The organism is Micromonospora sp. NPDC049662, from assembly GCF_040675055.1.
Lineage (GTDB): Bacteria > Actinomycetota > Actinomycetes > Mycobacteriales > Micromonosporaceae > Micromonospora.
On record NZ_JBFAOC010000006.1, the window covers coordinates 168,734 to 223,040 of the forward strand.

48 protein-coding genes, 3 pseudogenes and 1 riboswitch (1 of these 52 only partly in view) are annotated in these 54,307 nt (G+C 73.3%); of the genes and pseudogenes, 19 read left to right on the forward strand and 32 right to left on the reverse strand.

The features are described from left to right. Both AB0J36_RS07270 and AB0J36_RS07275 read left to right on the forward strand, forming a co-directional pair. Window positions 1-702, forward strand: partial view of a histidine kinase gene (locus tag AB0J36_RS07270; protein WP_357132402.1) — the 3' portion only. It extends 435 nt beyond the left edge of the window; 702 of the gene's 1,137 nt are visible here — the last part of the coding sequence; its start codon lies beyond the left edge, outside the window; it ends in the stop codon at window positions 700-702. Next, window positions 699-1,331 (forward strand): response regulator transcription factor, encoded by a 633-nt coding sequence (locus AB0J36_RS07275; protein WP_357132405.1) that lies wholly within the window; start codon window positions 699-701, stop codon window positions 1,329-1,331. Before AB0J36_RS07270 ends, AB0J36_RS07275 begins: the two co-directional genes overlap by 4 nt. Before the next feature lie 10 nt (window positions 1,332-1,341). Here the strand turns inward: AB0J36_RS07275 and AB0J36_RS07280 are convergent, their stop codons facing one another. Beyond that, complete coding sequence (locus AB0J36_RS07280) at window positions 1,342-2,253, reverse strand: L,D-transpeptidase (RefSeq protein ID WP_357132408.1); 912 nt, start codon at window positions 2,251-2,253, stop codon at window positions 1,342-1,344. Window positions 2,254-2,330: 77 nt separating this feature from the next. Then, window positions 2,331-3,776 carry an alpha-amylase family glycosyl hydrolase gene (locus AB0J36_RS07285; RefSeq protein ID WP_357132411.1) on the reverse strand — a complete coding sequence of 482 codons (1,446 nt, stop codon included), beginning with the start codon at window positions 3,774-3,776 and terminating at the stop codon, window positions 2,331-2,333. Between the two features lie 276 nt (window positions 3,777-4,052). Here AB0J36_RS07285 and AB0J36_RS07290 point away from each other — a divergent pair, with 276 nt between their 5' ends. The 5 genes from AB0J36_RS07290 (at window position 4,053) to AB0J36_RS07310 (ending at window position 11,950) form a co-directional block, all read left to right on the forward strand. Then, window positions 4,053-5,687 (forward strand): hypothetical protein, encoded by a 1,635-nt coding sequence (locus tag AB0J36_RS07290; protein WP_363660265.1) that lies wholly within the window; start codon window positions 4,053-4,055, stop codon window positions 5,685-5,687. Then, window positions 5,687-7,150, forward strand: a complete 1,464-nt coding sequence (locus AB0J36_RS07295; RefSeq protein ID WP_357132418.1) for an NADH-ubiquinone oxidoreductase-F iron-sulfur binding region domain-containing protein — start codon at window positions 5,687-5,689, stop codon at window positions 7,148-7,150. Before AB0J36_RS07290 ends, AB0J36_RS07295 begins: the two co-directional genes overlap by 1 nt. Window positions 7,151-7,218: 68 nt before the next feature. After that, window positions 7,219-7,797: a thioredoxin-like domain-containing protein gene (locus AB0J36_RS07300; protein WP_357132421.1), complete on the forward strand. Its 579-nt coding sequence runs from the start codon at window positions 7,219-7,221 to the stop codon at window positions 7,795-7,797. Beyond that, window positions 7,794-8,708, forward strand: coding sequence for a cytochrome c biogenesis protein CcdA (locus tag AB0J36_RS07305; protein WP_357132424.1), 915 nt, complete (start codon window positions 7,794-7,796; stop codon window positions 8,706-8,708). Before AB0J36_RS07300 ends, AB0J36_RS07305 begins: the two co-directional genes overlap by 4 nt. 98 nt (window positions 8,709-8,806) lie before the next feature. Then, the gene (locus AB0J36_RS07310) at window positions 8,807-11,950 is read left to right on the forward strand and encodes a discoidin domain-containing protein (protein WP_363660266.1); all 3,144 of its coding nucleotides are present in this window, start codon (window positions 8,807-8,809) and stop codon (window positions 11,948-11,950) included. 60 nt (window positions 11,951-12,010) lie between these two features. On the opposite strand, the gene serS is transcribed toward AB0J36_RS07310, so the two are convergent. From serS to AB0J36_RS07335, 5 genes are all read right to left on the reverse strand, one after another. Beyond that, complete coding sequence (gene serS, locus AB0J36_RS07315; RefSeq protein WP_357132430.1) at window positions 12,011-13,297, reverse strand: serine--tRNA ligase; 1,287 nt, start codon at window positions 13,295-13,297, stop codon at window positions 12,011-12,013. Window positions 13,298-13,393: 96 nt separating this feature from the next. Continuing rightward, complete coding sequence (locus tag AB0J36_RS07320; protein ID WP_357132433.1) at window positions 13,394-14,494, reverse strand: MerR family transcriptional regulator; 1,101 nt, start codon at window positions 14,492-14,494, stop codon at window positions 13,394-13,396. 25 nt (window positions 14,495-14,519) lie between these two features. Next, window positions 14,520-15,794 carry a saccharopine dehydrogenase NADP-binding domain-containing protein gene (locus AB0J36_RS07325; protein ID WP_363660267.1) on the reverse strand — a complete coding sequence of 425 codons (1,275 nt, stop codon included), beginning with the start codon at window positions 15,792-15,794 and terminating at the stop codon, window positions 14,520-14,522. 51 nt (window positions 15,795-15,845) lie between these two features. Continuing rightward, window positions 15,846-16,988, reverse strand: coding sequence for an alcohol dehydrogenase catalytic domain-containing protein (locus tag AB0J36_RS07330; protein ID WP_357132439.1), 1,143 nt, complete (start codon window positions 16,986-16,988; stop codon window positions 15,846-15,848). After that, window positions 16,985-17,431, reverse strand: a complete 447-nt coding sequence (locus AB0J36_RS07335) for a hypothetical protein (protein ID WP_357132442.1) — start codon at window positions 17,429-17,431, stop codon at window positions 16,985-16,987. The genes AB0J36_RS07330 and AB0J36_RS07335 overlap by 4 nt, the downstream gene beginning before the upstream one ends. Window positions 17,432-17,612: 181 nt before the next feature. Between AB0J36_RS07335 and AB0J36_RS07340 the strand changes: the two genes are divergently transcribed. Beyond that, window positions 17,613-20,327 carry a LuxR C-terminal-related transcriptional regulator gene (locus AB0J36_RS07340; protein WP_363660277.1) on the forward strand — a complete coding sequence of 905 codons (2,715 nt, stop codon included), beginning with the start codon at window positions 17,613-17,615 and terminating at the stop codon, window positions 20,325-20,327. Window positions 20,328-20,340: 13 nt separating this feature from the next. Here the strand turns inward: AB0J36_RS07340 and AB0J36_RS07345 are convergent, their stop codons facing one another. From AB0J36_RS07345 to AB0J36_RS07355, 3 genes are all read right to left on the reverse strand, one after another. After that, entirely contained in the window at window positions 20,341-20,889 is a 549-nt protein-coding gene (locus tag AB0J36_RS07345) for a thioredoxin domain-containing protein (RefSeq protein WP_355051378.1), read from the reverse strand. After that, the gene (locus tag AB0J36_RS07350) at window positions 20,886-21,383 is read right to left on the reverse strand and encodes a redoxin domain-containing protein (RefSeq protein WP_357132446.1); all 498 of its coding nucleotides are present in this window, start codon (window positions 21,381-21,383) and stop codon (window positions 20,886-20,888) included. Before AB0J36_RS07350 ends, AB0J36_RS07345 begins: the two co-directional genes overlap by 4 nt. A gap of 61 nt (window positions 21,384-21,444) precedes the next feature. Beyond that, entirely contained in the window at window positions 21,445-22,131 is a 687-nt protein-coding gene (locus AB0J36_RS07355; RefSeq protein WP_363660268.1) for a BON domain-containing protein, read from the reverse strand. A gap of 408 nt (window positions 22,132-22,539) precedes the next feature. Here AB0J36_RS07355 and AB0J36_RS07360 point away from each other — a divergent pair, with 408 nt between their 5' ends. Further along, the gene (locus tag AB0J36_RS07360; protein WP_363660269.1) at window positions 22,540-25,260 is read left to right on the forward strand and encodes a cellulose binding domain-containing protein; all 2,721 of its coding nucleotides are present in this window, start codon (window positions 22,540-22,542) and stop codon (window positions 25,258-25,260) included. 170 nt (window positions 25,261-25,430) lie between these two features. Here the strand turns inward: AB0J36_RS07360 and AB0J36_RS07365 are convergent, their stop codons facing one another. After that, entirely contained in the window at window positions 25,431-25,838 is a 408-nt protein-coding gene (locus AB0J36_RS07365) for a hypothetical protein (protein WP_357132455.1), read from the reverse strand. Between the two features lie 140 nt (window positions 25,839-25,978). Beyond that, window positions 25,979-26,122, reverse strand: a complete 144-nt coding sequence (locus tag AB0J36_RS07370; RefSeq protein WP_355241199.1) for a hypothetical protein — start codon at window positions 26,120-26,122, stop codon at window positions 25,979-25,981. Window positions 26,123-26,511: 389 nt separating this feature from the next. Here AB0J36_RS07370 and AB0J36_RS07375 point away from each other — a divergent pair, with 389 nt between their 5' ends. Next, a complete protein-coding gene (locus tag AB0J36_RS07375; RefSeq protein WP_007463546.1) occupies window positions 26,512-26,874 on the forward strand; it encodes an STAS domain-containing protein in 363 nt (120 codons plus the stop codon). 17 nt (window positions 26,875-26,891) lie between these two features. Here the strand turns inward: AB0J36_RS07375 and AB0J36_RS07380 are convergent, their stop codons facing one another. Continuing rightward, entirely contained in the window at window positions 26,892-27,047 is a 156-nt protein-coding gene (locus AB0J36_RS07380) for a hypothetical protein (protein ID WP_363660270.1), read from the reverse strand. A 96-nt stretch (window positions 27,048-27,143) separates the two neighbouring features. Between AB0J36_RS07380 and AB0J36_RS07385 the strand changes: the two genes are divergently transcribed. Further along, entirely contained in the window at window positions 27,144-27,596 is a 453-nt protein-coding gene (locus AB0J36_RS07385) for an SRPBCC family protein (RefSeq protein WP_357132463.1), read from the forward strand. Between the two features lie 19 nt (window positions 27,597-27,615). Here the strand turns inward: AB0J36_RS07385 and AB0J36_RS07390 are convergent, their stop codons facing one another. The 5 genes and pseudogenes from AB0J36_RS07390 to AB0J36_RS07410 all read right to left on the reverse strand — a co-directional run. Further along, complete coding sequence (locus tag AB0J36_RS07390; protein WP_363660271.1) at window positions 27,616-28,143, reverse strand: hypothetical protein; 528 nt, start codon at window positions 28,141-28,143, stop codon at window positions 27,616-27,618. Window positions 28,144-28,236: 93 nt separating this feature from the next. Further along, on the reverse strand, window positions 28,237-29,265 hold the full coding sequence (locus AB0J36_RS07395; RefSeq protein WP_363660278.1) for a hypothetical protein: 1,029 nt from the start codon (window positions 29,263-29,265) through the stop codon (window positions 28,237-28,239). A 53-nt stretch (window positions 29,266-29,318) separates the two neighbouring features. Then, a riboswitch (cyclic di-AMP (ydaO/yuaA leader) is annotated at window positions 29,319-29,450 on the reverse strand. 112 nt (window positions 29,451-29,562) lie between these two features. After that, a complete protein-coding gene (locus tag AB0J36_RS07400) occupies window positions 29,563-30,480 on the reverse strand; it encodes a cation diffusion facilitator family transporter (RefSeq protein ID WP_357132469.1) in 918 nt (305 codons plus the stop codon). A 107-nt stretch (window positions 30,481-30,587) separates the two neighbouring features. Next, window positions 30,588-32,705, reverse strand: coding sequence for an AAA family ATPase (locus AB0J36_RS07405; RefSeq protein ID WP_357393325.1), 2,118 nt, complete (start codon window positions 32,703-32,705; stop codon window positions 30,588-30,590). A 227-nt stretch (window positions 32,706-32,932) separates the two neighbouring features. Further along, a pseudogene (locus tag AB0J36_RS07410) lies at window positions 32,933-33,823 on the reverse strand (alpha/beta hydrolase); the annotation flags it as partial. A gap of 150 nt (window positions 33,824-33,973) precedes the next feature. Between AB0J36_RS07410 and AB0J36_RS07415 the strand changes: the two are divergent. Continuing rightward, entirely contained in the window at window positions 33,974-34,633 is a 660-nt protein-coding gene (locus tag AB0J36_RS07415; protein WP_357132478.1) for a carbonic anhydrase, read from the forward strand. A gap of 62 nt (window positions 34,634-34,695) precedes the next feature. Here AB0J36_RS07415 and AB0J36_RS07420 read toward each other — a convergent pair whose 3' ends face one another. Further along, complete coding sequence (locus AB0J36_RS07420; RefSeq protein ID WP_355051393.1) at window positions 34,696-35,025, reverse strand: hypothetical protein; 330 nt, start codon at window positions 35,023-35,025, stop codon at window positions 34,696-34,698. 307 nt (window positions 35,026-35,332) lie between these two features. Here AB0J36_RS07420 and AB0J36_RS07425 point away from each other — a divergent pair, with 307 nt between their 5' ends. Then, window positions 35,333-35,824 (forward strand): DUF3145 domain-containing protein, encoded by a 492-nt coding sequence (locus AB0J36_RS07425; protein WP_357132482.1) that lies wholly within the window; start codon window positions 35,333-35,335, stop codon window positions 35,822-35,824. Between the two features lie 96 nt (window positions 35,825-35,920). Next, entirely contained in the window at window positions 35,921-37,654 is a 1,734-nt protein-coding gene (locus tag AB0J36_RS07430) for a glycoside hydrolase family 3 N-terminal domain-containing protein (protein WP_363660272.1), read from the forward strand. A 32-nt stretch (window positions 37,655-37,686) separates the two neighbouring features. Here the strand turns inward: AB0J36_RS07430 and AB0J36_RS07435 are convergent, their stop codons facing one another. Genes AB0J36_RS07435 through AB0J36_RS07445 form a run of 3 tightly spaced genes read right to left on the reverse strand, consistent with a single transcriptional unit; the run spans window position 37,687 to window position 39,901 of the window. Continuing rightward, window positions 37,687-37,980, reverse strand: a complete 294-nt coding sequence (locus tag AB0J36_RS07435; protein WP_357132488.1) for a DUF1330 domain-containing protein — start codon at window positions 37,978-37,980, stop codon at window positions 37,687-37,689. 32 nt (window positions 37,981-38,012) lie between these two features. Then, window positions 38,013-39,401, reverse strand: a complete 1,389-nt coding sequence (locus AB0J36_RS07440) for an MFS transporter (RefSeq protein ID WP_357393329.1) — start codon at window positions 39,399-39,401, stop codon at window positions 38,013-38,015. A gap of 41 nt (window positions 39,402-39,442) precedes the next feature. Continuing rightward, a complete protein-coding gene (locus AB0J36_RS07445; RefSeq protein ID WP_357393331.1) occupies window positions 39,443-39,901 on the reverse strand; it encodes a MarR family transcriptional regulator in 459 nt (152 codons plus the stop codon). A 99-nt stretch (window positions 39,902-40,000) separates the two neighbouring features. Between AB0J36_RS07445 and AB0J36_RS07450 the strand changes: the two genes are divergently transcribed. Next, window positions 40,001-40,219 carry a hypothetical protein gene (locus AB0J36_RS07450; RefSeq protein WP_355051399.1) on the forward strand — a complete coding sequence of 73 codons (219 nt, stop codon included), beginning with the start codon at window positions 40,001-40,003 and terminating at the stop codon, window positions 40,217-40,219. Window positions 40,220-40,335: 116 nt separating this feature from the next. Here the strand turns inward: AB0J36_RS07450 and fabF are convergent, their stop codons facing one another. From fabF to AB0J36_RS07480, 6 genes and pseudogenes are all read right to left on the reverse strand, one after another. Beyond that, window positions 40,336-41,562: a beta-ketoacyl-ACP synthase II gene (gene fabF / locus AB0J36_RS07455; protein WP_357132496.1), complete on the reverse strand. Its 1,227-nt coding sequence runs from the start codon at window positions 41,560-41,562 to the stop codon at window positions 40,336-40,338. Between the two features lie 2 nt (window positions 41,563-41,564). Next, the gene (locus AB0J36_RS07460; protein WP_007463517.1) at window positions 41,565-41,804 is read right to left on the reverse strand and encodes an acyl carrier protein; all 240 of its coding nucleotides are present in this window, start codon (window positions 41,802-41,804) and stop codon (window positions 41,565-41,567) included. An 87-nt stretch (window positions 41,805-41,891) separates the two neighbouring features. Further along, complete coding sequence (locus tag AB0J36_RS07465; protein WP_357132499.1) at window positions 41,892-42,836, reverse strand: beta-ketoacyl-ACP synthase III; 945 nt, start codon at window positions 42,834-42,836, stop codon at window positions 41,892-41,894. Between the two features lie 38 nt (window positions 42,837-42,874). After that, a pseudogene (locus tag AB0J36_RS07470) lies at window positions 42,875-43,789 on the reverse strand (ACP S-malonyltransferase); the annotation flags it as partial. Between the two features lie 78 nt (window positions 43,790-43,867). Beyond that, window positions 43,868-45,160, reverse strand: a complete 1,293-nt coding sequence (locus tag AB0J36_RS07475) for a helix-turn-helix domain-containing protein (RefSeq protein ID WP_357132742.1) — start codon at window positions 45,158-45,160, stop codon at window positions 43,868-43,870. 20 nt (window positions 45,161-45,180) lie between these two features. Next, window positions 45,181-46,020: a septum formation family protein gene (locus tag AB0J36_RS07480; RefSeq protein WP_363660273.1), complete on the reverse strand. Its 840-nt coding sequence runs from the start codon at window positions 46,018-46,020 to the stop codon at window positions 45,181-45,183. A gap of 201 nt (window positions 46,021-46,221) precedes the next feature. Here AB0J36_RS07480 and AB0J36_RS07485 point away from each other — a divergent pair. Both AB0J36_RS07485 and AB0J36_RS07490 read left to right on the forward strand, forming a co-directional pair. Further along, window positions 46,222-46,757 (forward strand): annotated as a pseudogene (locus AB0J36_RS07485) (hypothetical protein). 104 nt (window positions 46,758-46,861) lie between these two features. Further along, window positions 46,862-47,185, forward strand: a complete 324-nt coding sequence (locus AB0J36_RS07490; protein ID WP_357173645.1) for a hypothetical protein — start codon at window positions 46,862-46,864, stop codon at window positions 47,183-47,185. Between the two features lie 109 nt (window positions 47,186-47,294). Here AB0J36_RS07490 and AB0J36_RS07495 read toward each other — a convergent pair whose 3' ends face one another. After that, window positions 47,295-47,945: a hypothetical protein gene (locus AB0J36_RS07495; RefSeq protein ID WP_363660274.1), complete on the reverse strand. Its 651-nt coding sequence runs from the start codon at window positions 47,943-47,945 to the stop codon at window positions 47,295-47,297. A 238-nt stretch (window positions 47,946-48,183) separates the two neighbouring features. On the opposite strand from AB0J36_RS07495, the gene AB0J36_RS07500 reads away from it, so the two are divergent. Further along, entirely contained in the window at window positions 48,184-48,813 is a 630-nt protein-coding gene (locus tag AB0J36_RS07500; RefSeq protein WP_357132511.1) for a copper resistance protein CopC, read from the forward strand. A 460-nt stretch (window positions 48,814-49,273) separates the two neighbouring features. Here the strand turns inward: AB0J36_RS07500 and gltX are convergent, their stop codons facing one another. The 3 genes from gltX to AB0J36_RS07515 all read right to left on the reverse strand — a co-directional run bounded on the left by gltX (window position 49,274) and on the right by AB0J36_RS07515 (window position 53,391). Beyond that, window positions 49,274-50,683 carry a glutamate--tRNA ligase gene (gene gltX / locus AB0J36_RS07505; protein WP_357132514.1) on the reverse strand — a complete coding sequence of 470 codons (1,410 nt, stop codon included), beginning with the start codon at window positions 50,681-50,683 and terminating at the stop codon, window positions 49,274-49,276. A gap of 87 nt (window positions 50,684-50,770) precedes the next feature. Beyond that, window positions 50,771-52,045 (reverse strand): MFS transporter, encoded by a 1,275-nt coding sequence (locus tag AB0J36_RS07510; RefSeq protein ID WP_357393335.1) that lies wholly within the window; start codon window positions 52,043-52,045, stop codon window positions 50,771-50,773. Further along, the gene (locus AB0J36_RS07515; protein WP_357393337.1) at window positions 52,042-53,391 is read right to left on the reverse strand and encodes a GH1 family beta-glucosidase; all 1,350 of its coding nucleotides are present in this window, start codon (window positions 53,389-53,391) and stop codon (window positions 52,042-52,044) included. The genes AB0J36_RS07510 and AB0J36_RS07515 overlap by 4 nt, the downstream gene beginning before the upstream one ends. 188 nt (window positions 53,392-53,579) lie before the next feature. Here AB0J36_RS07515 and AB0J36_RS07520 point away from each other — a divergent pair, with 188 nt between their 5' ends. Continuing rightward, window positions 53,580-54,023, forward strand: a complete 444-nt coding sequence (locus tag AB0J36_RS07520) for an SRPBCC family protein (protein WP_355051413.1) — start codon at window positions 53,580-53,582, stop codon at window positions 54,021-54,023. Window positions 54,024-54,307 lie beyond the last annotated feature (284 nt).

Sequence of the window (54,307 nt, forward strand, 5' to 3'; positions counted from 1 at the left end):
GAGGCGGAGAACGGCATCGTCTTCGCGGTGCTGCTCGCCTCGTTCGCAATGTTCGGCGTGTCCGGGCTGGCCCAGCGCAACAGCGAGTTGCAGGCCGCGCAGCAGGAGATCGGCCGGCTCGCGGTCGCCGAGGAGCGGGCCCGCGCCGCGCGCGACCTGCACGACATCCTCGGGCACTCGCTGACCGTGGTGGCGATCAAGGCCGAGCTGGCCGGGCGGCTGATCGAGGTCGACACCGTCCGGGCGGCCGCCGAGATCGCCGAGGTGGAGAAGCTGGCGCGGGCGGCGCTGGCCGACGTGCGGCAGACCGTCGGGGCGTACCGGGAGGTCACCTTCGCCGGGGAGTTGGCCGGCGCGCGATCCGCCCTCGCCGCGGCGGGCATCGCGGCGGAGTTGCCGGCCGAGATGCCGGAGCTGCCGCCCGAGTGGGACCGGCTGTTCGGGTGGACGGTACGCGAAGGGGTGACAAATGTGGTCCGGCACAGCGGGGCGCGGTGTTGCACGATCCGGGTCCGCCCGGACGGGGTCGAGGTGAGCGACGACGGTCGGGGACCGTCCACGCCGGACGTCGACGCCGCCGGGTACGGGCTGGTGGGCCTGCGGGAGCGGGCCCGCCGGTTGGATGCCGTGGTGACCGTGGGTCGGCGGCGGGACGGCACCGGTTTCCTGCTGCGGGTGCACGCCCCGGCGGAGGCCCGGTGAGCGGCCCGTCCACGCCGATCCGGCTGCTGCTCGCCGACGACCAGGCGCTCGTGCGTGGGGCGCTGGCCGCGCTGCTGTCGCTGGAGCCGGACCTGACCGTCGTGGCCGAGGTGGGCCGGGGCGACGAGGTGGTGTCCGAGGCCCTGCGGCACACGCCCGACGTGGCCCTGCTGGACGTGGAGATGCCCGGCCTGGACGGGATCGCCGCCACCGCCGCGTTGCGGGCCGCGCTGCCGGCCTGCCGGGTGCTGGTGGTGACCACGTTCGGTCGGCCCGGCTACCTGCGTCGCGCCATGGAGGCCGGCGCGAACGGCTTCGTGGTCAAGGACACCCCGGCCCGGCAGCTCGCCGACGCCGTCCGCCGGGTGCACGCCGGACTGCGGGTGGTGGATCCGACGCTGGCCGCGGAGACCCTGGCCACCGGGACGAGCCCGTTGACCGAGCGCGAGACCGAGGTGCTGCGCGCGGCGCGGGGCGGCGGCGCGGTCGCCGAACTGGCGAAGACGCTGCACCTGTCCGAGGGGACGGTGCGTAACCACCTGTCGGCGGCGATCGGCAAGACCGGTGCCCGCAACCGCGCCGCGGCCGTGCACATCGCCGAGCAGAACGGGTGGCTGCTCGGCGACTGAGCGGCCCGGCTCAGGCGGTCGACGGCGGGGTGGGGAGCTGGTCGACGACCACCAGGCTGCTGCCGGGCCGAACCTCGGCGAGCAGTTCCCGCTGACCGCTGCGGGTCACCCGGATGCAGCCGTTGGTGGTGTTCTCGCCCAGTTCGTCGTCGTTCTGCCAGGTGTGCAGGCCGATGTGCGCGCCCCTGAGCCCGGTCGGCACCGCCTCCGGGTCGTCCGGCACCGAGCCGAGGGCGTAGATGTCCACGCCGCCGTAGACCTCCTCGGGTGGCGGGGTGCGGCCCAGGATGAAGGTGCGCCCGAGCGGCGTCTCCTGCCCCGACTGGCCGAGGCTCGTCTTCCAGGAGCGCACCGCCTTGCCGGCCCGGTACCAGGTCAGCCGGTGTGCCCTGCGCTCCACCACGATCTGGTCGCGCAGCGCCACGGTGTCGAACCCGCCCGGCGGCAGCCAGGCGAGCTGCCGGTTCGCCGACGGCAGCAGGACGGCCGTCCAGCCGGCCCGCCGCTGGGCGATCGGCACGGTCAGCTCGGCCCCCGCGAGCGTCGGCTCGACGAAGGCCAGCGGCCGGCCACCGGGAGCGTCGTACGCGGCGATCCGCCGGGTCGGGTGCACGCCCTCGGCCAGTGGCGTGGTGTCCATCGTGGCCGGGTCGGCGGGGAAGCCCCTGGGCGCGGGGTCGTAGTCGAGCACCGGCAGCCCGTCCGGAGCGGGCGCGGCCGGCGGGACCGACTCCTGGAGGCTCTGCTCGACGCTGCTCGGCGTCGGGTCGGCGATCGCCGCGTTCTGGTCGTCGGGGGCCGTCGAGCGTGGGGTGAGAGCCTGGCCGGTCAGCAGCGCGGCGACCAGCAGCACGGGTACGGCGACCGCGCCGACGATCCAGCCGGCGCGACGACGGTACGGGGACATTCGGTCAAACGGCACTAAACCACTCTAGGACGGTGAACGGTCCGGGGCCCCCGGTTCGGCGATACCCGCCGCCTGGAGGCCCCGGGAGTCGGTCAGAGCCGCGCGCCGATGTGGATGGCCACCGCGTCGTGCGCCGGCACGTTCGCGGCGAACCAACCGTTGCCGTCCACGGTGATCACCGGGCCGCTGCACGATCCGTTCGCGTACGTGCCGTGGATGACGTCGCAGTACCGGCCGGCGGGTAGTCCGGTGTAGTACGAGCGGCCGTTCACCGCGGCATCCTCGTCGTTGACGGTGACGTAGCCCTTACCGCTGCGGCTGAACGCGATGTGGTTGTTGCCGTTGTCGTACCAGTTGGCCACGCCGGCGCCCTCGGTGGCGTTGCGGAAGCCGACCATGTTGGCGATCACCGGCCAACGGTGCTCGCACTCCCAGCCCGAGTAGCAGGTGGTGTTGAGAGTCTTGTTGCTGCCGTCCGAGGGCGGGCCGGCGTCCCGGTCGCTGAAGGTGTAGCTGGACATGACGGTCGGCGACCCGTACGGCCAGGCCAGCATGAAGGCGTTCGCGAGGGCGTAGATCCCCCGGTCGCGGTAGGTCAGCACGCCGCTGGAGTCGCGCTGGGTGTCGTGGTTGTCCACGAACACCGAGGCCGAGCCGGAGGGCAGGTGCCCCCAGCCCTCGCCGAAGTTCTTCAGGTAGGCGAGCCGCTCGGAGCGGAACACCCGGGCCAGGTCCTTGCCGTAGCGGAACTCGTGCACGTCGCCGTTGCCGGTGTACTCGGTCGGCTGGACCGGCTCGCCGGCACCGTAGATGACCTCCTGCACCACGTACACCGAGCGGGACAGCTTGCTCCTGATGGCGGCGATGTCGGCGGCCGGCATGTGCTTGCTGGCGTCCATCCGGAAGCCGTCCACACCGAGGGACAGCAGGTCGTTGAGGTACGACGCGATCTTCGTACGGACGTAGTCCGACTCGGTCTTCAGGTCGGACAGGTTGACCAGCTCGCAGTTCTGCACCTCGTACCGGTCGTTGTAGTTGGCGATGTCGTCGCCGCCGTTGCGTCCGCAGTGGTGGAAGTCCTGGGTCTGGTAGATGCCCGGGTAGTCGTAGTGCGCGTACGACGAGCCGGCCCAACCGGTGCCGCCGTTGTCCTGGCCGGACATGTGGTTGATGACGGCGTCGACGATCACCTTGACGCCGGCCGCGTGGCAGGTGTTCACCATCGACTGGAACTGCGCCCGGGTGCCCTTGCGGGACTCGATCCGGTAGCTGACCGGCTGGTACGCCATGTACCACTGGTTGCCCCGCACGTGCTCCTGCGGGGGCGAGACCTGCACGTAGCCGTAGCCCTTGGGGCCGAGGGTGCTCTGGCACTCGCTGGCGACCGACGGCCAGTTCCACTCGAAGAGCTGGACGATGACCTTCTTGGCGCCGGACGGGCTGGCGGCGGCCGGGGACGCCGTCGCGGTGAGGGGAACCAACAGGCTGGCGACCAGGCCGAGGGCGAGGATCGCCGAGCCGCGTCGACGTTGGCGCATCGGGACTCCTGACGGGAGCGGGGGTGGGGGTGGTGGTGCCGGGGGGAGCACAGGGCTGCTCGGATCTTGCAATACGTGCTGAAAATTTGCCGAAAGGTTACAAGCGTGTTGCAAGGACTGTCAATGCATGGACCTGCGTCACTGCCTGCCACGTGCGGGGAGCGTGCACAACGCACCGGGACGTCACTTGGTTCGATGGCGGCCCAGAATTTTTTCCCCCCGGGTGATCCGCGCGCGCCGCCGGTCCGTACTGGATGGGGGAGCAGGGGTCGGCCGGTGGTACGCCGCCGCGAGACGATCGAGGAGCAGATGGCCCGGGCAAAGCAGAACCAGAAGGCCGCCGAGGTCCGGACCAGCACCAGCAGTCGGGGGGTGCGGACGCGGTCCCGCTCGGCGACGACGATGCTGATCGCCTCGTTGCTCGCCGCCTTCTGGGCGGCGACCATGCTGACCGGCGCCGGTCAGATGGCGTACGCGTACGGCTTCTTCTTCACCGAGTTCTTCGCGGGCGTGATCGCCCTGGTGTCGCTGAGTCTCACCGTGATGCTGGGACTGCTCGCCACCGACCGGCTGGTGCTGAACATCTCGCACCGCGTGCTGATGCAGTCCGCGCACCGCGCCACCGGCGTCCTGGGTACGGCCGGACTGGTCTTCCACGTGCTCACCAAGATCGCCACCGGTCGGGCCGCGGCGACCGACTCACTCGTGCCGTTCATCGGTGGCCGAGGGCTCTACGTCGGCCTCGGCACCGTGGCCGCCCTGCTCATGGTCAGCGTGATCTGGACCGGCATCATCCGGGCCCGCTTCGCCGGCGTCGGTCCGAAGTGGCTGTGGCGCACGCTGCACTCCGCCGCCTACCTCGCCTGGCCGTTCGCGATCTTCCACGGCCTCAACGCCGGTCGGGCCGCGGCGTCCTGGGTGGTCCTCAGCTACTTCGCGTGCGTCCTGCTCGTCGTGTTGGCGCTGCTGGTGCGGCTCTCGGTCACCATCGGCCGGCGCAGTCGCGAGCAGCAGCAGGCCGCCGTGCGCAACGCGGCGATGGCCGGACGGGCCACCGACGAGGGCCGTGGACGCTCGCTGCTGGCCGGCCTGGGTCGCCGCCGCGAGAAGAGCGAGGACAAGCGTCCGGCCTGGGCGGAGGCCACCACCGCCACGTGGACGGCGCCGACCGGTCCGCGGCGGCGGGACCCCGAGCGGTTCACCGTTCCGGTGGTGCCCGAGCCCGGTTCGCTGGTCGAGCCGGTCCGGCCGAGTCGCCGTCGCCGCGACGAGGAGCCCGCCGCCCGGCAGGACCGCCGCGAAGAGATGGAGACGACGGCGACCCGCCGCTCCGCCCGCCGCAACGACGAGGAGGAGATGGAGCCCGTGACCCGGCGGCGCGCGTCGCGCAGCCGCGACCGGGACGAGGAAACCGCCCCCACCCGGCGGCGGCGCGCCGAGGAACCGGCGGCCGAGCGGAGCGGACGACGGTCCCGCACCGAGGACGAGGGCACCCGGTACTCGGCCCCGCCCCGCCGGGCCACGGACGAGCCGGAGGAGCCGTGGGACAGCCCGCGCCGCTGGCAGGCCGGCGAGCCGATCTCGGCCGGCCCGGTCTCGGTCGAGCCGATCTCGGCCGGCCCGATCTCGAGCAGCCCGATCTCGGCCGGTCCGATCTCGGCGGCGCCGCGCAGCGGCAGCGGCCGGCACAGCGCGGAGGACGACCTGCCGGAGGAGCCGGACTACTGGCGCCCGCCGGCCCGGTACGTCCCCGACGAGGTTCCGCCGCCCGTCGACGACACCCCGACCCTGGTCGACCTGGCATCTCGTCGCGCGCGGCGGGCCGAGGGCCGGTCCGCCAAGCGCCGCAAGGCCAGCGCGGACGCCGTGGACGGGGCGTACTGGGCGGGTCTGCGGGGTGAGGCCAAGTGATGCGGACGACCGTGCCTCCGGTGGCCTGTGTCGGTGAGCCTCGACTGACCGCCGGGTTCGCCGAGTTCGGACGCCTCGACCTGGCCGCGCACGAGGAGGTGCACGGACCGATCGGCCCGATGGAGCCGGCGCAACTGCTCCGGCTCGCCGAGGGCATGCAGCTCAAGGGCAAGGGCGGCGCGGGCTTCCCGTTCGCCCGCAAGATGCGCGCCGTGCTGGAGTCGTGCGAGCGGCAGGACCTCTCCGCGGTGGTGGTGGTAAACGCCACCGAGGGCGAGCCGGCGAGCTGGAAGGACAAGGTGCTGCTGACCCGCGCCCCGCACCTGGTCCTCGACGGCGCGGCGCTGGCCGCGTACGCGCTGGACGCCGACGAGATCGTCATCGGCGTGGCGGACGACGGGGTCGGCCGGGACTCGCTGATGGAGGCCCTCGACGAGCGCCGGATGCCGGTGCCGACCACCATCGTCACCGTGCCGCACCGGTTCATCTCCGGCGAGGGTGGCGCCCTGGTCAACGGGATCAACGGGCTGCCGCACATTCCGCCCGGCACCAAGAAGCGCTCCAGCGACTCCGGGGTCAGTGGCCTGCCCACCCTGTTGTCCAACGCCGAGACGTACGCCCAGCTCGCGGTCGGCGCGCGACTCGGCCCGTACGAGTACGCGGCCCTCGGCACCGACGACGAGCCGGGCACCGTGCTGCTCACGGTGACCGGCGCGGCGGCCCGGCCGGCCGTGGTGGAGTGCACCGCCGGCATGCCGCTGCGCGACGTCCTCGACCTGTGCGAGGTCCCGGACGTGCAGGGCATCCTGATGGGCGGCTACCACGGCAAGTGGATCACCGCCGAGGCGGCCGAGAAGGCCGAGGTCTCCCGCAAGGGCCTGGCCGCGGTCGGCGGCACCCTGGGCGCGGGCATCATCATTCCGATCGGCGTGGACACCTGCCCGCTCGGGGAGGCCGCGCAGGTGGTGCGCTACCTGGCCGGCGAGTCCGCCGGCCAGTGCGGCCCGTGCAAGATGGGCCTGCCGGACCTGGCCCGCGCGGTCGACCTGGCCGTGGCCGGCAGCCAACCGGCCGACGTCGTCCGCGCGGCCGCGGGCGAGGTCAAGGGCCGGGGAGCATGCAGCCACCCCGACGGTACGGCCCGGTTCGCGCTCTCGGCGATCGAGGTCTTCGCCGAGGACCTGCGGCTGCACAGCACCGGCGACGGCTGCGGTCGGCGGGTCAAGGGCGTCATGGGGCTGCCCGGCGCACCCGACCCGAACCCGCAGAAGCTCACCCTGGACTGGTCCCGCTGTGACGGGCACGGCCTCTGCGCGCACGTGGTGCCGGACTTCATCCGGCTCGACGCCAACGGCTACCCCGCCTTCCCCGCCACGCCCGTGCCGACGTGGCTGCGCGAGGGCGCCCTCAAGGCGGTCAAGGTCTGCCCGGAACTCGCCCTGCGCCTCGCCAAGGCCGAGTAAGGAACGGCACCTTTTTACCGCCTCGTGTATAGCAAGGGGCCCTTCCTTACGACTGTGGAGGAGCACGGATGCGCAAGCGGATCGGGCCGGCGGCGGCAGCAGTACTCGTCGCCGCCCTGCTCGCCACGACGGCCTGTACCGGCACGGTGCCGCCCGACGCTGCCGCCGCCGGGACCGCGCCGGCCCCGACCAGTTCCCCGACCCCCTCGGCCGGGGCGTCGTCGGCCCCGGCGGCCCCGGTCCCGGACACCCTGCGCTTCACCGGCACGACCCTCGCCGGCAGCGCCTTCGACGCGACGCGACTGGCCGGCCGACCGGTGGTGCTCTGGTTCTGGGCGCCGTGGTGCGCCACCTGCGCCAGCCAGGCCTGGACGGTGGCCGAGATCGCCCCGAAGTATCGGGACACCGTGCCGATCGTCGGCGTCGCCGGGCTGGGCGAGCAGCGCGACATGAAGAACTTCGTCACCGAGTTCGACCTCGGCGACATGCCCCAGATCGACGACCGCAAGGGCGTGCTCTGGAAGCGGTTCAAGGTCACCGAACAGAGCATCTTCGTGATCATCGACCGCGACGGCAAGGTCGTCCACCAGGGCTTCCTTGACGGTGAGTCACTCACCGCCCGGGTTAGCGCGTTGGCCGGGGCGTGACCGGCCCGCTGCTGCTCGCGCTGACCGCCGGCATGCTCGGCGCGGTCAACCCGTGCGGATTCGCGTTGCTGCCCGCGTACCTCTCACTGTTGGTCGCCGGAGCGTCGGACGCCCGCGGCGCGGTCGGCCGCGCGCTCACCGCGGCGGCCGGGCTCACCCTGGGGTACGTGGTGGTCTTCGGCGCCTTCGGTCTGGCGCTCGCGCCGCTGGCCGGCTGGCTGCGACCCCGGCTGCCGTGGCTGACGGTGGTGCTCGGGCTGCTGCTGGTGGCGGCCGGTTGCTGGCTGCTCGCCGGCCGGCGACTGCCCGCGCCGGGCTGGACCGCTCGGGCGCCCCGGCTGACCAGGTCGTGGCCGTCGATGGCGCTGTTCGGGGCGGCGTACGCGCTGGCCTCGCTGGGGTGCGCCATCGCGCCCTTTCTGGCCATCGTGGTGACGAGCCTCCAGGCCGGCTCGACCGGGCGTGGGCTGGCGCTGTTCGGCGCGTACGCCCTCGGGATGGGTCTGGTGGTCGCGGTCGCCGCGGTCGGGGTGGCGCTGCTGCGCGATTCGCTGGTGGCCCGGCTGCGCGTCGCGGGCGCGCTGGTGCCCCGGCTCAGCGGCCTGGTTCTGCTGCTGGCGGGCGGCTACGTCGCCTGGTACGGCTGGTACGAGCTACGGCTGGCCGCCGGCCGGCGAGAAGCCCTCGAAGACCCGGTCATCCAAGCAGCCGCGCAGGTGCAGCACGCCCTGTCGAACACCGTCGACACCCTGGGCCCGGCGGTGCTCCTGGCCACCCTGGCAGCGCTGCTCCTCCTGGCAGCCCGCACCGCGCGCTCCCGCCGTCATGCCCGCGATCTTGCACTTTCTGTCGCCCCAAAAGACGCGGATCGGGGCATCGAGACGACAGCAAGTGCAAGATCGGCGGGGTGAGCTGGTCTAGCGCGCGGGGGGGGGGGGGTATGGGTCTTGACATCCGGAAGCGATCGTCGGAGCCTGGCTGACAACGTTGTCACCACCGAAGGGCCACCATGCGTATCTCCGAATTCGAGCTGAGCAGGCGGCGGCTGCTCATCCTCGGCGGCGCCATCGGCGCTGGACTCGCCATCGCCCGACCCGCCGCCGCCCAGGCCGCGTCGGCCGCCCCCACGCCACCGGCCGCGGCCACCGGCCCGGTTGCCCACACCTACCACTCGCTGCTGCTCGCCCACACCCGGTGGGCCGAGGAGCAGTGGGATCCGGCGATCAACGCGTACCGCCTCGCGGACTTCAGGTTCGCGGTCGTCCTCGGTAACGCCGTTCTGCTCATCTCGCCCGGGTACGACCCGGCGGCGGCCGGCGTCGACCGGGACACGCTGCACGCCCGTACCATCGCCACCATCCGCCGGTTCGCGGCCACCAACCGGCTCGCCGGCGGCACCGAGTGGGGCCGACAGCTCTTCTGGGACAGCACCTTCGAGCTGTACTTCGTCCTGGCCGCCCGACTGCTCTGGTCCGACCTGGACGAGGTGACCCGCACCAACGTCGACCGCATCGCCCGGGGACAGGCCGCGTACGCCCACTCCCTCGGCACCGGTAACGACCCACTGAGTGGCAGTTGGACGCCGAACGGCCGCACCGGTGGCTGGATCGGTGACACCAAGCTCGAGGAGATGGGGGTCTACGCACAGGCGATCGCTCCCGGCCTGGCCTGGGCGCCGGACGACCCCGCAGCCGCGGCGTGGCGCGAGCGGTTCTCGATGTGGACGCTCAACGCGACCGGACTACCGGCAGCCGACCGCGCCAACCCCGCCGTCGTCGACGGGCGGGCGATCGCGGACTGGAACACCGCCCACAACATCCACGACACGTTCCTCGTCGAGAACCACGGCTCCTTCGGCCCGCACTACCAGGAAGAACTGTGGCGCACCGGGGGTCGTACCGCGGCGCACTTCCTGACCGCCGGCCAACCGCTTCCCGAGGCACTCACCCGGCAGCCCAGCGGCGACCAACTGTGGCGGACCATGCGGCTGCTGGCCAGCGACGCCGGCGAACCCTTCATGCCGATGGTCGCGGACCGCTACCACCTGTACGGCCGTGATGTCCTACCGCTGGCCTTCCTCGCGCAGGTCCAGGGCGACCGACACGCCGCCCGGGCCGAGGCGGACCTCGCCGACCGGCTCATGCCCTACCTGAACTACCCACCCGAGAATCGGCTCACCAAGTTCAGCGGCGAGCCGAAGTACGAGCCCGAGGCCCGGGCCGAGATCGCGATCAGTTACCTGTTCCACTCCCGGCGGGCAGCCAACGGCGGCGTGGTCCAGCCGGTCGCCAGCACCACGTTCTTCGCGGCGGCTGCGGGCACCCGGGACTTCGGGGAGCAGGCCGGGCTGACCGCCCAACAAACCCCGGCCGCGTTCGCCGCGGCGGTCAGCAAGACCGGATTCGTCTCGTTCCAGTGGGCGCCCGCCCACGACAACTGGTTGTTCGACACCCGGGCCGCCTCGCTGCTGCCGAGGCAGTCCGCGCCGGTCCTCGGCCGTACCTCCGCCGCGTACACCGTGGCCCGGGACGGTGTCGACGCCACGGCGACCGTTCTGCGCGTCGCCGACGGCACCGCCGGATACGTCACGCTACCCACCGGTACGGTCGTGTACGCCACCACCGGCATCAGTGCCGACGAGGGCACGCTCACCCTGTTCAACCTGGACATGCCCGGCGTACCCGGGCTCACCGGCACCCGTACCTTCACCGGCGAACAGGGATCCGTCACCCTGGCCGGACAATCGGGCGTCGGCGACGGTGGAACCGACCAGATCAGCTTCGCGTCTCGTTCCGCCCGGTACGTGCGGATGCTCGGCCGTTCCCCCGCCACCCAGTACGGCTACTCGCTGTTCACCTTCGCCGTGCTCGACGCCGGCGGGGTCGACCGCGCCGCCGGCCGGCCCACCACGGCCTCGTCCGCCGACCCCGCCTACCCCGCGGCGCGGGCGACCGACGGCAACCCCGGCACCCGCTGGGCAGTCGCCCGGGAGGAACGCGCCCGCGCGGACAGTTGGGTCGCCGTCGACCTCGGCGAGCCGATCGACATCAGCGGCGTACGCCTGGACTGGGAGTCCGCGTACGGCACCCGCTACGTCATCCAGACCTCTCTCGACGGCTCCGACTGGAGCGACGCGGCGGCGGTGCCGGACAGCCCCACCATCGCCGGCTCCTGGCTGGACATCGACGGACGAGCGGGTCTGGTGGTCCACAACGCGCAGAACCCGATCACCGTGACCGCCACCACCGTCACCCTGTCCAGCGGGCCGGCCACCGGCAGCACCCGGCTGATCATCGAGGGGTACGCGGGCGCGAGCCGGCCGGCCCTGGCCGCCGCGGCGTCGCGAACCCTGCCCGGCGGCGGTCCGGAGGCATTGCGGGTGAGTGACGCGGACGGATACCTGAGCCTGTTCAACCTGTCCGACAGCGCCATCACGGCGGCGGCCGTCACGCTTTCGCAGCCCGCCACGCTGCGGCTGTACCACGGAAGCCAGGTCACCGGATCGGGGACCACGACCTACCAGGTCGACCTTGCCGCCGCGACCGCACGCGTCGAGCCGCCCCGCTTCACCGTGACCGCGGCACAGCCGGAGAAGGCGATTCCCGCCGGTACCCGGTTCGACGTCACCGACTCGCACCAGGTCCGAGTCACCGCGCCCGCCGGGCACATCGTGAAGGTGCAGGTGGAGTCCGCGGCCGGCGGCGCCCGCCAGCGGCTGACGGTTCCCGCCGGACACAGCAAGGACGTCGCGTTCGCGGGCGCAACGGTGACGCCGACCAGCGACCTGGCCCGGTCTCGGACGACCTACCCGACGTCACCGCTGCCGGCCGGCATGACCGACCCGTCGGCCGCCGTCGACGGCGACCCGGGGACCGCCTGGCAACCGGGCCCGAACGGCCGAATGGTGATCGACCTCGGATCGTCGCGGGAACTGGCCTCGGTCCGCCTGACCTGGACGCCCGGTCGGCGGCGGCCGATCACCGTGGCCACCTCGGCCGACGGACTCGGCTACAAGACGGTCGCCTCGGTGCCGAAGCCGAAGCCCGAGACCACCGTCACGACCACGTCCTCCGCGCGGTACCTGGCGGTCGCGGTCGCCGACTGGCAGCCCGGTGACGCCCGGCTGACCTCCGTGGAGGTGTTCGCCGCCTGAAAGTTCGAACAAACGACGGCGGGGCTGGTGCGGATCGCACCAGCCCCGCCGCCGACTGACTCAGCGCAGGGGGGTCAGCCGGTCGGTGCCCAGACGGTCCTGGAGGACCTTGGGGACCAGGACGCTGCCGTCGGCCTGCTGGTACTGCTCCAGGATGGCCGGGAAGAGGCGGCTCGTGGCCAGGGCGGAGCCGTTGAGGGTGTGCACGAAGCGGGTCTGCTTGCCACCCGGCTCGCGGTAGCGGATGGCCGCCCGACGCGCCTGGTAGTCGCCGGCCCAGGAGACCGACGAGACCTCCTTGTACTTGCCCGTGCTCGGCATCCACACCTCGATGTCGAGGGTCTTCTTCATCGAGGCGCTGGCGTCGCCGGCCGAGAGCAGCGTGCGCTGGTAGTGCAGGCCCAGCCCTTCAACCAGGCTCTCGGCGTGGGCGAGCATCTCCTCCAGCGCCGAGTCCGCCTGCTCTGGCAGGGTGAACTGGAAGATCTCCACCTTGTTGAACTGGTGCCCGCGCACCGTGCCGCGCTCGTCCGAGTGCGACCCGGCCGACTCGCGGCGGTAGCACGGCGTGTACGCGAACGCCTTCAACGGCAGCTTCGTGGTCTCCAGGATCTCGTCCTGGTACGCGCCCAGGATCGCCGTCTCCGAGGTGGGCAGCAGGAACTGCCCACGCGGCGCGGAGGCGGCGTCCAGGTGATAGACGTCGTCGTAGAACTTGGGGAACTGGCCGGCGGCGAACCCGGCCGAGTCGAGCAGCAGGTGCGGCGGGAGCAGGAACTCGTACCCGGCTTTGATGTGCTGGTCGACGAAGTAGTTGAGCAGCGCCCACTCCAGCCGGGCACCGACACCCGTGTAGATCCAGAAGCCGGAGCCGCCGAGCTTGACGCCGCGCTCGTAGTCGACCAGACCGAGCGCCCGGGACAGCTCCACGTGGTCGCGGACCTTCTCGATCACCGGTGGCTCACCGAAGGTCTTGACGACCCGGTTGGCCTCCTTGCCGCCGGGGAGGATGTCGTCGGCGGGCAGGTTCGGCAGCTCGCTCATCGCGTCGCGCAGCCGGGCCTGCACCTCGTCCAACTGGGACTCCAGGTCGGCGAGCTGCTTGCGCTCCGCCTCGGGGGCGGAGACCTGCGGCTCGGTGCCGGCGCGCTTGGCCTGCGCGTACGCCCGGGCCTCGGCCTTGCGGCGTTGCCGCTCGGCGTCGATCTCCGTGATCAGGGCGCGGCGTTCCTGGTCGAGCCGCTGGATCTCGTCCAGGGATCGGGTGACCTCGGCGGGATCCAGTCGCTTCGCCAGCGCGGTCGCCACCGCCTCGCGATCCTTCCGGATCAACTCCATGTCGAGCATGCTGCTCCGTACGCCTCCGTCCGGGGTTCACTGGTGAACCATCAGATGTTACCGTCGCGCACGTTTCCACCCGGGGACGGGGAGCGCGAGGGGTTTCTACAACCGGATCGGCATCAGGACGGAGAAGGTGTCCTCGTCGTCCGGGCGGCGTACGGCCAGCGGGGCGATCGGCCCGTCCAGCTCCAGCACCAGTTGCGGGCCGCCGGCCGCGTCCAGCGCGTCGAGCAGGTACGCGCCGTTCACCCCGAACCGCAGCTCGCCGTTCGGATCGGCGGGCAGCCCGGTCAGCTCGGTGGGGTGCAGCAGCCGCAGGCCACCCGCCTCGTCGAGGCCCAGGACGGAGACCGCCAGCGGCGTGCCCGCGTACTCGCGGGCGAGCGTGGGTGCGGCCGGGTCGCGCAGCGCGGCGCGCAGGGCCACCACGTCCACCGGGATGCGGTACGCGGCCGGCCGCGCGCCGACCGCCTCGCGCAGCAGCCGCCGGTAGTCCGGGAAGTCGTACGGCAGGGCGACGCCCGTGAGCGTCCGGCCGGCCACCATGACCCGCAGCTCAGGCCCGGCCACCGTCAGTCGTACCGGCCCGTCGTCGGTGTCCAGCAGCCGGCGCAGCCGGTCGACGAGGTCCACCGGCAGCAGCACCCGCACGGGCGGCCCGTCGACGGCGGCCCCGGCTCGGGCCAGCGCGAGGCGGTGCCGGTCGGTGGCGACCAACCGCACCCCGTCCGGCTCGACGTCGAGCAGCACCCCGGACAGGGCCGGCAGCTCCGGGTCGACGCCGACGGCGAAGCGGACCGCGTCGAGCGCGGCGGTGAGCTCGGCGGGGGAGAGTAGCAGCGTGGTCACCACGGCCGGGGCCGGATCGACCAGGGTACGCAGCCGCGTGATCTCACGGCGTGCGTCGGCGAGCCCGTCGGTCAGCCGGCGCAGGTGCGCGTCGAGCAGCCGGTGCACCTCGGCCGGCTCGGCGCGGACGGCGGCGGCGATGTCGGGCACCGGCATACCGACCCGGCGCAGTCCCGCGACCAGTCGGGCCGGGGCGACCTGCGCGTCGGTGTACCAGCGGTAGCCGGTCACCGGGTCGACCAGGGCCGGCGTCAGCACGCCCGCCGAGTCGTAGAAGCGCAGCGCGCTGACGGTCAGGCCGCTGGCGCGGGCCAACTCGCCGATGCTGTGCAGGTCGCTCACCACGTCGGGCATCCTGCCCCCTCGACCTGGTCGAGGGTCAAGCGCCCGGCCCGGTCCCACGCGCCGCCGTGTCGCGTGTCGCTCCGGCCGCCGCATCGCGTGTCGCTCCCGCCGCCGACGAGCCGGCTGCGACCTCGTCCCGTTTCAGCACCCGGAAGGTGAGCCCGGCGCGGACCAGCCGGTCGAGCAGCGCGTCGCCCATCGCGGTGACCGGGGTGAGCTGGCCGGCGGTCGGCGGCAGGTCGTCGAGCGCCAGACAGAGCGCCGACTCGGCGAGCATCTTGGCTGTCTCGTCGTAGCCCGGGTCGCCGCCGGCGACCTCGGTGACCACGCGCTGCCCGCCCCCGGTGCCGACGAACCGGACCCGGAACCAGGACGACGCCCGCTGCTGCGCGCTGGGCCCCTGCCCGGAGGCGAGCCGCCCGAGCAGCCACCGCCGGGTGGGCGGCACCTTCACCAGGCCGAGCAGCGCGCCGAGCCCCACCGCGCCGACGAGCACCGTCGGCAGCCGCTTCAGCGCCGCGAAGTGCCGGTAGCGGAAGTCCGGCCCGTACTCCGGGCGGGCCGCGGCCGACCGGCGGACCACCTGCGGATCGATGGTGGGCAGCGGCACGGTCCAGCTGCCCAGCTCCGCCGAGCGGGCCAGCCGGCCGGGCACCGCGCGGACCCGGCGGTCGGTGGGACGCGGCTCGACCGCCCGGCGGGCGCGGGCGGCCCGGCTGGCCTGCCCGGTCCGGGCGAAGGCGGTGAGCGCGGAATGGTAGGTGCCACCGGAGAACCGGGCGCCGGCGCGCACGTAACCGTCCACGGTGATCGGTTCGCCGGCCGGCAGGTGCTTGACGGTGAACCAGACGCCCAGGTCGTGCGGGACGGAGTCGAACCCGCAGGCGTGCACCAGCCGGGCGCCCGTGCGGGTCGCCTCGGCGTGGTGGCGGACGTACATCAGGTCGACGAACTCCGGCTCGCCGGTGATGTCCAGGCAGTCGGTGCCGGCGCGGGCGCAGGCCGCGACCAGCGGCTCGCCGTGGTGGACGTACGGCCCGACGGTGCTGGCGACCACCCGGGCGCTCTCGGCCACCACCCGCAGCGACCCGGCGTCGCCCACGTCGGCGTGCAGCAGCGGCAGGTCGACCAGCGCGGGTTCGATCGCGGCGAGCCGGTCCCGCACGGCGGCCAGGCGAGCGGGGTCCCGCCCGGCCAGGGCCCAGCGCAACCCGGGCGGCGCGTGCCGGGCCAGGTACTCGGCCGTCAGCCCGCCCGTGAAGCCGGTCGCGCCGAACAGCACCACGTCGTACGCCCGCTCGCCAGTCATCCTCCGAGTCTGCCACCGGTCATCGTCGCGCGCCGATCCGGCGAGGGCGGGTCACGGCGTGAACACGACCCGGACGCAGCCGTCGGCGCGGTCGGCGAACAGCGCGTACCCCGAGGGGCCGTCCGCGAGCGGCAACCGGTGGGTGGCCAGGTGCTCGGTCCGCAGCTCGTCGCGGGCCATCCGGTGCAGCAGCATCGGTACGTCCCGCAGGTCCGGCCGGCGGGCCCCGCGCACTGTGAGCCGCTTGTCGGTGACCGTGCCCAGGGCGAACCCGTCGACGGACCCGTCGGTGCCGCCGAGCACCACCACCACGCCGTCCTTGCGGCAGGCGTGCACCGCCTCGCGCACCGGGTCCGGGCGGCCACCGCCGGCCAACCGGTCGACGACCGAGCGGGGCGGCGGCGGACCGACCGCGACCACGCACACGTCCGGGCCCCGCCCACCGCTGCGCTCGCGCAGCTCGGCCGTCACATCGGCCCGGCGGTAGTCCAGCGGCTCCGCCCCGGCGTGCCGTTCGGCCATCCGCAGGCGCTCCTCGTACCGGTCGACGACGAGCACCCGGGCCGCGCCCCGCAGCACGGCGGCGTGGGCGGTCAACTGGCCCACCGCGCCGGCCCCCCAGACCGCCACCACGTCGCCGGGTCGTACCTCACCCAGTTCGGCCGCGAGCCAACCGGTCGGCGCCGCGTCGGCGGCGAAGAGCGCCCGGTCGTCGTCGACCGCGTCCGGCACCCGGAACGCGCCGACGTCGGCGTACGGCACCCGCACGTACTCGGCGTGTCCACCGGCGAAGCCGCCCGCCGCCCGGGGCCGGCCGAAGCAGCCGGCGTCCGGACGTTCCCGGCCCGGATCGACGCTCGGCACGTCGACGGCGGAGTTGTCGCAGCACGAGTGCCGCCCCTGGCGGCAGTACCAGCAGCCGCCGCACGCCACGCCCGCGCCGACCACCACCCGGTCGCCGATCCGGTGCCGCCGGATCGCCGGCCCGGCCTCGACCACCTCGCCCACGAACTCGGCCCCCAGCACGTCACCGGCGCGCAGCAGCGGGTCCCGCCCCGCCAGCAGGGGCAGGTCACCCCCGCAGGTGGCGCTGCGGCGGACGCGGACGATGACGTCCCGCTCGTTGCGCAACTCCGGGTCGGGCACCTCGCGTACCGCCAGCTCGTCGGCGGCCACCCAGCACAGCGCCCTCACCCGGGGACCCTCAGGCGGTCCAGCGCCGAACGGTCCGCGCGCAGCACCTCGCCGGCCTCGGCGCGCTGCTTCACCTGGCGCAGGGTCCGCCGGACCAGCAGGCGCGGATCGTCGCCGACGAGGTGGGCGGCGAGGCCTGCCGTCGCGGCGGCACGGGCCAGTGGCCGGGCGGCCAGCTCGGTGCCCCGCTCACCCGGCGCCTGCCGCACCCGCACCTCCACCACGCCGTCCAGGCGGCGCAACGGCTCCGGCCACCGGCCGTCGGGAAGCACCTGCTCCGGGGGGCGGTCCACGGTCACCACCTCCCACCCGGCCGCGGTGAGGTCGCGGTCCGCGCCGGACCGGCCACGCCACCGGGGTACGCGCAGCAGCCGTGCCGCCCCGGCCAACGCGCCGCCGCCGAGGGCCGATCCCGCCCGTGCCAGCCGTCTCCTGCGTCCCATCGGTCCTCCCGGTCCACGTCCCCCGATCGTCGGTCGGGCCCGGGTGAAGCGGGCTCGCCCGGAAGGGGTGAACCGGCCCCCGCCGGGTAACCGCTCGCCGACCGGGGGGCGGAACGCGGGCGGTGGGGGTGGGGGCCGGGTGCCGGAACAGCAGGATTCCGCACGGGTCGGCACGGCGGCGGTGCGGCCGGGGGAGCAGCGTCCGCTGCTGTCGTCGCGGCTGACGCCGACCGTGCCGCCCGAGCCGGTGGTGGCCCGGCCGCGCCTGCTGCGCCGCCTCGACGAGGGCAGCGCCGGGCCGGTCACCCTGGTTGTCGCGCCCGCCGGGTGGGGCAAGACGACCCTGCTCGCCTCCTGGGTACGGCTGACCGAACCCGAGGACGCCCCAGCGCCGGCGTGGGTCTCGGTGGAGGTCGGCGACGACGGCGACCGGCTGTGGGCGTACCTGGCGGCGGCCCTGCGCACGGCCACCGGCGCGGCGGACGACGACCTGGTCGCCCCCCTGCCGACCGGCCCGCCGCGCCCCGACCAGCTGGAACTGCTGGCGGCCGGGCTGGCCGCCGCCGAACGACCCGTACTGCTGGTCCTGGACGATCTGCACCGGATCACCGACCCGGCCGCGCTGAGCGGGTTGGAGTTCCTGCTGCGGCACTCCGAGCAGCGGCTGCGCCTGGTGGTCGGCGCGCGGGCCGGGCTGCCACTGGCCCTGCACCGCCTACGCCTCGCCGGCGAGCTGACCGAGGTCGGCACGGACGAGCTGGCCTTCACCGACGACGAGGTGGCCGACCTGCTGACCGCGCACGGTGCGCCGCTGCCGGCCGCCGCCGTACACCGGCTTCGCGAGCGCGCCGGAGGCTGGCCGGCCGCGCTGCGGATCGCCGCGCTGGCGTTGCGCGGCCAGCCCGACCCGGAACGGTGGGTGGGGCAGTTCGGCGGCGACCAGCCGGAGATCGCCGGCTACCTGCACGAGGAGGTGCTGGCCGCGATCGACCCGGCCGATCGGGACCTGCTGCGTCGTACGGCCCTCGCCGAGAGCGTCTGCGCCGAGCTGGCCGAGGCGTTGACCGGCCGCGCGGACGCCGAGCAGGCGCTGGCAAACCTGGCCGGGGCCGGCGGCCTGTTACGCCGGGAGGACAGCCGACCACCCTGGTACCGCTGCGACCCGCTGCTCGCCGACCTGCTCCGCGCCGAGCTGGCCCGGCTGCCCGCCGACGAGGTGCGGGAGCTGCACGCGCGGGCGTCCGACTGGTACGCCGGCGCGGGCCGACCCGCCGACGGCCTCCGGCACGCCCTCGCCGCCGGCCGCTGGGACCTGGCCGCCGAGCTGTTCGTCGCGCACTGGCCGGAGCTGACCCGCTACGACCACGACCCGGTCGGAGGCCCGCCGCCGCCGTCCGCGCCCCCGGAGGCGGTCGAGGCCGATCCGGAGGTGGCCCTCGCCAGTGCCGCCGAGCGGGCGTACGCCGGCGACCTGAGCGCCGCCACCGCCCACCTGCGCACCGCCGCGTCGTACGCGGACGCGCTGCCGACGCCACGGCGGGACCGGTTCCTGCGGTTGGCGACCGCGCTGGAGCTGACCCTGGCCCGGCTCGCCGGTGACCTGCCGCAGACCCGTGCGGCCGCAGCCCGACTGCTGCGCACCCGCCCGACGGCCGCCCCGACCGCCGGCTCACCCGACGGCCCGCCCGCCGGGCCGCTGACCGACGCCCCGCGGCCCGGGGACGCCGACCTGCGGGCGTTCACCGGGACCGCGCTGGGCCTGGTCGGGATGTCCGCCGGCGGGCTGCCCGACGCCCGGTTCGTCCGGGCCCGGGCGGCGGCCCGGGAGGCCGGCCGGCCGCGTACCGAGCTGGTCGCCGCCAGCCGCACCGCGCTACTACTCGCCGTGCGCGGTGACCTGCGTGCGGCGGAGCAGGCGGCGCACGACGCGCTGGGCATGCCGCCCTGCCGGGGCTGGTCCTGCCGGCTCGACTGCGGCTACGCGTACCTGGCCCTGGCGGCGGTGGCCCTGCACCGCGACCAGCCCGAGGAGGCCGCCGCGAACCTCGCGCTGGCCGCACCGGCCACCGACGAGCCCGGCGACGAGCCGGTGGCGGCGGCGGTCCTCGCGCTGTGCCGCGCGGGTCTGGCCCGGGACGCCGGTGACCCGGCCGCCGCCCAGCGGCTGCTCGTGGGCGCGCGCGAGGCACTGCCCGACGAGCCGGCCGCCGCCGAACTGTCGAGCCTGCTCCGGGCCGCCGAGGCCGACGCCCGCGCCGAGCGGGGCGACCTGGACGCCGCCCGGGACCTGCTCGCGGACGTCACCGGCGACCCGGCCACCCCGGCGCTCGACGTGGTCCTGGCCCGGGTCGAGCTGCGGGCCGGCGACCTCGGCGCCGCCGGGCGGGCCCTACCGGACTGGCAGGGGCCGCCGGCCGCAGCCTGGCCCCTGTCGGTACGCCTGGACGCCGGGCTGCTGGAGGCGGTGCTCGCCGAACGGGCCGGGGACGGACGACGGGCCGGGCGGGTCCTCGAACAGGTGCTCGACCTGGCCGGCCCGCAGGGCTCCCGTCGGGCGTTCACCCGGGCACAACCGTCGGTCCGGGACCTGCTGGCCGCCCACCTCGACGCGGGTACCGCGCACTTCCCGCTGGTCGGCGACCTGGTCCGGGGCGTCGAGGAGGGCGCCGCCCGGCCGGCGGTCGAGCCGGGCGGCCTGCTCGACGAGCCGCTCACCGAGCGGGAGCTGACCATCCTGCGGTACCTGCAGAGCATCCTGTCCAACGTGGAGATCGCCGGCGAGCTGTCGCTGTCGGTCAACACGGTCAAGACGCACGTGCGCAACATCTACCGCAAACTCGGCGCGACCCGCCGGCGCGAGGCGGTCCGGCGGGCGCGCGAGCTGCGGCTGATCTGAGCGGCGGAGCGGGTCAGGCGTTCGCCGCCGCGTCCACGGCGGCCAGCAGGTCGGGCAGGTCGTACCCGCCGTCGTGCCGGACGTCGTTGACGAACAGGGTCGGCGTGCCGTTGACCCCGCTGCGGATCCCGCCCACGAAGTCCCGGCGTACGCGGTCGGCGTACGTCCGGCGGTCCACCTCGCCGTTCACCTCGTCCGTCGGCAGCCCGAGCTGCTCGACGCCGAGCGAGAGGTGCACCGGGTCCAACTGGTCCTGATGCTCGTACAGCCAGTCGTGCATCTCCCAGAACTTGCCGCGCGCCGCGGCGGCCTCCGCCGTCTCGGCGGCCCGCTCGGCGTACGGGTGGACATTGGCGATGGGGAAGTAGCGGTAGACCAGCCGTACCGTGTCGGCGCGCTGGCGCAGCAGCTCGTGCAGGTTCGGGTACGCGGCACCGCAGAACCGGCACTGGAAGTCGCCGTACTCGATGATGGTCACCGCGGCGTCGGACGGCCCGCGGACGTGGTCCTCGACGGTCAGCGGCTCGCGCAGCCGCGCGGTGACCTGCAGTGGCGTGGTCATCGGGCCATCACCTTCCGCTCGTTGGTCAGGTTGTCCAGCGCGTCGAAGATCCCGTCCGCGCCCGGGTTGACGTCGGGAGCCGACAGGTAGCTCCACGCCACCGTCCCGGCCTGGTCGAGCACCACCAGCGCGCGGGCCGACTCACCCCGCGAGGTGTACGCGCCGTACCGGCGGGACACCTCACCCTTGGGCTCGAAGTCGGACAGCAGCGGGAAGGTGATGCCCTGGTTCTCGGCGAACGCCCGGTGCGACCAGATGCTGTCCACCGAGATGCCCAGCACCATGGCCTGGTACTGCTCGAACACCGGCGCCGCCGCCTGGTAGAGCGACATCTGGTCACCGCAGACGGGGCTCCAGTCGGCGGGATAGAAGACCAGGACGACCGGCCGACCCCGGAACTGCTCGGGGCCGGTCTGACGCCCGTCCGGAGTGCTTGCCAGGGTGAAGCCGGGGGCGGGGTGCCCGGGTTGGATCAGCCCGTTCGGATCACTCATGCCACCAGCCTGCCGACGGGACGGGTGAGACGGACTCACCCGTCCCGGGTGGTACCCGCGCTCAGCGCAGCACCGGGGCGACCGCGATGTGGTTCTGGACCTCCCGGATGCCCGGCGCGGACCAGGCCACCTGCTCGACCTCGGCGCGTTCGGGCATGGAGTGCACCAACCCGGCGAGCACCGCCGTGTCGCCGTGCACCCGGACGGTGATCCGCTCGGCCTCGGTGGCGCCGGCCCGGGCCAGCGCGTCCACGATCTTCCCGGCCAGGTTCACGCCGTCCGGCGTCGCGTTCGGCTGGACGGTGATGCCGTTGCTGACCCCACGGACGCCGGTCAGCCGGCACACCGCTCGTTCGGCGGCCCGGCGCTGGTACTCCCACTCGACCTCACCGTGCAGCGTCACCCACCCGGCCGAGACGGTGACCTGGAGCTTCTCGATGGGTACGAACGCGTCCCACTCCAGGGAGTCGCCGGCCGCGGCGGCCAGGTCCGGGTCGGCGCGTTCGTCGCTGCCGGCCAGTTGCACGGTCAGGTCGTTGGCGACCGCCCGGACACCGGCGACGCGGTGCGCGGCCCGTTCGCCGGCCCACTTCTTCGCGTAGCTGTCCACCCGTCCGCTCAGCGTGACGACGCCCTCGGCCACGGTCACGCCGATCTCGTGCGGCTGCACCCGGGGTTCCCAGGTCAACTCGTCGAGGACGGCGGACTGGATGTCCTGGTCGGTGCGCGTGATCGTCGCGATGGCCATCTGCCCCTCCCATCCGCTCGCGTGCCTGGCGGACCGGGTGTTGGCCGTGACCGGCCCGCCGAGGTCCGATCCTGCCGGCCGGGCGGGTTACCCGTCCTCACCCGATGCGGGTGGGGCCACCCTGCGGACCTGCGTGCGTGGCAGGCTCGCCAGCAGTGTTGGGAGCGCTTCCATAGCGGCGTCGGATCGGTTAGGGTGAGTGCGTTCCTCGATCGCGGGAGCCTCGCGTCGGGTGGTTGGAGCCAGGGCAGCTCCGATCCGTCCCCCCCGCGTCGTCGTCCGTCCCCCGGGCCCCGACGCGCCACTTCTGGTCGACCCGTCCCCGCGCCGCCGTGCTCGTCCCCCGGGCCGCGACGCCACCCCGGTCGATCCCGACTCCCGGGCCCCCACCCCCGGAGAGGAACGCAGATGCCCAGATCACTGACCAGCGTGGTCGTGGCGGCGCTGACCGTCGCCACGGCCGTCGTGGCGGTCCCGATCACCGCCGCGGGATCGACGCCGGCACCGGCCGCCGCCGAGGCGTACACCTGGCGCAACGTCCCGGTCGGCGGCGGTGGCTTCGTGCCCGGCATCGTCTTCAACCCGACCGAGAAGAACCTGATCTACGCCCGGACCGACATCGGCGGGGCCTACCGCTGGGAGCAGTCCAGCCAGTCGTGGACGCCGCTGCTCGACTGGGTCGGCGCGGACCGCTGGGGCTACAACGGCGTGGTCAGCATCGCCACCGACCCGGTGCAGACCAACCGGGTGTACGCGGCGGTCGGCATGTACACCAACGGCTGGGACCCGAACAACGGCGCGATCCTGCGCTCGGCCGACAAGGGCGCCACCTGGCAGGTCACCGAGCTGCCGTTCAAGAACGGCGGCAACATGCCGGGCCGGGGCATGGGCGAGCGGCTGGCCGTGGACCCCAACCGGAACAGCACCCTCTACTACGCCGCCGAGGGCGGGAACGGGCTGTGGCGCAGCACCGACTTCGGGGCGACCTGGGCCAAGGTCACCGCCTTCCCGAACGTCGGCAACTACCGGGCCGACCCCAGCGACCCGAACGGCTACAACGGGCAGAACCAGGGCCTCACCTGGGTCAGCTTCGACAAGAGCACCGGCGCCGCCGGCACCACCACGCAGACGATCTACGTGGGTGTGGCGGACAAGGACAACCCGGTCTACCGCAGCACCGACGGTGGTGTCACCTGGGCGCGGATTCCCGGGCAACCCACCGGCTACCTGGCGCACAAGGGCGTCGTCGACCCGGTCGGCGGTCACCTCTACATCGCCACCAGCGACACCGGCGGCCCGTACGACGGCGGCAAGGGCGACGTCTGGAAGTTCACCCGGTCCACCGGGGCCTGGACGCGGATCAGCCCGATCCCCTCCACCAGCGGCGACGACTACTTCGGCTACAGCGGGCTGACCATCGACCGGCAGCACCCGAACACGCTGATGGTGGCCACCCAGGTCTCCTGGTGGCCGGACGCGATCTTCTTCCGCAGCACTGACGGCGGGGCGAGCTGGACCCGCATCTGGGACTTCACCAGCTACCCGCAGCGGTCCAAGCGCTACACCATGGACATCAGCTCGGTGCCCTGGCTGACCTTCGGCACCAACCCGGCGCCCCCCGAGGAGACCCCCAAGCTGGGCTGGATGAACGAGTCGGTGGAGATCGACCCGCACGACTCCAACCGCATGATGTACGGCACCGGGGCCACCATCTACGGCACCACCGACCTCACCAAGTGGGACACCGGCGGTCAGTTCACGATCCGGCCGATGGTCCGGGGCCTGGAGGAGACGGCCGTCCTCGACCTGGTCAGCCCACCCAGCGGCGCACCCCTGATCAGCGCGCTCGGCGACGTCGGCGGCTTCCGGCACACCGACCTGGACACCATTCCGTCGATGCTCTTCACCCAGCCGGTCTTCACCAGCACCACGAGCCTGGACTACGCCGAGAGCAAGCCCGCCGTGCTGGTGCGGGCCGGCAACTTCACCGACTCCGACCGGCCCAACGACAGCCACGTCGCCTTCTCCACCGACGGCGGGGCCACCTGGTTCCAGGGCACCGAGCCGTCCGGCGTCAACGCCGGCGGCACGGTCGCCGCGGCGGCCGACGGCAGCCGGTTCGTCTGGTCGCCCGGCGACGCGGGCCAACGCGTCGTCTACGCGGTCGGCTTCGGCAACTCGTGGGCGCCGTCCACGGGCATCCCGGCGAACGCGACGATCGAATCCGACCGGGTCGACCCCAACCGGTTCTACGGCTTCAGCGGCGGCCGGCTCTACCTGAGCACCAACGGCGGCGCGAGCTTCACCGCGACGGCGGCGACCGGCCTGCCCACCTCCGACGTGCGCTTCAAGGCGTTGCCCGGCAAGTCGGGCGAGCTGTGGCTGGCCGGTCCGGGCGGGCTCTGGCGGTCCACCGACTCCGGGGCCAGCTTCACCAAGCTGGGCGGCGTCAGCGCCTCCGGCAACGTCGGGTTCGGCAAGGCCGCGCCGGGGCGGACCAACCCCGCCGTCTTCCTCTACGGCACGGTGGACGGCCAGCCCGGTGTACACCGCTCCGACGACGGCGGCACGACGTGGGTACGCATCAACGACGACCGTCACCAGTACGGCAACCCGACCGAGGCGCTGACCGGCGATCCCCGGGTCTACGGGCGGGTCTACCTGGGCACCAACGGTCGCGGCATCCTGGTGGCCGACCGCACCGGCGGCACGCCGACGACGCCGCCTCCCACCACGCCGCCTCCGACCACGCCCCCTCCGACCACGCCCCCTCCGACGACGCCGCCTCCGACGACGCCGCCTCCGACGACGCCGCCTCCGGTTGGTGGGTGCGCGGCGACCTACCGGGTGACCGGCTCGTGGACGGGCGGTTTCCAGGCCGAGGTCGTGGTCAGCAACCCCGGCACCAGGCCCATCGCGGGCTGGACGCTCGGCTGGACGTTCCCCAACGGCCAGCGCGTCAGCCAGCTCTGGGGCGGCACCCACACCCAGACCGGGGCGGTCGTCTCGGTTGTGGACAGCGGCTGGAACGGCGCGCTCGCCCCCGGGGCCAGCACCACGATCGGCTTCCTCGGTTCCTGGACCGGCACCAACTCGCCGCCGGCCTCGGTGAGCTGCACGAGTCGCTGACCCGGTGGCCCGGCGTCGTCCGGGCCACCCGAGAACACCGGTCCGCCGGGGTTGCCTGAGGGGTCCGGCACCCCGGCGGACCGGGCGCACATTCCGCCCAGCACCGCCACCGGTACGCGAGCGGGCCCCGCCGACGCGATGTCGACGGGGCCCGCTCGGTGTGCCGGTGGCTAGTCGTCCAGGCCGACGGGGGAGTTGGGGCGGTCGACGTCGACGAACTCGACGTCGTCCACCGCGCGGTCGTCTCGACTGCCGGCGGCGCGAGCGGCGGAGCCGACGGCCCAGCCGACCGCCGCGCCGACCAGCGCGGCGCCGATCAGCAGCGTCCACGGCAGCGCCGGCTGGCGTCCGGCGAGCGCGTCGAAGGCGCGCGCCGCGCGACGCCGTGCCTCCTCCGCCGCCGAGCCCACCAGGTCACCGGCGCCGTCGGCGAGGTCGCCGCTGCTGCGACGGGCCGACCGCGCGGTGTCCCGGACGCTGTCGCCCGCGGAGCTGACGGCGGAGAGCAGCTGCTCCCACGCCTGGTCCGCGATCCGCTCCGGCTTACTTCGCCGGTCCAGTAGGTTGGTTCCGAACATCGTGGTTACCTCCTCAGGTGCCGAAGCCGCCGGCCACTTCGGACCTCGGCGTCCGTCCAGCGCGACACGGTTCGCTGACTGCGCAGTGCCCCGGGCCGGTGGCGCGCAAACCCGGCCCCGCGTGGCGCCCCCGTCGGGGGTCAGCGCACCGCCACCGCGGCCACGCCGCGTGCGAAATCGTCGTCATCGTCGTCATCGTCGTCGTCTCCGCCGCCGAAACCGCAGGCCAGTACGAGGGCGAGCAGCAGACCGACGCCGGCCAACCCGGCCAGTCGCTTGATCATCGAAGGTCCTCTCCGTCACGGTGGGTGTTCCGGGCCGATGCTAGGAAGCGTCGGCAACCACGCTGGCGGGTCGGGCCGGGACCGCTGGCGCGACACGCCGGTCCCACGCGGGGCGGGCGTACGGGACGGCACGGATGTCGGGCCTGCCGGACCGCGACCGCTACCCTGGTCCGGCGACGCGTCGGTTCCGACCGATCGTCGACTGATCAGATAACGAAAAGTATTGAATGATCAGATGCCGAAAAGTGGGGATATGGGCGACTTTGTCCGCTCGGATCCGTGAATTGCTCATCCCGAGGGGTGGCGACCGAGGCCGTTGGAGGAATACTCTCGGTCGCGGCCCGCGTACTGATGAGGCGCCCGGGGGACGGGCGGGTGGAGGTGCTCGCGTGAGCCTGTCGATCGTGAAGTCGGTCCTGTCCGGTGGTGTCGTCGAGATCGCCCCGCGGGGTGAGATCGACGTCGACACAGCGTACGAGGTGCGAGAGGCGATTGCGGAGGTGCTGGCCAAGAGCCGTCCGCTGCGCATCGAGCTGAACATGAGGCTGGTCACCTTCATCGACTCCGTGGGCATCAGCGCCATGGTCGCCGGCTTCCAGACCGCCGAGGTCAGTGGCGTCAAGCTGGTCGTCACCGAGCCGAGCCGGTTCGTGCACCGTCAGCTCTGGGTGACCGGCCTGCTCGGTCTCTTCGGTGCACCGGAGCCCTACTTCGCCGGGGCCGCCACCCCCGAGGTGCTTCCCGGCGCCTGAGGCGCGGGTGGCCACCGTCAGGCCTGCGCGTCCGGACCGGTCAGGTCCACGTCGGTCACCTCGGTGACTGCCCGGATCGCCGTGACCGACGCGTAGCCGGCGGCCAGCAACGCCACGTCGGTGCCGGGCTGCGCGGCCTGCCCGGGCTCCTGCAACGAGGCGGCGCAGAGCACCACGTCGACCCGAGGGACAGCACCAGTCCGTCCGGCCGTTGCCAGCCCAGGGCGGCGTACGGGACGATCGTGCGACCAGCGACGTCGGGAGACGGTGTGTTCGGCAGCGATACCTTCAGCTACACCGTCCAGGCCCGCTGCTCAGTCGCCGAGGCGGCGGCGCTGTTGAGCGACCTGACCCGTCAGGGTGAACTGCATCCCCTGATCGTGCGGGTGCGCGAGGTGCCGCCCCGCCCGGGGGCCCGCGCCAGCTACACGATCAACGACAGGCTGGTCGCCGGCCCGCTGCGCTTTCGCACCACGTACCACGCGGACGTGCTGGTCAGCGAGCCCGACGAGATCGTCACCGTGGCCCGCCAGTGGCCCGCCACCACGGTTCGCAACCACACCCGGCTGCGCGCCGAGCCGGACGGTCTGGTCCGCATCGACGTCGACATCACCCTGCGCGCGCCGACACCCCTGTTCCGGTACGCCTTCGGTCAGGCCCGCGCCGCCCACCTCGCCCTGGCCGCGCGCCTCGGCGCGGCCCTCGACGACCCCGCGCCGTGAGCCCTCGGTCCCGCGCCCACTACTTCCTTATTGGTGCGTGACGTGGCGCCACGGGGCGCGCAGGGCGATCCCGCGTCGTGCCGCCGGCGGGTCGGCGTCCCCAGGGCTTGTACGTCGACAGGACCGTCGCGATGATCATGAGGCTGGTCGACACCGCGGGCGCGATCACCAGGTCGGCGCGGTCCCGCGCCGGTAGCGCGGCGCCCAGCGCGGCGGCGTGCCGCAGGTTCGGGGTGAGCAGGAACAGCACCAGCCCGACCATCACTGTGGTGATCACGAGCTTGATCACCACCCAGCGGTAGCGCAGCAGGCCCCAGGGGGTGAGCAGCGCGCTGGCGACACCGACGAGCCACACGAGCACGCTCAGCGGCGCGAAGAGCACGGTGCCGACGAGCCCGGCGACCGGGTAGACCACGGCCGGGTCGGCGCCGCGCTGTGCCGCGATGCCGAGGGTGAGTAGCACCAGGTCGGCCCCGAGCCAGCCGAGGGAGGTGACCAGGTGCAGGGTGAGCAGGGCCTTGCGCGTGCGGGGCGCGATTCGCGGCATACCCGAATGCTCCCGGCCCGACCCCGCGTGGTCGTCCGACCAGCGACGACGTCCGGGGTACGCCCGCTGACGTACCCCGGACGGCGTCGGTGGTCAGTACACCGACAGGTGCACGTGGTTGGTGTGGTCGCTGGAGGGGTCGCCGTTCCCCCCGCTGTACGACTTCCAGCCGCTGCTGGGTAGCCAGATCTGCTTGAACCAGATCACGTAGAGCACCGCGAGCCGGTCGGCGTTGCGGATGAAGTACGCGGCCAGGTTGTTGCCGTACGTCTTGTCGCCGCCGGTGGCGATCCCGCCGAAGCCACCCTTCTGCGCGGCGAAGTCGCAGGCCCGGCCCTTGGGGTGCTCGCCCGAGCCGCCGTTGCGGTGACAGGAGACGTACCGGGTGAAGCCGGCGGCCTTGGCCTGGTTGAGCGCGTGCAGGGTACGGGGGGTGATGCAGCCGCTGGCCGGGGTGGGGTCGTTGATGCTGCACGACTCGGATGGCCAGGAGCCGTCGGAGTTGCGCGGTGCGGGCTGGGCGTTGGCGGTGGAGGTGCCACGGTTGGAGCCGGCTTCGGTGTCGGCGGCGGCGCTGGCGCGTGCCTTGTCGTTGGCGACGGTCAGGGCCCGCTCGGCCTGCTCCTTGCGCTTGGCCATCACCTCGACCTGCTTACGCTGCTCCCGGATCTCGCCGTCGAGGGCGACGCGGGTGCGGTTCGCCTCGTCCCGGGTGGCGTGCAGGTCGCGCAGCACCCGGTCCTCGTTGGCGGCCACCACGTCGAGGGCGGCGGCCCGGTCCATGAAGCCCTCGGGGGTGTTGCTGTTGAGCAGGGCCGAGACGGTGCTGAGTCGGCCGGTGCGGTACGCGACGCCGGCGATCTCGCCGACCTTGCCGTTGCGTACGGTCATCTCGGCCTCGGTGTCCTTCAGCTTGACCGCGAGCTGCTGTTGCCGCTGGATGGAGGTGTCCAGCGCGCGCTTCGCGTCCAGGTAGCCCTTGCTGGCCGCCTCGAGCTGGGCCCGTAGCGCCGGGGTGCCGCCCTCCTCGTCGCCGTCGGGCGCGGCGGCGGCCCGCAGGCCGGCGGGGGGAGCGGCGGTGGCGGCGCCGACCGGAAGCGCGACGCCGAGGGTGACCATCATGACGATCAGTGCCGCAAGCCGGGCGGCGGGTGGTCGTGCTGGTGCCACTACGCATGTCCTTCCGTCAGCCGCCGACCGGGTTAGCTGACGGGTTCGGGACGGAAGATCCCTACCGCTGACGCGGATGCACCCCAGGAACATGGTTCCCCGGTTCGCCCTGTCGGGCGATTAGGCGACGGCCGCCACCGGCGCCGGGAGGCGCCGCCGGGTGGTGGCCGGGACAGAGCCTACCGGTGCTGGTGGGGTCTGTGCAGCCGATGTGACGGAAGGTGCCGGCACCATCGCGAAGGATGACGGTCACCACTCGACGGAACCGCAGGCGCCCGGGGCGGCACCGGGTTCGGTCTGCAGCGTGGCGTGCTCGATGCGGAAGTCGTCCCGCAGGGCGGTACGCGCCGCAGTGAGCACCGCGCCGACCTCCGCGCCGGGCGCCATGGTCAGGTGCGCGGAGGCCACCTCCATGCCCGAGGTGAGCGTCCAGACGTGCAGGTCGTGCACCTCGACCACGCCGGGCACCGCGGCCAGACGGTCGTGCACGGCGGTGACCTGGAGGTGTTCCGGGGCGGCCTGCACGAGGATGCGTACGGCGGCCCGCCCCAGCCGCCAGGTGCGCGGCAGGATGAACACGCCGATCGCGACCGCGACCAGCGGATCGGCCCACCACCAGTCGGTGACGGCGATGAGCAGCGCAGCGCCGATCACGCCGAGCGAGCCGAGCAGGTCGCCCAGCACCTCCAGGTAGGCGCCCTGGAGGTTGATGCTCTCCCGGGCGCCGGCGCGCAGCAGCCCGAAGGCGACCACGTTCGCGAGCAGGCCGAGGATGGCCACCGTGAGCATCGGACCGCTGAGCACCCGGTGCGGGTCGCCGAACCGGCCGATCGCCTCGATCACCACGTAGACCGCCACGCCGGAGAGCAGGACGGCGTTGGCCAGCGCGGCGAGAACTTCGAGGCGGTAGAGCCCGAAGGTGCGTTGCGGGTCGCCGGTGGCCCGCCGCGTGGCGGTGATCGCGGCGAGCGCCATCCCGATGCCGAGTACGTCGGTGAACATGTGCCCGGCGTCGGAGAGCAGCGCCAGCGAGCCGGTGTGGAAGGCGGTCACCGCCTCGACCACCATCAGGGCAGCGAGCAGTCCGAAGGCCGCCCAGAGCCGTCCGCGATGCTGGTGGGCGGCGTTGGCGACCGACCCGTGGTGGTGGTCATGTCCTGCTCCCACGAGACCCACCCTCCGACGTCGCCCGGGACCCGGTCAAATGTATGCTCACATCGCTATGTGTGCAAGTGTAGGGCGAGGGCCGGCCCCTGGGCGCGCCAACCCGACGGTCAGCCGGTCGGGTCGACGGTGGTGAGCCGCTGGGTTGCCCGGGAGAGCGCCACGTAGAGCGTGCGTACACCCGAGCCCGGATCGGCCCGGATCTCGCTGGGGGCGACCAGCACGACTCCGTCGTACTCCATGCCCTTGGCCTCCAGGCTGGTCACCACCTGCAGGCGCGTCGCGCCGAGCGCGTCGAGCCAGCCGGCGACCTCGTCGCGGCGGGTGACCGGCGTGATCACCCCGACCGTGCCGTCGACCTCGCCCAGCAGGCCGGTGGCCGCCTGTACGGCCGCGGCCTGGAGCCCGGCGGGCGGCACCACCAGCTCGACCGGGTCGACGCCGGTGGAGCGGACGGCCCTCGGCAGGGGCAGGTCCGGATAGAGCCGGCGGATCTCCGCCGCCGCCACCGCGAAGATCTCCGCCGAGTTGCGGTAGTTGGTGGTGAGCGTGAACTCGTGCCGTTTGCGCCGGCCCAGCGCCTGGTCGCGGGAGCGGGTCAGCTCCTCGGGGTCACCGGTCCAGGCGGTCTGCGCCGGGTCGCCCACCACCGTCCACGAGGCCAACCGCCCACGCCGACCGATCATCCGCCACTGCATCGGCGAGACGTCCTGCGCCTCGTCGACGACCACGTGCGCGTACTCCCGGTAGTCCTCCGGCCGCTCCCGGGCCGCCGCGCGGGCGGCCCGCTGCCGGTCGGCCGCGGTGCTCAGCTCACGAACGCCGCCCGCGAGCTGGAACGGGTCGCGCCGGGCCCGCGCCGGTTTCACCGGCTTGCCGAGCAGCGCGTCCAGCTCGTCGAGCAGCGCCACGTCCGCGATGGTCAGGCCCTCGGAATCCAGGCTCTGGTACGCCGTGCCGAGCAGCCGGATCTCCGCGCCGGAGAGGATCCCGCCGGCGTACCGGCGCAGCCGATCCGGTCGAGCCAGCCAGCCCAGCACGTGCCGGGGGTGCAGGCGCGGCCACCAGGCCTTGAGGAACTCCCGGAACTCCGGCCGCTCCGCGATCTCGTCCTCGAAGGCCCGCTGCTCGGGCAGCCGGCCGATGTTCACGCGCCGGGCCTGCGCCCACAGCGCGGCGAAGACACCGTCGAAGCCGGCGCGGCGAACCTCGTTGCGCCGGGCGCCCCGGTGCAGCGCGCGGTCCCGAATCGCGTCCAGCTCGCGGCGGTCCAACCGCAGCAGCCCGCCCCGGTAGAGCAGGCGCAGCTCGCCAGGAGCCCCCGGCACCGCGTCGCGGGCCGCCCGTTCCAGCACCCGGCGCATGCGCAGCGAGCCCTTCACCGCCGCCACCTCGGGCGGGTCGGTTCGGGTGGCCGTCATCCCCGGGAACAGGGTGCCCAGCGAGTGCAGGGTCGCGGTGTCCTCGCCGAGCGACGGCAGCACCGAGGCGATGTACTCGACGAAGACGGTCGACGGCCCGACCACCAGGATGCCGCCACCGGCGTACCGGCTGCGGTCGGAGTAGAGCAGGAAGGCCGCCCGGTGCAGGGCGACCGCCGTCTTGCCGGTCCCCGGGCCGCCCGCGACGATCGTCACCCCGGAGCCGGGCGACCGGATCGCCTCGTCCTGCTCCCGCTGAATCGTCGCGACGATGTCGCGCATGCCGCGACCGGTGGCCCGGGAGAGGGTGGCCAGCAGCGCGCCGTCACCGACGACCGTCATCCCCTCCGGGGCCGCCTCCGGATCGAGCAGGTCGTCCTCTATGCGGGTGACCCGCTCCCGCTGGGACTGGATGGTGCGGCGACGCACCACGCCCAGCGGCTGCGCGGGGGTGGCCTGGTAGAACGCCGACGCGGCCGGCGCCCGCCAGTCGACGACGAGGGTGCTGGCGTCCTCGTCACGGATGCCGAGCCGCCCGACGTGCAGCACCTGCCGGTCGCGCAGGTCCAGCCGGCCGAAGACCAGGCCCTCGTGTTCGGCGTCGAGGGTGTGCCGCCGCTGAGCCGCGTGGAAGACCATCGCGTCGCGTTCGACGAGCGCGCCGAACGTGCCCACCCGCGCCATCCGGTAGCCGTCCCGCTCGGCGCGCACCGCCGACTGCCGTAGCTCGGCCAGTCGGGCGTACACCCGGTCGAGGTGCCGTTGCTCGACGGCGATCTCCTGCTCCAGGGCGGTCTGGTCGGTCAACGCACGCTCCTTCGATGTCGCCGGCAAGCGGCGCGAACCGCGCGGGCCAACCGCAGAAGGGTACGGCCCCCGACCCGACCCGCCGCGCCCGAGGTGCGCGAACGTGCTCAGCGACCCGCCGCGACGGCGCTCACGACCGGCCCGTGCGGCGGGGGTGCGCCGTTCGGGCCGGGCCCGTGCGGCGAGGGTGCGGCGCTGGGGCCGGGCCCGTGCGGCGGGGGTGCGGCGAGCACCCGGCCCAGGACACCGGTCAGGGCCGCGTTCACCTCAATCGGACGCTCCATCATCAGCATGTGGCCGGCGCCCGGGCAGACGGTCAGCTCGGTGGCCGGCAGGACGGCGGCGATCGACTCGGCGCACGGCGGCGGGGTCAGCCGGTCCCGGTCACCGACCAGGGCGGCGGCCGGCAGGTGCGCCAGGGCGGCGAGGGTGTCCAGCCGGCGCTGAGCGCCGATCGAGGCGCGGAAACCGCCGATCGAGCGCAGCGAGGCGCGGGCCACCGCCGACGTGACCAACCGGATGTCGGAGGGATCGCAGCGGTCGCCGAAGAGCATCCACCGGATGCTCGGCTGCAGCGCGTTGAGCAGCGCCCGGGGCGCTCGCCACGAGCCGCAGCGGGCCAGCACGCCGGCGCCGGTCGTCTCGGCGAGCCGGATCAGCCGGGCGATGCGTGGTGAGAGCCCGTACACGGTGTGCGTGTGCCCCTCGGCGGTGGTCGAGACGAAGACCAGTCCGGCCGTACGCGCGGCGAAGTGCTCCCGGTGGCGGTGCGCGTACTCCATGATCGTCATTCCGCCCATCGAGTGCCCGACCAGAACCACCCGACCGCTCGGCGCGACCGCGTCGAGGACGGCGGCCAGGTCGTCGCCGAGCTGGGCCAGGGTGGCCGTGGGCAGCGCCATGCAGCTCGACCGGCCGTGACCCCGCGCGTCATAGGTGACCACCCGCACCGAGTCGCCGAAGGACGACGTGAGCGCGTCGAGTTGCCGGTGCCAGCTGCGCCCGTCCAGCGTCCAGCCGTGCAGGAGGACCGCCGTCACCGAGGCGTGCACGGGACCGGTGGTCTCGACGTGCAGCCGTACGCCGTCGGGCATACCGACTTCGAGTCGCTCCGGCATCGCCACCTCCCAGGCTCGCCCCGGCATCACCCGTACCTCCGATACCCGGCGGTAACACCGGCTACCCGTCGGGACGCCACGCCAATCGCGGTCGGGCGAACATTCCCGACCCCGCCCCTGGCCGTGCGCCGGCGGGCCAAGCTGAACGGCATGGAGTCGGCGCGGGCGACGCCGGTTCCGCCGACGGGCGGGTCCGGGGGGCGGGGACGGCAGGCCGGCGGCACGCCCCGGGCCGCGTTGGCCGACCTGCTCGGCGGCAACCGGAGGTTCGTCAGCGGCCAGCCGATCCACGGGCACGACGTCACCGCCGCCGCGGCGGCCGCCTCCGGAGACCAGCAGCCGTACGCGGTGGTCCTCGGCTGCATCGACTCGCGGGTGCCGCTGGAGGCGATCTTCGACCAGACCTTCGGGGCGATCTGCGTGATCCGCACCGGCGGGCACGTGCTCGACCGGGCGGTGTGCGGCTCCATCGAGTACGTGGTGGGGCAGCTCGGCGTGCCGTTGGTCATGGTGCTCGGGCACGAGCGCTGCGGTGCGGTCGGCGCGACCGTGGACGCCCTGCGCACCGGCGAGCGCCCCGGTGGGTCGCTGGCCCACCTGGTCGACGAGATCGCCCCGGCGGTCGTCGAGGTGGGGCTCGACGATCCGGCGGTGCTCGCGCTCACGGTCCGCCGACACGTCCGGCGCACCGTGGACGCGCTGCGCGTCGACGACCTGTTGGCCGGGCCGGTGGCCACCGGCCGGGTGGCCGTGGTGGGCGGCCTCTACGACCTGAGCACCGGCGAGGTTGCTCTGCTCGAGGCGTCCTGACAAACGAACGACCGCCCGCCGGGAACTCCCGGCGGGCGGTCGGTGGTGCGGTGGGGGAGGGCTCAGCCCTCGAAGACGCCGGCCGCGACCAGACGCTTCTCGGTGGCCTCCCAGCCGTCGTTCGGGTGAACGGTGGCCAGGTTGTTGATCTCCGCCCGGATCTTGGCGGCGTGGCCGGCGGCGGCCAGCGCCCGGATCTCCTCGACGAACGCGTCGGAGTCGGTACGCAGGTGCGCGGTCTTGCCGTTGGTCAGGTTACGCACGTAGGCGTGCTTGCCGCCGTTGAGCGGGATGAGGTACTTGAACTCGCCCAGCACGCTGAGGGCGCCACCCTGGCCAGCCTGGCCGGCCCGGACGGACGCGCGCGCGGTCTTAGAGGTGTTGCTCGCCACGGAGGTACTCCTTGCAAGACGTACGGGAGGACTGGACGTCCGGGGGCTGTGTGCGGGTGACACTGCGTCGGCCCGCAGAGGTGGAACGCGGCAGAAGCCGCCGATGGAACTGTACATGACCACGACATCAGGCTGGTCGTCGCGGTGTCCTGAGAGGCAACGGAGACCACCCGTCCGGCTATTCCGGGTGGCGTTTTTTCCGATTCTCTGGCGCACCATCCGTCACACGAGTCATCATGTGTTGCAGCAACCACTCGGGTGGACGAGGTCGTAGGGGAAGACGCACCTCGCTCTCCGGGAGGTCACCGTGCCAACGCGTGGCGTCGTATACGTCCACTCGACCCCGCTCGCCGTGTGCTCGCACGTCGAGTGGGCGATCGCGCGCGTCCTAGCCGCGCCGGTCAACCTGCAGTGGACGGCTCAGCCCGTCGACCCCGGCGCCCGCCGGGCCGAGTGTGGGTGGACCGGCCGTCCGGGAACGGGCGCCGAGCTGGCTGCTGCCCTCCGGCAGTGGCCCATGATCCGTTTCGAGGTCACCGAGGAGCCGAGTCCCGGCGTCGACGGTGAGCGTTTCATGTACGTGCCGGCCCGTGGCCTGTTCCGGGCCACCGTCGGGGCGGCCGGTGACATCCAGCTCGGCGAGGACCGGCTGCGGACCCTGATGGCCTCCGCCCGTGCCCCGGAGGCGTTGTCGCACGCCCTTGACAAGGCGCTCGGCACCGCGTGGGACGCGGACCTGGAGCCCTACCGGTACGCCGGTGACGGCGCACCGGTGACGTTGCTCACCCGGGTCGGCTGACGGCGGGGCCGCACGCGCTGCGGACCTGGGTGTTGCGTCACCCTCACGCTGGCGACCGGTAAGGTCAAGTTGCCCCGATAAGGGGGAACTGGTGGGATGGTCGGCGTGCCGATTCGCCCGCGACACGCAGGTGTCGCCGTCGCCGCCCTGACCGCCCTGATCGTCTCCGGCTGCTCGGGTACCCCGGATCGTCCCGACCCGACGCCCGGCCCGACCGGCGCGTCGGCGGCCCCGAGCGCACCCGCCTCGCCGCCGAACGACGACCCGGCCGCGCGGGCCGCCGCGCTGGTCGCGACGCTCTCCGACGAGGACCTGGTCGGGCAGGTGCTGATGCCCTACGCGTACGGCGACTCGGCCACCAAGGTCTCCACCGGCTCGGCGGCCGGCAACCAGGCGCTCGCCGGCGTCGACACCCCCGCCGAGATGATCGCCAAGTACCGGCTCGGCGGGCTCATCCTGGTCGGCTTCAGCGCCGACGACCCGACCAAGGGCAATCAGGAGACGACAAACGTCGACAACCCGAAGCAGGTCCACGACCTGACCACCGGACTGCGGGGGGCCGCCGGACGGCTGGCCGCCGGCCCGGCGCCCTTCCTGATCGGCACCGACCAGGAGTACGGCGTGGTCACCCGCGTCACCGACGGCGTCACCATCCTGCCCAGCGCCCTCGCGGCGGGTGCCGCCGGTGACCCGAAGCTGACCGAGGCCGCCTGGCAGGCCGCCGGCGCCGAACTCGCCGCGATGGGCATCAACATCGACTTCGCCCCGGTCGCCGACGTGCTGGCCACCCGCAGCACGGTCATCGGCTCCCGGTCGTTCGGCGCCGACCCGAAGATCGCCGCCGCGCAGGTCGGCGGCGCGGTCCGGGGCCTACAGGCCAGCGGCGTCGCGGCCACCCTGAAGCACTTCCCGGGGCACGGCCACAGCGCGGACGACTCGCACAAGGACCTGCCGGTGCTCACCCAGTCCGCGGCGGCGCTGCAGAGCGGCGCGTGGCCGCCGTTCAGCGCCGGGTTTGACGCGGGCGCGATGGCCGTGATGTCCGGCCACCTGGACGTGCAGGCCATCGACCCCGGCACCCCGGCGACCTTCTCCCACAAGCTGCTCACCGACGTGCTGCGCGGTCAGCTCGGCTTCAAGGGCGTGGTGATCACCGACGGGATGAACATGCCACCGGCGAAGCGGTGGGCGCCCGGCGAGGCCGCCGTCCGCGCGCTGAACGCCGGCAACGACCTGATCCTCATGACCCCGAACGTCGGTCAGGCGTACGACGGGCTGCTCGCCGCCCTGCGTGGCGGGTCGCTGCCCCGGGCCCGGCTCGTCGACGCGGTCACCCGGATCCTGACCATGAAGTTCCGGCTGGCGGCGGGACCCGCCGAGCCGATGTCCACGCTCAACACCCCGGCGCACCGGGCGGCGGCGGACGCGCTGGCCGCCGGAGCGGTCACCGTGCTGCGCGGTGCCTGCGGCGGCGCGGTGCGCGGCCCCGTCACCGTCACCTCCTCCGGCGGCCGGGACGGCACCCGGGCGGCGCTCACCGCCGCGCTGACCGCGGCCGGCGTGACGGTGAAGCCGAGCGGCGGGACGGTGGTGCACCTGGTCGGCTACGGCGACGGGGAGAAGGACCTGAGCGCCAGTGCGGCGGTCACCGTCGCCATGGACACGCCGTACGTGCTGGCCAAGGCCAAGTCGCCGACGCTGCTGGCCACGTACTCCTCCAGCCGGGCGTCGATGACCGCGCTCGCCGCCGTACTGGCCGGCAAGGCCCGCCCGGGTGGCCGGTCACCGGTGGTGGTGCCCGGACTGCCGGCCACCACCTGCAAGAGCTGACGGCACCGGCAGGAGATCCGACCGCGACTCGGTCAGTCGATGCCCTCGACGATGCGGAAGTCGCGCTCGACGCCGTCGGAGAGTGCGGCCAGCGCCTCCTGGTAGGCCGCACTCTCGTGCGCCGCGACGGCCTGCTCGAAGCTGTCGAACTCGATCAGGACCGTACGCTCGGCGATTCCGGCGTCGTACGCGGCGATCCGACCGCCACGGACGAGGACCCGACCGCCCCCGGCCCGGACAGCGGGACCGGCCAGCTCGTTGTAGGCGGCCAGCTTCTCGGGGTCGGAAACGGTGCGGTAGGCGCTGACCCAGTAGCCCTTAAGCATGGAACCTCCTGTGGTGGGGGAGTGCGTCCGACTCACGTGTTGGTCGTGGCCGAGCGTCGCCGGGCGAGAGCGAGGCTCGTCAGCGTCGCGATCGCCATGGCGCCGATCCCGACCATCGCCGCGGTGCGGTAGGCGCGGTCGTCGGGAAAGAGGTGGCCGGGGCGGGTGCCCGCGGCGAGGACCAGGCCGCCGACAGCGCTGCCCAGGGAGTACCCGACGCTGCGGACGACGTAGTTGAAGCTCATGGCGCTCGACGTCTCGCTCCTGACAGTGGCGGCCAGGATGACACCGGGCATCGCGGCCGAGAAGCCGCCGACGCCGAAGCCGAGCACGCCCATCGCCGCGAACAGTTCGGCCAGGTCCGACCGGGCCGCCGCGAACAGGGCGAACCCGACGCCGACCACGACAGCGCTGCCGGCCAGGAGCAGGGGGTCGGCGACCCGCGTGCGGATCCGCGGCGTGAGCTTGCCGGCGACGAACCCCAGCACCGAGAACGGGATCAGGACCAGCCCGGCGACGAAGGTCGTCAGCCCGAAGCCGTAGCCGACGCCGGGCGGCGTCTGCGCGTACCGGGTGATGAGCGTGAGCAGGAGGTACATGCCGATCCCGGCGACGAACATGGCGAGGTTCGCCCCGGCGACCGCCGGGTGCCGTACCGCCCGCACATCGACCAGGGGCGTCGGGCTGCGCAGCTCGATGACGGCCCAGACGCAGAGCAGCACCACCGCGACGACGGCGAGGCCCGCCGCCACGGCGAGGTGCCTGCTCCACAGATTCCGCTCACCGGCGAGGAACAGCACCAGGAGCAGCGCAGCGCTCAGGACGACCGCGCCTGCCACGTCCACGTGGGCGGACCGGCCTTCGGGAGCTTCGGGCATGGCGCGCCACGCGGTCAGGAGGGCGGCGGCGGTGACGACCAGGCCGAGGCCGTAGGCGGCCCGTACTCCGCCGAGCTCGGCGAGCAGGGCGGCCAGCGGGTAGCCGACGCCCGCGCCGATGATCGAGACCACCGAGATCAGAGCGATCACGGCCGCGCCGCGCTCCTCGGGGAGGTGGTCCCGGGCCACGCCCATCATCAGCGCCGTGAGCCCGAGCCCGACGCCCTGGGCCGCCCGGCCGGTCAGTAGCCACGCGAATGGCAGTGGCAGCACGGTGAGCGCGCTGCCGGCGACGACGACGGCCAACGTGGCGAGGATCGTGGCCCGTCGGTGTGGACCGGCTCCGAGCCGGCCCAGGACCGGCGTGGCGACGGCGCCGCTGAGCAGCGCGACGGTCAGCGTCCACTGCGCGCTGCCGAGCGAGACGTGGAACGACGTCGCCACGCTGGTGATGAGCGGCGTCCCGAGGCTGGCGACCGCCGCCACGACCAGGGCGATGAACATCAGGGCGGGGACCAGCAGCCGCGTCTCGGAACGGGTCACCGGAAACGCCTTCGGCGCGCCCCCGCCGATCGGTTGCCCGGTCACCGCCTCGGCCCTTCGCGGTCCTGTCCTTCGAGCGCTGCCAGATGCTCCAGCGCCGGCAGGGCCGCCGCCAGCGCCTCGACCTCGTCGCCGGTGAGCCGGCCGATCAACCGCTCGAACGCGTGGATCCCCGCCTGGCGGCGCGTCCGGACATAGGAGGCGCCGGCCTCGGTCAGGCACACCAGCGTGACCCGCTTGTCGGACGCGTCGCCCCGCCGCTCGACCAGGCCGGATTCCTCCATCACCCGGACCAGGGTGGTCATCGCGGGCTGGGTGACGCCCTCGACCGCGGCCAGATCGGTGATGCGCCGCGGACCCGTCCGGTCCAGGGTCGCCAGGGTGGCGGCAGAGGTCAGGCTCATGTCCCGGGGTAGGCGTCTCGCGGCCCTGGTGGCCAGGCCGTAGAGGGCCGCCCCGATGGCGGCGGACGTGCCAGGAGGAGTGTCTGGACGACGCACGCCAAAAGCATAGCGCTTTTATATTCACAGTCTATGCAAGAGGCCGCGGGCCCGGGAATCCGGTCGCGCCGGCACGGCCACCCTGGCAGCGTGTCGCCCATGGGTCAGGCGCAGGGCTTCCGGTACGACCAGCGGGCCGACGGCACGGTGGTGATCACCCACCACGGCCGGGTGGCGGGCACGCTGCGGGGCGCCCGCGCGGCGGAGTTCCTCGCCGAGGTCGACGACGACCCGCAACTGGTGATGGCCCGCTGGACCGGCAACTACCGCCACGGCAACGAGCGCACCGCCCGGCAACACCCCCGCAACCGACGCTGAACACGCGAAAGGGCCCCCTCGCGAGAGGGGACCCTTTCGGTGATCCGCAGATCGGCCAGCTCACGGCCGCTGTCTCACGGCCGCTGTCTCACGGCCGCTGTCTCACGGCCGCTGTCTCACGGCCGCGCGAAGACCAGCGCCACGTTGTGACCGCCGAAGCCGAACGCGTTGTTCAGCGCGGCGGGGATGTCCATGTGGCGTGCCTTGTGCGCGGCGACCTCCAGGCTGAGCCCGGGCTCCGGGTCGTCCAGGTTGATCGTCGGAGGCACGACGCTGTCGCGGATCGCCAGGATCGTGGCGATCGACTCCAACGCTCCGGCCGCGCCCAGCAGGTGACCGGTCATCGACTTCGTCGCGGCCAGCACCGGGTGGTCGCCGAGCGCCTTGTGCAGCGCGCCGATCTCCAGCATGTCGCCGACCGGGGTCGACGTCGCGTGCGCGTTGACGTGCACGATGTCCTGCTTGGCGATGTCCGCGTCCGCGATCGCCTTGGCGATGGCCCGGATGGCGCCCTCACCCTCGGCGTGCGGTTGCACGATGTCGTACGCGTCGGAGGTGATGCCGGCGCCCGCCAGGCGCGCGTACACCCGGGCGCCCCGGGCCGCGGCGTGGTCGGCCCGCTCCAGCACCACGATGCCGGCACCCTCACCGAGGACGAAGCCGTCGCGGCCGGTGTCCCACGGGCGGGAGGCACGTTCCGGGTCGTCGTTGCGGGTCGACATGGCCCGCATCGAGCTGAAGCCGGCGATCGGCAGCGGGTGGATCACGGCCTCGGTGCCGCCGGCCACCACCACGTCGGCCCGGCCGGCGCGGATGATGTCCAGGCCGAGCGCGATCGCCTCCGCGCCGGTCGCGCAGGCGCTGGCCACCGTGTGCACGCCGGCCTTGGCGCCCAACTCCAACCCGACCCAGGCGGCCGGCCCGTTGGGCATCAACATCGGGATCGTGTGCGGGGACACCCGCCGCGGCCCGGACGCCTCCAGGATGTCGTCCTGGGCGAGCAGGGTGGTGGCGCCACCGATGCCGGAGCCGACGCTGACGGCGAGCCGCTCGGCGTCCAGGCCGGCGTCCGCCAGACCGGCGTCCGCCCAGGCCTGCTGCGCCGCGATGAGCGCGATCGCCTCGGACCGGTCCAGGCGGCGCAGCTTCACCCGGTCCAGCACCTCGGACGGCTCCACGGCCAACTGGGCGGCGATCCGCACCGGCAGTTGCGCGGCCCACTCCTGGGTGAGGGCACTCACCCCGGAGCGGCCGGCGAGCATGGCGTCCCAGGTCGACGCGACGTCCCCGCCAAGCGGGGTCGTCGCGCCGAGCCCGGTGACGACGACGTCAGGACGACTCATGATCAGGACTGCGCCTCGATGAAGCTGACGGCGTCCCCGACGGTCTTGAGGTTCTGCACCTCGTTGTCCGGGATCTTGACGCCGAACTTCTCCTCGGCGGCCACCACGACCTCCACCATGGAGAGCGAGTCGACATCGAGGTCGTCGGTGAAGGACTTCCCCTCGGCCACGTCGTCCGGGTTCACCCCGGCAACCTCTTCGAGGATCTCGGCGAGGCCGGTGGTGATCTCGTCACGGGTCATTGCGGTTGGTTCCTCTCATAGGGGGTTCTCTGGCGGCCGGCGTCGCCGGGCGCCGCTCCTGGAGCGCGTACGCGCCTCAAGGGGGCTTCAGGGGCAGCGGACGACCTGACCGGCGTAGGTCAGGCCACCGCCGAAGCCGAACAGCAGGACCGGGGCGCCCGAGGGCACCTCCCGCCGCTCGACGAGCTTCGACAGGGCCAGCGGGACGCTCGCCGCCGAGGTGTTGCCGGACTCGACGATGTCCTTCGCGATGATCGCGTTGGGGATGTTGAGCCGCTTGGCGATGCCGTCGATGATCCGGGCGTTGGCCTGGTGCGGCACGAACGCGGCCAGCTCCGACGGGTCGACCCCGGCCCGCTCGCACGCCTGCAGGGCCAGCGGCGCGAGCGCGGTGGTGGCCCAGCGGAACACCGACTGGCCCTCCTGCTGGATGTACGGGCGCCAGCCCTCGATGCGTACCGCGTCGCTCTTCTCCGGCGCCGAGCCCCACACCACCGGGCCGATGCCGGCGGGCTCGTCGTCGGCGGTGGCGGTGACCACCGCGGCGCCGGCGCCGTCGCCGAAGATGATGCAGGTGGAGCGGTCGGTCCAGTCGGTGAAGTCGGACAGCTTCTCCGCGCCGATCACGATCGCGTTGCGCGACGCGCCGGCCCGGATGGCGTGGTCGACGGTGCCCAGCGCGTACGCGAAGCCCGAGCAGGCGGTGTTGACGTCGAACGCGCCCGGTGCGGCGATGCCCAGCTTGGCGGCGACCCGGCAGGCCACGTTGGGGCTCCGGTCGATCGAGGAGCAGGTGGCGACCACGACCAGGTCGATGTCGGCGGCGCTGAGCCCGGAGTTGGCCAGCGCCTTACCGGCGGCTGCGGCGGCCATGTCGGCCACCGTCTCGCTGTCGGCGATCCGCCGGGTGGCGATGCCCACCCGGTCGCGGATCCACTCGTCGTTGGTGTCCACCAGTTGGGCGATGTCGTCGTTGGTCACCACCCGGGAGGGCTGGTAGTGCCCCATCGAGACGATGCGACTGCCAGTCATGAGTGTCCTCCGATGGGGGCGAGCGGTTGGCCCGGCGTGGCGTGGCGGGCGATCAGGTCCCGTGCGGCCGGCAGGTCGTCCGGGGTGTTCAGGGTGACGATCTCCGGGGCGCCCTCGCCCCGGAGTTCCCGCTTGACCAGACCGGCGAGGGTGCCGGCCGGGGGCAGCTCGATCACGCCGGTCACGCCGTGCTCGGCAAGGGCGCGCATGCACAGGTCCCAGCGCACCGGCGCGGTGACCTGGCGGACCAGGCGTCGCACCAGCTCGTGCCCGTCGGTGACGGCGGTGCCGTCAAGGTTCGACAGCAGGATCCGCGCCGGGTCGACGGGGGCGATCCCGGCGGCGACGGCGGCCAGCGCGGCCTCGGCCGGGGCCATGTACGGGGTGTGGAAGGCCCCGGCCACCTGGAGGCGGATGACCCGGGTCTTCGCCGGCGGCGCGGCGGCGAACTTGTCCAGGCCGTCCAGCGAGCCGGCGGCGACGATCTGGCCGGCGCCGTTGCGGTTGGCGGGGTGCAGCCCGGCGGCGCTGATCGCGGCCAGCACCTCGTCCGGGTCGCCGCCGAGCACGGCCGCCATCCCGGTCGGCTCCAGCGCGCAGGCGGCGGCCATCTCGCGGCCACGGATGCCGGCGAGGGTGATCGCGGCCTCGGCCGACAGCACCCCGGCCACCGCCGCGGCCCCCAGCTCGCCGACGCTGTGCCCGGCGGTGAGCGCCACGCCGTCCAGCGGCAGGTGCTCGGCGGCGAGCAGCGCCGCCGCGACGAGCAGCGGCTGGGTACGGGCGGTGTCCTTGATCTCGTCCGCGTCGGCGGCGGTGCCCAGGTGCACCAGGTCCACGCCGGCCAGCGCGGACCACCAGCGCAGACGCGCCTCGGTGCCGGTCAGGTCGAGCCAGGGAGTCAGAAAGCCGGGTTTCTGGGAACCCTGGCCGGGACTAAGTACGGCGAGCACGCCTATGACTCTCCCGGATACGCGTGGGTAGCGCTGTGCCGGGGCCGACCAAACCGCACTAGAACCTTTGGAGGTTTCTTACAAAGATCGGCGGGGATCATCGCTGGTTTGGGCGGATTTCCGGGCGGCCGGGGTCAATGTCTGGGTCGGGACCGCCGAGGCCACCGGGACCACCGGGTCCAGCCGACCGACAGTCAACGCCACCTGGAGGGCGAACGCGTCCCGGGGCGACAGCGGCGAGAAACCGGTCACCTCCGCGATCCGGCGCAACCGGTACCGCACCGTGTTCGGGTGGACGAACAGCGCCCGCGCCGCGCTCTCCAGCGTGCCACCGGCGGCCAGGAACGCGTCCAGGGTCTCCAGCAGCTCGCCACCGGCGCGGACCAGCGTCGCGTACACGTCGTGCCGCAGCCGCCGGCGGGCCTCCGCGTCGCCGGCGAGGGCCCGCTCCGGCAACAGGTCGGCAGCGGCCACCGGCCGGGGGGCGGCCGGCCACGCCGGCGCCGCCCGGAAGCCGGACAGCGCCGACCGCGCCGACTCCGTCGCCTCGTCCAGACTGGGTACGGCCGGACCGACCACCACCGGGCCGTCACCGAACGCGTCCAGCAGCTTGCCGGTGGCGCTCAGCGGGTCCGCCGCGCCACCCAGCACGATCACCAACCGATCGCCGTGCACCCCGCCGATCACCTCGACACCGATCCGCCGCGCCAGCCGGTACACCACGTGCAGCACGGCGGAGACCTCCCCGCCCGGGGAGTGGCCGACCGCCACCGCGACCGGTGGCGCGTCCGCCCAGCCCAACGCGGCGGCCCGGCTCGCCAGGACGTCCGGCGAGTCACCCCGCAGCAGCGCGTCGACCAGCAGCGCCTGCAACCGGGCGTCCCACGCGCCGCGCGACTCGGCGGCCCGCGCGTACACCCGGGCGGCGGCGAACGCGATCTCCCGGGAGAAGCGCAGCACCGCCTCGCGTAGCAACTGCTCCTCGCCCTCGGCGGCGAGCTGCGACACCTGTTCCTCGACGACGTCGATGGTCACCTTGATCAGCGCCACGGTCTGCTGGAGGGTGATCGACCGGGCCAGCGCCTGGGGCGCCGCGTCGAACACGTCGTCGGAGACCTCCTGCGTGCTGTCCGCCGTGCCGCCGCCCTCGCGCAGCCACTGCACCAGCGAGCGGGCGCCGGCCTGGGCCACCAGCATCACCCAGGAGCGCTGGTCGGCCGGCAGAGCCCGGAACCACGGCAGCGTCTCGTCCATCCGGGCCACGCTGGCAGTGGCCAACGCTCCCGCCGAACGCTCGATCCGGCGCAGCGTGGCCGCCAGCTCCCCACCCTCGGCCGTGCTCACCCCTCTAGCCTGACACGTCGTGAGCAGGCCACGAACGCCGGCACCGATCAGCGGGGCGGCAGGCCGGTATTCCTGAGGGACCCGTCGAGCTGCCGGTTCGGGCTGTGCAGGAAGCAGATGGCGCTGAGTCGGCCAGCGAGCCATTCCGGCTCACTTTCCAGGACGTACGCCAACACCTCCAGCCGGCCCTCCAGGGCGGCCTCTGGCGCACCGACGTACCGGGCGACCGTCGATCGGCATCCCGCCTGCATGACCTCCTCGGTGAGCTCCTCCACCTCCGGGCCGGCCGGCCAGATGCCGGCGAACTCGGTGCCGTGCGGCCCGGTGCAGGAGGCCGGTGGCAGGTCGACCAGGTCGTCGGCGTTCTCCTCGGGCGCGGTGAAGCACGTCAGCCGCAGCGGTGAGTCACCCGTCAGGCCGGCCCGCAGGCTGTTCGCCCGGGGGTTCGGCACCCACCGGTCCAGCGCGAGCATCTCCACCAGGTCACAGCGGTACCACCGTTCGCCCGCCTGCCAACGCGCCGTCGACGGGGTCAGCGTCCGCATCGCCAGTCGTGACTCGCGCCACTCCCCGCCCAGGAAGCGGGCCGCCGCACTGTCGCAGGCATCGTGGAGACGCCACATCGCGTCGGTGTCCGCCGCCGGAGGCGCCGACGCGACACCGTCCGTGCCGCGGATGACGCCGACCAGGAACGTCTCCGCCTCGTGCTTGGAGGAGCAGGGGATCGGCGCGTACGTCTCGGGGCTGCGATCGTCGGAGGCGGTGGCATGGCACACTCCCGACGCGGGGGCGAAGGTCGAGCCCTTCGCCTCGGTGGGACCGCTGTCACAGCCGCTCACCCCCACGATCAGCGCCACCAGGACCGTCGTTTCCCACAGGCGTCGCATGTCGTCTCCGTCGGGCAGTGATCATCGGTACCGCTGGCGGGCAGCGTACGACAGGGCAGTCCGGCGGGGTGTCCCCTGTGGAGCTGCCGACTCAGGGTCGCGGCGGCGCGGACAGGCCCAGCCCCTGGGGCCAGGATCGCGGCCCGCACCCGGCTCGTAGGCTGCCGTCCGGCGATGCTGGTGGCGACGAGGGGAGCGGCCATGCTGGTCGCGGTGATCATCGGTGGTGAGATCGCGTTCCGGGTGCTGATCGCCGCCGGCTTGGTGGCCCGCTATCCGCTGCGCCGGCCACGGCTCGGCGGGGCGCTGCCGGTCCGCGTACCGCTTGTCGATCTGGCACTGCTCGCCGCGTCGGTGCTCGACCTGCGCGCGGCGCGACCGCGGACCTCGGTCACGGCCCCGCCGCCCACCTCGGCTTCTCGGTGGCCTTCGGGAACTCGATCGTCCGGTGGCCGGACCAGCGCTTCGCCCGCCGGTTCGCCGGTGGCCGGCCGCCCGTGCGGCCTCCTCGCGCCGGCTGGGCCCACGCCCGCCACGGGTGGCGGGAGTGGGCCAGGGCACTCCTCGGCTGGGCCGTCGCGTGCGGCCAGCTCGGTGCGGCGATCCTCTGGGTGAACGACGCGGAAAGAACCCGTGAACTGGGCAACTGGATCCGCAGCCTGACCACCGTGATCCTCATCTGGCTGGGCGCCTTCCCGGTCTGGGCGCCCCTGTTCCCCGGTCGCCCGAAGCGCTGACCCCGGGGTACGCCGTGCACAGGCCGTCGGTCCCGGCCAGTACGGTGACAGGGCACGTACGGGGGGAGCACCTGCGCGTGAGTGCGAGCGTGAGGAGACCGGGGATGGCGCACGGGGAGGCCGAGCACGGCTGCGCCCAGGGCGAGCCCTGCCGCCTGGGGCACCACGACCCGCAGGTGGCAGGCAAGCCTCGCCGGCCCGTCGGCCCGGCGGCGGCGCACCCGAGCGAGGCGTCCACCGGGCGGCCGGATGAGGAGATCCCGCGCCAGCGGGCCGCCGAGCCGGTGGCCCTGGGCGAGCCGGAGCCGGGTGACCCCGCTGGTTGCCTCAGTGAACTTCCTGGATGGGCGGGTGCCCACCGGCACGGCCCGGTCCGGCCACGTCAGCGGGGCACTCGACGGGAGCGCCCGCCGCGCCGCTGGTGCTGACCGCGTGGGGGCCGAGCGCTGTGGCCCGCTGAACCCGTGCCTTCCGGCGTACCCGTGCCTTCCGGCGTACCCGTGCCTTCTGGCGTACTCGTGCCTTCTGGCGTACTCGTCAGCGGGTCCGGCGGCGGATCAGCAGGGCGATCCCGGCGAGGCCGACCGTGATGGTCAGCATCACCCCGACGTTGAGCAGCAGCAGCCGCTGCAACTCACCGAGTGCTTCGTCGATGTCCCGCACCGGATCCATCGTGTCCTCCGGCAGCACCCGCTCGCCGCCGCCCACGCCGCCGCTGACCGTGTCGAACTGTCGCTCCAGCGGCACCCCGGCGGTACGCAGCGTCTCGGACATGCTGAGCCGTCCCAGGAACCAGCCAGCGCTGGTCCGGCGACCGTCCGGCTGTTTGGCCGGGCGGTAGACGCGCGGGCCGCCGGCCGCCTTGGGGTAGAGGTCGAAGATCTGCTTCGGGGTTTCCCCGGCGAGCACCACGACCGTGTACTTCGGACCGAGGTCAGCCGCCTTGGGGCCGGTCGGCATTCCGGTACGACCGAAAAAGTTGATCTGGTCGATGATCGCGAGGACGTGCGCGGGCTGGGTCTCGGACCGTAGCCGCAGCGGCTCGGTGAGCCCTTCGCCGGTGACGTCCACACCGGCGGGCGCAGGCTTGGGCGCCGCGCTCGCCGGGCCGGCCATGCCAAGCACCAGCACCGCCGCAGCCAGCGTGCCCGCCAGCACGGCGAGCCGGCGCCTCATCTGTCGGACCATCCCGCCTCCTCGCCCCGTTCGATGGATGGCTTCGCCGTGACGTCCGGGTCGGTCGGCCGGTGACGGCACCGACCGGGTCGGTCCCACTCTCACAGACTCCGCAGAACGTCGATGGATTGCAGCTTGTGGAACAGTATTTGGAACTATCTGCGATCTCTGCTCGACTAACGAGGAGCTGTTTGATCAGCGGGCGGATCGTACCCTTACGGAGGGGTTCATGGGGGGCAGGGTTACACGGATGGCACGGCTCGTGCCAGTGGTACTCGGCGTGGCGTTCGGTGTGTCGTTACTGGCCCCGGCGACGCCGGCCGCCGCGCACAACTCGCTGACCGGCAGCGATCCGCCCGACGGCGCCCGGGTGGCCACCGCGCCCACCCGGATCGAGCTACGTTTCCTGGCCAAGCCGCCGCCGGCTACGACGAAGATCACAATAACCGGACCGGACAATGTGGTCGCCGGCGGGCGGCCCACGTTCGACGGCACCCGGGTACGCGTGCCGTTCACGCCCGGCGCGGCGGGGCTCTACGCCGTCGCCTACCAGCTGCCGTCGAACGACGGCCACCCGATCAAGGGCGAGGTGCGGTTCACCCTCACCACCGGCACGGCTGCGGACCCGTCCGCCAGCCCCTCTTCAGCCCTCGGCCCGTCCGGCAGTCCGTCAGTGGCCAGCACCGGCCCGTCAGCGCCCGGCTCGCCCACGGCATCCCCCGCCGGACCCGTGTCGCCGTCGGCCGACACCGTTTCCGCCGTACCGGCCGCCGAGGAACGATCCGACTCGGGGAGCCGCTGGTGGCCCTGGGCACTCGGCGGCGCGCTACTGCTAGCCGCCCTGACGGCCGCCCTGCTGCTCCGCCGCCGAACCCGCTAACCGCCCCGCGTCCCCGCGTCCCCGCGTCCGCCGATCTTGCACTTCCTGTGGCGACGTAACGGGCATCCAACCCCATACCAACAACCGAAACTGCAAGATCGGCGCGGCGGGGTGCGAAGGCAGGGCGTGGCTCGGCGACAGCCGCTGCGTCTCGGCGCCGATCTTGCGCTTTCTGTGGCGACATAGCGTGCAACCCACTCATATCGACAACCGAAACTGCAAGATCGGCGCGGCGGAGAGCGCAGACGCGACACCGCCCAAAGCGAGCCGGACCCTCGCCGCCCCCGTCCCGCCGCCCCGTCCCCGCCGCCCGCCCAGTCTGGGTCGATCATGGACTTGTGGTGGAGGACAAAGTCGTTATAAGGGTGCCCAACCCGGCACCACAACTCCATGATCGACGGGGCGGGGCGGGGCGGGGCGGGGCCGCGAAGCGGCGGAGGCGGCGGCGGGGCGCAGGGGGTTAGGGGAGGCGGAGGCGGGCTGCGCGCATTCTGGTCAGGGTGCGTTCGCGGCCTAGTACCTCGAGGGACTCGAACAGCGGCAGGCCCACGGTGCGGCCGGTGACCGCGACGCGTACGGGCGCCTGCGTCTTGCCGAGCTTGAGGCCGCGCTCGGCGCCGACGGCCTCCAGTGTCGACTTCAGCGCCTCGGCGTCCCAGGACTCCAGCGCCTCGAAGGCCGCGACCGCGTCGTCCAGCAGTTCGGCGGAGCCGTCCTTCATCGTCTTCGTCCAGGCGGCCTCGTCGATCGTGGGCGAGGCCAGGAAGAGGAAGTCGACGTTCGGCACGATCTCGCTGAGCACCGCGATCCGGGTCTGGGCCAGCGACGCCACGGCGGCGAACGCGTCGGCGTCAAACTCCTCGGGCTGCCATGGCGGCGGCGCGATGGTCCCGGTGCCGGTCAGCCACGGCTGGCAGGCGTCGACGAACTCGGCCACCGGCAGCGCGCGGATGTACTCGCCGTTGAACGCGCGCAGCTTCTTCTCGTCGAAGAACGCGGGGGAGGGGTTGACCTCCTCCAGGCGGAACTCGTCCTCGATGACCGACCAGGGCACGATCTCCCGGTCGCCCGAGGGCGCCCAGCCGAGCAGCATGAGGTAGTTGCGCATCGCGCCGGCGAGGTAGCCCTCGTCGCGGTACGCCTCCAGGGCGACCTTGTCGCGGCGCTTGGAGAGCTTCTGCCGCTTTTCGTTGACGACCACCGGCACGTGCGCCCAGACCGGCGGCTTGACCCCGAGGGCGTCCCACAGGAGCTGCTGCTTGGGCGTGTTGGGCAGGTGCTCCTCGGCACGGATCACGTGGGTGATGCCCATGGTCATGTCGTCCACGACGTTGGCCAGCAGGAACACCGGCGATCCGTCGCCCCGGGCGATGACGAAGTCCTCGATGAGCTTGTTTTCGAAGGTGGGCTCGCCCCGGATCAGGTCGACGACCACGGTCGTGCCCTCGTCGGGCGTACGGAAGCGCAGCGCGTGGCCCGGCCCCGGCCCGAGGCCACGGTCGCGGTGGTAGCCGTCGTAGCCCTGGTACTGCGAGCCGGTGCGGGCCTGTACGTCCTCGCGGGTGCAGTCGCAGTAGTAGGCGCGGCCCGACTCGTAGAGCCGGGTGGCGGCGGCCCGGTGCTCGCCAGCGTTCTCGGACTGGAAGTACGGCCCCTCGTAGCTGCCCCGGGAGATGCCGATCCAGTCCAGCGCGGAGAGGATGCCCTCGGTCCATTCGGGCTTGTTGCGCGCCGCGTCCGTGTCCTCGATGCGGAGCACGAACACCCCGCCCTGCTGCTTGGCGTAGATCCAGTTCTGCAGCGCCGAGCGGGCGCCGCCGACGTGGAACATACCGGTCGGGGAGGGGGCGAAGCGCACACGTACCGTCACGTCCTCCAGCCTACGGCGGCCGTCGACCCGGTAAGGAAGGGCCCCTTCTTATCGCCTCGTGTTGTACAAGGTGCCCTTCCTTACACCTCAGGCGACTGAGCGGATCTTGACCACCAGGGCGCTGCCCACCACGGTGACCACGGCGGTGACCGCGTAGAGCGTCGGATAGCCGCCCAGGTGGACCACGAGCGGGGCGGAGAGCGCCGGACCGAGCACCTGCGGCGCCGAGTTGGCGATGTTGATCACGCCAAGGTCCTTGGCCCGATCGGTGGCGCGTGGCAGCACCTGCGTGATCAACGCGGCATCCACCGAGAGGTAGACGCCGTAACCCGCGCCCAGCAGCAGCGCGGCGACGATCGCCATCGGCCAGGTGGGTGCGACCGCGAGCAACAGCGCGGCCACGGCCATGATCAGCCCGGAGACGATCACGTAGATCTTGCGCCGCCCGGAGCGGTCGGACAGCCGGCCGGAGACCACGGCGGTCAGCATCATGCCCAACGTGTAGAGCAGGATCAGCACCAGCAGGCCGCCCTCGGGGTCGGGATAGTGAACCCCGTCGGTGAGGAAGTACAGCAGGTAGAGGGTGCCCAGCGCGTTGCCGAGCTGGACCAGGAACCGGGTGATCCACGCCCAGGCGAAGTCCGGGTGCCGGCGCGGGCTGATCCACATCGAGGCGAACAGCGTACGGACGCGCAGTGCCGGGCGGTTCGCGCGGGGCAGTGGGTCGTCGGGGGTGAGCAGCGCGAACGGCAGCGACAGCAGCAGGATGGCCACCGCGATCGCCAGGTAGCCGGCGGCGTTCCCGGTGACCACGGCGGTGACCAGCACCGCCCCGAGGACCAGCCCGAGCGCCTGCGGGATGCCCACCCAGCCCGAGACGCTGCCGCGCTGCGTCACCGGCACCCGGTCCGGGATGGCGGCGGTGAGGCTGGCCAGCATCGCGTTGAAGCAGACCTGCGCGGCGACCCAGCCGACGGCGACCCCGAGAATGGTCCGCTGCTGGGCCAGCAGCACCAGCGCCGCCGCGCCGAGCACCGCCCCGCCGGCGGTCCAGACGTGCCGCCGACCGAACTCCCGACCGCCGACCCGCAGGCAGGTCCGGTCGGACAACGCGCCGGCCAGGGGGTTGGCCAGCACCGCCGCCAACGCGCCCAGGCCGGTGACCACGGCCAGCATGGTCTCCTTGTCGCCGGGCGCGATCCGCTCGATCTGCTGCGGCAGCAGCACCTGGATCGGGGTGAAGAACGCCATCCACACGCCCAGGTTGGCGGCGAAGACCAGGCCGATCCAGCCGCGCCGGACCGGCACGGTCGGCTCGGCGAGCGCCGCCGGCAGCGCCGCCGCCGGGTCGACGGTGGTCACCGCGCCGCCCCCGGCGCGCTGCCCGCGATCAGGTCCCGCAGCCAGGTGTACGACGACTTCGGCGTACGCCTCTGCGTGGCGTAGTCGACGTGCACCAGACCGAAGCGCTTGGTGAATCCCTCGGCCCACTCCCAGTTGTCCAGCAGCGACCAGACGAAGTACCCGCGGACGTCCACCCCGTCGTCGATGGCGGCCCGGACCGCCCGCAGGTGCCCGTCGAGGTACGCGATCCGTTCCGGGTCGGCCACCTGCCCGTGCGCGTCCGGCTCGTCGTCGTACGCGCAGCCGCCCTCGGTGATCTCGATGGGTGGCAGCGCCTCGCCGTACGTGTTCCGTAGCCAGCGGAGCAGCTCGTGCAGCCCGTCCGGGGCGACCGGCCAGTCGAAGGCGGTACGCGGGTAACCGTCCAGCGGCACCAGGTCGAACGGCAGCGGCGAGCCCTCCTCGGCTGCCCGTACTCCGGTGGGGTTGTAGTAGTTGACCCCGAGCACGTCGATGGGCGCGGCGATGGTGTCCAGGTCGCCGGCGCGGACGACGGTCGGGTCGAGGCCGGGCAGGTCGGGGTACCCGCGTCCGAGCAGCGGGTCGGTGAAGAGCCGGTTGTGCAACGTCTCGTACGCGGCCCCGGCGGCCCGGTCGGCGTCGCTGTCGCCGAGCACCCGCACCGGCGAGTAGTTGTTGGCGATCGCGACGGGGCTGTCGGTGTGCGCCCGCAGCGCCTGTACCGCGAGCCCGTGGCCGAGCAGTTGGTGATGGGCGACCGGGAAGGCGCCGAAGAGGAGCATCTGGCCGGGGGCGTGCACGCCCATGCCGTAGCCGAGGCTCATCTGGATGAACGGCTCGTTGAGGGTGATCCAGAGCCGGACGCGGTCGCCGAGGCGGGCTGCGGTCCGCTCGGCGTACTCGGCGAAGTGGGCGGCGGTGTCCCGGTGCAGCCAGCCGCCGGCGTCCTCGAGGGGTTGCGGCAGGTCCCAGTGGTACAGGGTGGCCACCGGGTCGATGCCGGCGGCGAGCAGGTCGTCGACCAGCCGGTCGTAGAAGTCCAGGCCGGCGGCGTTGGTCGCGCCGCTGCCGTCCGGCTGCACGCGGGGCCAGGCGATCGAGAACCGGTACGCCCCGACGCCCAGCCCGGCCATCAGCGCGACGTCCTCGGCGTACCGGTGGTAGTGGTCGCAGGCGACCGCGCCGCTGCTGCCGTCGCTGATCCGGCCCGGCTCGCGCGCGTAGGTGTCCCAGATGGACGTTCCGCGTCCGTCGGCCGTGGTGGCGCCCTCGATCTGGTGGGCCGAGGTGGAGACGCCCCAGCGGAAGCCGTCGGGGAACTCGGGCATCGGTGCGGTCGACATGCGCTCTCCCGGTGAACGTGAAACGTGTTCGGGACTCTAGGACGCTGTCGATGAATGCGCCATAGGCCGGGCTGGCGCAATCCGCAATGGTTGATCGGCGTGTCTTTTTCCGAACCCGTCCAGGTAAGTCCGATTTGACGCATAGAGTGCCGATATCGTGGGATGTCCTCACTGGAGGCAAGACGGAAATGATCCTCGTGGAACGTAGTGCGCACGTGGCGGCGCCGATGGAAGTGGTCTGGGACGTCGTCCAGCGGGCCGAGCAGTTGCCGGCCTGGCTGGCGGGGGTTCGCGCGGCCGAAGTGCTCTCGGGGGAGGGCTTCGGGCGGCGACAACTGGTCCAGGCGGGGCGCTCGGCGCATGAGGCCGAGGTGATCGCCTATCAGGAGCCGACACTGATCGGCTGGCGGGAGCGGGCCAAGGGGGCCGGTGCCCGTGCGGAGGCGCGCACCGAAATCTACGTCCAGCTCACCGAGGACGAGGAGGAGGGCGGGACGGTCGTGCGGCTCATCGTGGTCCGCTGGCCGGCGGGCCCCGTCAAGGCGGCTCTGCTGCGCCTGGGCCTGCGCCGGGTCGGCGCCGACCTGGAGGACTCGTTGGCCCGGCTCACCGACCTGGCCGCCGTCGGCTGACCAGCCGCGTCCTCCCGGCGTCACCCGCCCCGGCGGTGGCCCGGCGTCCCCACCAGGAACGTCGGCCCACCGCCGCCCCATCCCTGCCGCCCCCGCTCCGCCCCGCCCCGCCCCGTCGATCATGAACTCGTGGTGCCCGGAACGAGGCGACTTCACCGCTTCGTCCCCCACCACAACTCCATGATCGACGGGGCGGGGTTTGGGGCCTTCCCCAATGGTCCGCTGCTGAGCGCCGGCGCCTTGGTCCTCAGCGGGGCGCAGGTCACCCGCGAATCGGTCCACCA

Bases quoted from the DNA above. Each gene is read 5' to 3' on its own strand.
- AB0J36_RS07285 (WP_357132411.1), bottom strand. From the start codon at position 3,776: ATGCGCCAACGTCGACGCGGCTCGGCGATCCTCGCCCTCGGCCTGGTC.
- AB0J36_RS07295 (WP_357132418.1), top strand. From the start codon at position 5,687: ATGCGGACGACCGTGCCTCCGGTGGCCTGTGTCGGTGAGCCTCGACTG.
- AB0J36_RS07300 (WP_357132421.1), top strand. From the start codon at position 7,219: ATGCGCAAGCGGATCGGGCCGGCGGCGGCAGCAGTACTCGTCGCCGCC.
- AB0J36_RS07310 (WP_363660266.1), top strand. From the start codon at position 8,807: ATGCGTATCTCCGAATTCGAGCTGAGCAGGCGGCGGCTGCTCATCCTC.
- serS (WP_357132430.1), bottom strand. From the start codon at position 13,297: ATGCTCGACATGGAGTTGATCCGGAAGGATCGCGAGGCGGTGGCGACC.
- AB0J36_RS07320 (WP_357132433.1), bottom strand. From the start codon at position 14,494: ATGCCCGACGTGGTGAGCGACCTGCACAGCATCGGCGAGTTGGCCCGC.
- AB0J36_RS07325 (WP_363660267.1), bottom strand. From the start codon at position 15,794: ATGACTGGCGAGCGGGCGTACGACGTGGTGCTGTTCGGCGCGACCGGC.
- AB0J36_RS07335 (WP_357132442.1), bottom strand. From the start codon at position 17,431: ATGGGACGCAGGAGACGGCTGGCACGGGCGGGATCGGCCCTCGGCGGC.
- AB0J36_RS07345 (WP_355051378.1), bottom strand. From the start codon at position 20,889: ATGACCACGCCACTGCAGGTCACCGCGCGGCTGCGCGAGCCGCTGACC.
- AB0J36_RS07350 (WP_357132446.1), bottom strand. From the start codon at position 21,383: ATGAGTGATCCGAACGGGCTGATCCAACCCGGGCACCCCGCCCCCGGC.
- AB0J36_RS07355 (WP_363660268.1), bottom strand. From the start codon at position 22,131: ATGGCCATCGCGACGATCACGCGCACCGACCAGGACATCCAGTCCGCC.
- AB0J36_RS07360 (WP_363660269.1), top strand. From the start codon at position 22,540: ATGCCCAGATCACTGACCAGCGTGGTCGTGGCGGCGCTGACCGTCGCC.
- AB0J36_RS07365 (WP_357132455.1), bottom strand. From the start codon at position 25,838: ATGTTCGGAACCAACCTACTGGACCGGCGAAGTAAGCCGGAGCGGATC.
- AB0J36_RS07370 (WP_355241199.1), bottom strand. From the start codon at position 26,122: ATGATCAAGCGACTGGCCGGGTTGGCCGGCGTCGGTCTGCTGCTCGCC.
- AB0J36_RS07390 (WP_363660271.1), bottom strand. From the start codon at position 28,143: ATGCCGCGAATCGCGCCCCGCACGCGCAAGGCCCTGCTCACCCTGCAC.
- AB0J36_RS07395 (WP_363660278.1), bottom strand. From the start codon at position 29,265: ATGATGGTCACCCTCGGCGTCGCGCTTCCGGTCGGCGCCGCCACCGCC.
- AB0J36_RS07415 (WP_357132478.1), top strand. From the start codon at position 33,974: ATGGAGTCGGCGCGGGCGACGCCGGTTCCGCCGACGGGCGGGTCCGGG.
- AB0J36_RS07430 (WP_363660272.1), top strand. From the start codon at position 35,921: ATGGTCGGCGTGCCGATTCGCCCGCGACACGCAGGTGTCGCCGTCGCC.
- AB0J36_RS07435 (WP_357132488.1), bottom strand. From the start codon at position 37,980: ATGCTTAAGGGCTACTGGGTCAGCGCCTACCGCACCGTTTCCGACCCC.
- AB0J36_RS07450 (WP_355051399.1), top strand. From the start codon at position 40,001: ATGGGTCAGGCGCAGGGCTTCCGGTACGACCAGCGGGCCGACGGCACG.
- fabF (WP_357132496.1), bottom strand. From the start codon at position 41,562: ATGAGTCGTCCTGACGTCGTCGTCACCGGGCTCGGCGCGACGACCCCG.
- AB0J36_RS07460 (WP_007463517.1), bottom strand. From the start codon at position 41,804: ATGACCCGTGACGAGATCACCACCGGCCTCGCCGAGATCCTCGAAGAG.
- AB0J36_RS07465 (WP_357132499.1), bottom strand. From the start codon at position 42,836: ATGACTGGCAGTCGCATCGTCTCGATGGGGCACTACCAGCCCTCCCGG.
- AB0J36_RS07480 (WP_363660273.1), bottom strand. From the start codon at position 46,020: ATGCGACGCCTGTGGGAAACGACGGTCCTGGTGGCGCTGATCGTGGGG.
- AB0J36_RS07490 (WP_357173645.1), top strand. From the start codon at position 46,862: ATGGCGCACGGGGAGGCCGAGCACGGCTGCGCCCAGGGCGAGCCCTGC.
- AB0J36_RS07495 (WP_363660274.1), bottom strand. From the start codon at position 47,945: ATGGTCCGACAGATGAGGCGCCGGCTCGCCGTGCTGGCGGGCACGCTG.
- AB0J36_RS07500 (WP_357132511.1), top strand. From the start codon at position 48,184: ATGGCACGGCTCGTGCCAGTGGTACTCGGCGTGGCGTTCGGTGTGTCG.
- AB0J36_RS07515 (WP_357393337.1), bottom strand. From the start codon at position 53,391: ATGTCGACCGCACCGATGCCCGAGTTCCCCGACGGCTTCCGCTGGGGC.
- AB0J36_RS07520 (WP_355051413.1), top strand. From the start codon at position 53,580: ATGATCCTCGTGGAACGTAGTGCGCACGTGGCGGCGCCGATGGAAGTG.